At 35.0% G+C, this 57,671-nt stretch carries 45 protein-coding genes and 1 tRNA gene (2 of these 46 only partly in view); 20 read left to right on the top strand and 26 right to left on the bottom strand.

Annotated elements, in window-relative coordinates; all coding sequences use genetic code 11:
* The 15 genes from BM239_RS05180 to BM239_RS05115 all read right to left on the bottom strand — a co-directional run.
* A protein-coding gene (locus tag BM239_RS05180) for an NADP-dependent malic enzyme (RefSeq protein ID WP_092206548.1) crosses the window boundary here: on the bottom strand, nt 1–63 show its 5' end (the start). It extends 2,229 nt beyond the left edge of the window; the window shows 63 of its 2,292 coding nt (coding positions 1–63); the start codon lies at nt 61–63; the stop codon falls past the left edge of the window.
* A gap of 237 nt (nt 64–300) precedes the next feature.
* Complete coding sequence (locus BM239_RS05175; protein WP_092206547.1) at nt 301–1,866, bottom strand: TlpA family protein disulfide reductase; 1,566 nt, start codon at nt 1,864–1,866, stop codon at nt 301–303.
* 66 nt (nt 1,867–1,932) lie between these two features.
* Nucleotides 1,933–2,199 (bottom strand): hypothetical protein, encoded by a 267-nt coding sequence (locus BM239_RS05170; protein WP_092206546.1) that lies wholly within the window; start codon nt 2,197–2,199, stop codon nt 1,933–1,935.
* A 314-nt stretch (nt 2,200–2,513) separates the two neighbouring features.
* Nucleotides 2,514–2,669, bottom strand: a complete 156-nt coding sequence (locus BM239_RS15300) for a helix-turn-helix domain-containing protein (protein ID WP_143094892.1) — start codon at nt 2,667–2,669, stop codon at nt 2,514–2,516.
* Between the two features lie 166 nt (nt 2,670–2,835).
* On the bottom strand, nt 2,836–3,759 hold the full coding sequence (gene queG, locus BM239_RS05165; RefSeq protein WP_092206545.1) for a tRNA epoxyqueuosine(34) reductase QueG: 924 nt from the start codon (nt 3,757–3,759) through the stop codon (nt 2,836–2,838).
* A gap of 111 nt (nt 3,760–3,870) precedes the next feature.
* Nucleotides 3,871–5,205 carry a cytochrome P450 gene (locus BM239_RS05160; RefSeq protein ID WP_092206544.1) on the bottom strand — a complete coding sequence of 445 codons (1,335 nt, stop codon included), beginning with the start codon at nt 5,203–5,205 and terminating at the stop codon, nt 3,871–3,873.
* Nucleotides 5,206–5,273: 68 nt separating this feature from the next.
* Entirely contained in the window at nt 5,274–6,299 is a 1,026-nt protein-coding gene (ruvB, locus tag BM239_RS05155) for a Holliday junction branch migration DNA helicase RuvB (protein ID WP_092206793.1), read from the bottom strand.
* A gap of 164 nt (nt 6,300–6,463) precedes the next feature.
* Nucleotides 6,464–8,257, bottom strand: a complete 1,794-nt coding sequence (locus BM239_RS05150; RefSeq protein ID WP_092206543.1) for a cytochrome c oxidase subunit I — start codon at nt 8,255–8,257, stop codon at nt 6,464–6,466.
* Between the two features lie 35 nt (nt 8,258–8,292).
* A complete protein-coding gene (locus BM239_RS05145; RefSeq protein WP_092206542.1) occupies nt 8,293–9,360 on the bottom strand; it encodes a cytochrome c oxidase subunit II in 1,068 nt (355 codons plus the stop codon).
* 26 nt (nt 9,361–9,386) lie between these two features.
* Nucleotides 9,387–10,769, bottom strand: coding sequence for a quinol:cytochrome C oxidoreductase (locus tag BM239_RS15510; protein ID WP_092206541.1), 1,383 nt, complete (start codon nt 10,767–10,769; stop codon nt 9,387–9,389).
* A 24-nt stretch (nt 10,770–10,793) separates the two neighbouring features.
* Nucleotides 10,794–11,351 carry a c-type cytochrome gene (locus BM239_RS05135; protein ID WP_177208982.1) on the bottom strand — a complete coding sequence of 186 codons (558 nt, stop codon included), beginning with the start codon at nt 11,349–11,351 and terminating at the stop codon, nt 10,794–10,796.
* A 1-nt stretch (nt 11,352) separates the two neighbouring features.
* On the bottom strand, nt 11,353–11,889 hold the full coding sequence (locus BM239_RS05130; protein ID WP_092206540.1) for a DUF3341 domain-containing protein: 537 nt from the start codon (nt 11,887–11,889) through the stop codon (nt 11,353–11,355).
* A gap of 3 nt (nt 11,890–11,892) precedes the next feature.
* A complete protein-coding gene (gene nrfD, locus BM239_RS05125) occupies nt 11,893–13,632 on the bottom strand; it encodes an NrfD/PsrC family molybdoenzyme membrane anchor subunit (RefSeq protein ID WP_092206539.1) in 1,740 nt (579 codons plus the stop codon).
* Nucleotides 13,633–13,666: 34 nt separating this feature from the next.
* The gene (locus BM239_RS05120; RefSeq protein ID WP_092206538.1) at nt 13,667–16,891 is read right to left on the bottom strand and encodes a TAT-variant-translocated molybdopterin oxidoreductase; all 3,225 of its coding nucleotides are present in this window, start codon (nt 16,889–16,891) and stop codon (nt 13,667–13,669) included.
* A 127-nt stretch (nt 16,892–17,018) separates the two neighbouring features.
* On the bottom strand, nt 17,019–18,311 hold the full coding sequence (locus BM239_RS05115) for a c-type cytochrome (RefSeq protein WP_092206791.1): 1,293 nt from the start codon (nt 18,309–18,311) through the stop codon (nt 17,019–17,021).
* 215 nt (nt 18,312–18,526) lie between these two features.
* Here BM239_RS05115 and BM239_RS05110 point away from each other — a divergent pair, with 215 nt between their 5' ends.
* Together BM239_RS05110 and BM239_RS05105 are read left to right on the top strand one after the other, a co-directional pair.
* Nucleotides 18,527–18,928, top strand: a complete 402-nt coding sequence (locus tag BM239_RS05110; protein ID WP_177208981.1) for an SPOR domain-containing protein — start codon at nt 18,527–18,529, stop codon at nt 18,926–18,928.
* 121 nt (nt 18,929–19,049) lie between these two features.
* Nucleotides 19,050–19,454 (top strand): SPOR domain-containing protein, encoded by a 405-nt coding sequence (locus BM239_RS05105; RefSeq protein ID WP_092206537.1) that lies wholly within the window; start codon nt 19,050–19,052, stop codon nt 19,452–19,454.
* Nucleotides 19,455–19,501: 47 nt separating this feature from the next.
* Here BM239_RS05105 and infB read toward each other — a convergent pair whose 3' ends face one another.
* The 3 genes from infB to rimP are packed head-to-tail and all read right to left on the bottom strand — an operon-like array spanning nt 19,502 to nt 24,076.
* Complete coding sequence (infB, locus tag BM239_RS05100; RefSeq protein WP_092206536.1) at nt 19,502–22,339, bottom strand: translation initiation factor IF-2; 2,838 nt, start codon at nt 22,337–22,339, stop codon at nt 19,502–19,504.
* Nucleotides 22,340–22,368: 29 nt separating this feature from the next.
* On the bottom strand, nt 22,369–23,601 hold the full coding sequence (gene nusA / locus BM239_RS05095) for a transcription termination factor NusA (protein WP_092206535.1): 1,233 nt from the start codon (nt 23,599–23,601) through the stop codon (nt 22,369–22,371).
* A 13-nt stretch (nt 23,602–23,614) separates the two neighbouring features.
* Nucleotides 23,615–24,076 (bottom strand): ribosome assembly cofactor RimP, encoded by a 462-nt coding sequence (gene rimP, locus BM239_RS05090; RefSeq protein WP_092206534.1) that lies wholly within the window; start codon nt 24,074–24,076, stop codon nt 23,615–23,617.
* Nucleotides 24,077–24,249: 173 nt separating this feature from the next.
* Between rimP and BM239_RS05085 the strand changes: the two genes are divergently transcribed.
* Nucleotides 24,250–25,074, top strand: a complete 825-nt coding sequence (locus BM239_RS05085) for a universal stress protein (protein ID WP_092206533.1) — start codon at nt 24,250–24,252, stop codon at nt 25,072–25,074.
* A gap of 185 nt (nt 25,075–25,259) precedes the next feature.
* Here the strand turns inward: BM239_RS05085 and BM239_RS05080 are convergent.
* Nucleotides 25,260–25,332: transfer RNA gene (locus tag BM239_RS05080), tRNA-Gln, on the bottom strand.
* Between the two features lie 150 nt (nt 25,333–25,482).
* Between BM239_RS05080 and BM239_RS05075 the strand changes: the two genes are divergently transcribed.
* Complete coding sequence (locus BM239_RS05075) at nt 25,483–28,851, top strand: glycosyltransferase family 117 protein (protein WP_092206532.1); 3,369 nt, start codon at nt 25,483–25,485, stop codon at nt 28,849–28,851.
* Between the two features lie 5 nt (nt 28,852–28,856).
* Nucleotides 28,857–29,525 (top strand): polysaccharide deacetylase family protein, encoded by a 669-nt coding sequence (locus BM239_RS05070; protein WP_092206531.1) that lies wholly within the window; start codon nt 28,857–28,859, stop codon nt 29,523–29,525.
* Here BM239_RS05070 and BM239_RS05065 read toward each other — a convergent pair.
* The 4 genes from BM239_RS05065 to BM239_RS05050 form a co-directional block, all read right to left on the bottom strand.
* Nucleotides 29,522–29,818: a thioredoxin family protein gene (locus tag BM239_RS05065; protein ID WP_092206530.1), complete on the bottom strand. Its 297-nt coding sequence runs from the start codon at nt 29,816–29,818 to the stop codon at nt 29,522–29,524. The genes BM239_RS05070 and BM239_RS05065 overlap by 4 nt on opposite strands.
* Before the next feature lie 98 nt (nt 29,819–29,916).
* Nucleotides 29,917–31,152 (bottom strand): metallophosphoesterase, encoded by a 1,236-nt coding sequence (locus BM239_RS05060; RefSeq protein ID WP_092206789.1) that lies wholly within the window; start codon nt 31,150–31,152, stop codon nt 29,917–29,919.
* Nucleotides 31,153–31,224: 72 nt separating this feature from the next.
* Nucleotides 31,225–31,824, bottom strand: coding sequence for a glycoside hydrolase family 2 protein (locus tag BM239_RS05055; protein WP_143094891.1), 600 nt, complete (start codon nt 31,822–31,824; stop codon nt 31,225–31,227).
* Nucleotides 31,790–32,893 carry a beta-N-acetylhexosaminidase gene (locus BM239_RS05050; protein WP_092206528.1) on the bottom strand — a complete coding sequence of 368 codons (1,104 nt, stop codon included), beginning with the start codon at nt 32,891–32,893 and terminating at the stop codon, nt 31,790–31,792. Before BM239_RS05050 ends, BM239_RS05055 begins: the two co-directional genes overlap by 35 nt.
* Nucleotides 32,894–32,932: 39 nt before the next feature.
* Between BM239_RS05050 and BM239_RS05045 the strand changes: the two genes are divergently transcribed.
* The 5 genes from BM239_RS05045 to BM239_RS05025 are packed head-to-tail and all read left to right on the top strand — an operon-like array spanning nt 32,933 to nt 42,842.
* A complete protein-coding gene (locus BM239_RS05045) occupies nt 32,933–35,869 on the top strand; it encodes a GH92 family glycosyl hydrolase (protein ID WP_092206527.1) in 2,937 nt (978 codons plus the stop codon).
* A 7-nt stretch (nt 35,870–35,876) separates the two neighbouring features.
* On the top strand, nt 35,877–37,190 hold the full coding sequence (locus BM239_RS05040; protein ID WP_092206788.1) for a sugar MFS transporter: 1,314 nt from the start codon (nt 35,877–35,879) through the stop codon (nt 37,188–37,190).
* On the top strand, nt 37,183–39,516 hold the full coding sequence (locus BM239_RS05035) for a GH92 family glycosyl hydrolase (protein WP_245758192.1): 2,334 nt from the start codon (nt 37,183–37,185) through the stop codon (nt 39,514–39,516). Before BM239_RS05040 ends, BM239_RS05035 begins: the two co-directional genes overlap by 8 nt.
* The gene (locus BM239_RS05030) at nt 39,513–41,849 is read left to right on the top strand and encodes a GH92 family glycosyl hydrolase (RefSeq protein WP_092206525.1); all 2,337 of its coding nucleotides are present in this window, start codon (nt 39,513–39,515) and stop codon (nt 41,847–41,849) included. Before BM239_RS05035 ends, BM239_RS05030 begins: the two co-directional genes overlap by 4 nt.
* Nucleotides 41,850–41,852: 3 nt before the next feature.
* The gene (locus BM239_RS05025) at nt 41,853–42,842 is read left to right on the top strand and encodes an isoaspartyl peptidase/L-asparaginase family protein (RefSeq protein ID WP_092206524.1); all 990 of its coding nucleotides are present in this window, start codon (nt 41,853–41,855) and stop codon (nt 42,840–42,842) included.
* 51 nt (nt 42,843–42,893) lie between these two features.
* On the opposite strand, the gene BM239_RS05020 is transcribed toward BM239_RS05025, so the two are convergent.
* Both BM239_RS05020 and cphA read right to left on the bottom strand, forming a co-directional pair.
* Complete coding sequence (locus BM239_RS05020) at nt 42,894–44,300, bottom strand: aldehyde dehydrogenase family protein (protein WP_092206523.1); 1,407 nt, start codon at nt 44,298–44,300, stop codon at nt 42,894–42,896.
* Nucleotides 44,301–44,307: 7 nt separating this feature from the next.
* Entirely contained in the window at nt 44,308–46,950 is a 2,643-nt protein-coding gene (gene cphA, locus BM239_RS05015) for a cyanophycin synthetase (RefSeq protein ID WP_092206522.1), read from the bottom strand.
* A 117-nt stretch (nt 46,951–47,067) separates the two neighbouring features.
* On the opposite strand from cphA, the gene BM239_RS05010 reads away from it, so the two are divergent.
* The gene (locus BM239_RS05010; protein WP_092206521.1) at nt 47,068–47,931 is read left to right on the top strand and encodes a cyanophycinase; all 864 of its coding nucleotides are present in this window, start codon (nt 47,068–47,070) and stop codon (nt 47,929–47,931) included.
* 271 nt (nt 47,932–48,202) lie between these two features.
* On the opposite strand, the gene BM239_RS05005 is transcribed toward BM239_RS05010, so the two are convergent.
* A complete protein-coding gene (locus BM239_RS05005) occupies nt 48,203–49,132 on the bottom strand; it encodes an isoaspartyl peptidase/L-asparaginase family protein (protein ID WP_092206520.1) in 930 nt (309 codons plus the stop codon).
* A 205-nt stretch (nt 49,133–49,337) separates the two neighbouring features.
* Here BM239_RS05005 and polA point away from each other — a divergent pair, with 205 nt between their 5' ends.
* The 9 genes from polA to BM239_RS04955 form a co-directional block, all read left to right on the top strand.
* Nucleotides 49,338–52,190, top strand: coding sequence for a DNA polymerase I (gene polA / locus BM239_RS05000; protein ID WP_092206519.1), 2,853 nt, complete (start codon nt 49,338–49,340; stop codon nt 52,188–52,190).
* Between the two features lie 48 nt (nt 52,191–52,238).
* Nucleotides 52,239–52,553: a hypothetical protein gene (locus tag BM239_RS04995; RefSeq protein ID WP_092206518.1), complete on the top strand. Its 315-nt coding sequence runs from the start codon at nt 52,239–52,241 to the stop codon at nt 52,551–52,553.
* 495 nt (nt 52,554–53,048) lie between these two features.
* Complete coding sequence (gene rplM, locus BM239_RS04985; protein WP_092206516.1) at nt 53,049–53,504, top strand: 50S ribosomal protein L13; 456 nt, start codon at nt 53,049–53,051, stop codon at nt 53,502–53,504.
* Nucleotides 53,504–53,890: a 30S ribosomal protein S9 gene (gene rpsI, locus BM239_RS04980; protein WP_092206515.1), complete on the top strand. Its 387-nt coding sequence runs from the start codon at nt 53,504–53,506 to the stop codon at nt 53,888–53,890. The genes rplM and rpsI overlap by 1 nt, the downstream gene beginning before the upstream one ends.
* Before the next feature lie 193 nt (nt 53,891–54,083).
* Entirely contained in the window at nt 54,084–54,857 is a 774-nt protein-coding gene (gene rpsB, locus BM239_RS04975) for a 30S ribosomal protein S2 (protein ID WP_092206787.1), read from the top strand.
* A 100-nt stretch (nt 54,858–54,957) separates the two neighbouring features.
* Nucleotides 54,958–55,923 carry a translation elongation factor Ts gene (gene tsf / locus BM239_RS04970; protein WP_092206514.1) on the top strand — a complete coding sequence of 322 codons (966 nt, stop codon included), beginning with the start codon at nt 54,958–54,960 and terminating at the stop codon, nt 55,921–55,923.
* Nucleotides 55,924–56,153: 230 nt separating this feature from the next.
* On the top strand, nt 56,154–56,861 hold the full coding sequence (pyrH, locus tag BM239_RS04965; protein WP_092206513.1) for a UMP kinase: 708 nt from the start codon (nt 56,154–56,156) through the stop codon (nt 56,859–56,861).
* Nucleotides 56,862–56,924: 63 nt separating this feature from the next.
* Nucleotides 56,925–57,479 carry a ribosome recycling factor gene (gene frr / locus BM239_RS04960; protein WP_092206512.1) on the top strand — a complete coding sequence of 185 codons (555 nt, stop codon included), beginning with the start codon at nt 56,925–56,927 and terminating at the stop codon, nt 57,477–57,479.
* A 55-nt stretch (nt 57,480–57,534) separates the two neighbouring features.
* Nucleotides 57,535–57,671, top strand: partial view of a hypothetical protein gene (locus tag BM239_RS04955; protein ID WP_092206511.1) — the beginning only. 1,141 nt of this gene lie beyond the right edge of the window; only the first 137 of its 1,278 coding nucleotides appear in the window; its start codon is at nt 57,535–57,537; its stop codon lies off the right edge, out of view.

Here is a 57,671-nt window from a genome sequence, read left to right as displayed (position 1 = left end):
TTTTCCAGGTGTTGGTTTGGCGTGGTATACTAAAGCTTCTCTTCTTCTCCTTTGCTTACTCATAAATGGATATTTTATTAGGACTTACAAATGTACAAGTTTAGGAATAAAAGATGGAGAGTTTTAGGGGCATTTATTTGTTTAAATCTTTATGATTTAAAATTTTTAAAAGTAACATGTTATTATTTATTTATAAAAAATCTTATCCATTCTCTAATTTCTAACAATAACGAATTGTTTCCCTATAGTTTTAAAAATTAAAACAACTGCTTAATGTTTATGTAGTGAAAGAATTTAATTTTATTCAATGCTTTTAATAATCCGCTCAAAAATTTCAATATTGGATGGTTTTGGCGCCATATTTACAATAACTTGATTTTGTTTATCTAAAATCATGTAGCGAGGAAGCCCATTTAACTTCACGAAATTAGCTAAAGGGGAATTTGTACCTCCTAAAACAATGTACTGATTTTTAACATTTAAAAATTCATTTAATTGTTCAGATCTTTCAATCCATTTTTTTTTATTGTCATCAACCGAAAGGTAAATCCACTCCACATTATTTTCCACTGCAAGTTTATCCTTGATCGGTTTTGATTTATAAATTTCTGAAATACAAGGCCCACACCAAGATGCCCAAAAATCAATTACCTTAATGCGCTGTTCAGAATTATGGAATATTTTTCTTAAGGATAAAGTATCCCCAAACTTACTAACCAATTTAGTATCTAAAGCGCTATCAGACAAATAAAAATTATGGGTTTTTAATCTATCCTTTAGTTCATTTAATTCTTTTTTATAGGATGGGTTTGAAAAACTATCTTTGTATTCATCAATTAATGCCATCATATAATCAACATTTCCTTTGCTGTAACCAAACCCTTTAACGGTATAATCTCTTATCATCCGTGCCATGGCATAATCGCGCAATTCACCTTTTAATTCGGTTTGAATATATGCTTTTTCGGCAATTAGTTTTTCTTTCGAGTAAGGTGGGAAATTTGATTCTTCAAAATAATATCTAATGAAACTATTAAGTGCATTTTTATAAATGAAATTATTAAGCTGTGGATTATTCTTAAAATCTTCAATGGTAACGTTATCTAAATAATCATTCAATTTAAAAATCTCTTGATTATTATTATTTTCTTTTTCGATTAAACTATTTATGCCATCTTGTGAATTAATAAACTGTCCTGGCATACCATCACTCTTTTCAATTCTAGGACTGATTAAATTATATAAATATTCATATTTGAGATTAGATTCAATTGTTTCTAAATAAGCCACATTAGTAATTTTATGTTCTTGTACATATTTTTCATAAAATAAAATTCGAGATTCATATATATCCTTCGTATTCAGCTTATAAGTCATTAAATTACCCTTGTAAGGATTCCTACCATAATCAAAACTCGAATTTGAATACAATTCGACCAACAGATTGTTTTGCTCTGAATATTCACCTTCAAAAACTATACTTTTTTCATTTATTGATAAATGGATAGTATCTCCTGGCGAAATAAATATAGGAATATCGTAAAAATGTGAATTTTTATCCCAACAATAAATTTCAATTGTTTGTGGTGTTTTTATAGAATCCAATATAAATTGAAGCGCGTCATCTATTATTCTACTATCTAGGAATGTTTGGGTTCTATTGAATAATGGCGTATCATCACTAATAACAATTGATTTAAGGATTAGTGAATCTTTCGATTTACATAAAATGACAACCTTATCCGTTTTGTTGCTTTTAAGTTCCTCAATATTATTTGTTACATTAATTTTTTTGTTTTCATCATCCTTACAATTATAAAAAAGCAATGACAGAACTATAAAAAATACTATATTTTTGAGCTTCATATTTTAAAATATATAGAAAAAATCAAGAAGAACAACAAATATCATTCTTCTTGAAATATTGAATTTTTAACTTGAATAACAATGACTTCCTCCAAATGACCAACAACTTGAAGCTCCTCCTTGGGTATAACAAGCTTGGTTACATCTCATCATACTTAAAACACCTCCATAAATAGGTATTTTATGGCCATCACTACAAGTTGCGAGACAACTACCATTTCCAGGATCATTCGGACCGCCTGAACCTCCATCTCCAATGCCTCCAACAATGGTTTTTTGTTGAGATTTACTCAATGACTTAACGCCTTCTAAATTTAATAAGTTTTTTAACATAATATAAAAGTTTATAAAATTATATTTGCTGTGAACATTTTAAGACACTCACAGTTTGTGTCTACTCCTCGCAAGAGAATTTTGTTCAAAATGCAGAACCCGTTAATTCGGGTTTTGCTATCTAAATATATTGTTTTTCTAATGTTTGTGTTTTTTCAGCTTCCTTATTAAAGTGCTCAAAAAGCTCTTCAATAAAATATAATAAATCACTTCTTTCGTACTCTTTAGGAAATTGTCTTCCATTAATTAATAATGCTGGCGTAAAATTTATAGTATTATTAATACACCAATATTGTTGTGCTTCTAAAACTGCATCATATCAAATCAAGCGCTTCATCCATTTCTGTGGCTTGAAATATATAAAAAGAAAATTCGGGATTATTTTTAGAAAGTGCTTCTAAAGCAAGTCTGTAGGCGCCAATGATTATGGGATGATCATCAACAATTAAAACATTAATATCTGTATTCATACGATTAATTTTGGGGCTATCAATTGGAAACCTGTATGAAGGGATTGGTATAAAAGTATATTAATTTAATGAAAAACAGTTGAAAATATTTAAAAAATAAAATCGGAAATAAAAATACGAAATTATAAAACCTTGAAAATAAATATTTTAGAATTATAATTGAATTTTATTCAAGTAAAAAATCAATATTTCGCGTAAGTCCTGAAAATTTGGTTCGTTTTACAGCCGATTTTTGAAATACTTTACGGAACGTGTCCTCGGTTATTTCTTCCCAATCTTTTTTGGTCATATCCAATAATTCAGGGTGTGGATTGAAAAGCGGTTCGCTATGTGCTTTTGAAAACCGATTCCAGGGACAAACGTCTTGGCAAATATCGCAACCAAACATCCAATCGTTAAACTTACCTTTAAATTCGGTTGGAATATTTTCTTTTAATTCAATGGTAAAATAGGAAATACATTTACTACCATCTACCACATAGGGTTCTGTAATAGCTTGGGTTGGACAGGCATCTATGCATTTGGTGCAGGTACCGCAATGATTGGTTGTAACGGCATCATATTCCAACTCTAAATCAATTACTAATTCAGCAATAAAATAAAACGAACCCACTTGCTGCGTTAATAAATTAGAATGTTTCCCAATCCATCCTAAACCCGATTTGGCTGCCCAAGCTTTATCTAGTACAGGAGCCGAATCTACAAAAGCACGACCACCAACCTCGCCTATTTCTTCTTGAATAGTTTGTAAAAGCTCTTTTAATTTATCTTTTATAACAAAATGATAATCGGTTCCGTATGCGTATTTAGAGATTTTGTAGGTGTCAGCATGTTGCGTTTCGGACGGATAATAATTTAGTAATAAGGACACGACGCTTTTTGAGCCTTCTACCAATTTTGTAGGATCGAGACGTTTATCGAAATGGTTTTCCATGTATTGCATGTCGCCATGACTCTTGTTTTTTAACCACGATTCAAGTCTTGGCGCTTCCTCTTCTAAAAAACCAGCTTGACTAATACCGCAAGATAAAAACCCAAGGCGTTTGGCTTCATCTTTAATAATTTGACTGTATTTAGATTTATTGGTCAATTACTAGTTTTTTTGTTTTTATAATTGGTTAGCATCCTGTTTAAGAATTTTAATTCATCTTGAGCGCAGTTAATGGACACCCAGTCTGACATCATCAATAATTTATTGTAGTTATATACGGCTTTCAAATTTAAGGAAAGCATTTTTAGGTTTTAGAGTTATTAGTGGTGTGATATCTATAGCTTCAAAGATGGGAGTTATTTTGTAAATTGCTACTAATTCTGATATGGCAATTATCATTTCAAACATAGCAAAATTGTTTCCAATGCATTTTCGTGGTCCTGCTCCAAAAGGAAAATATTGAGATGAAAATTTTCGACTCCCTTCACTAAAACGATCGGGTTTAAAACTATTTGGTTGGTTCCATAAATCTGGGTGACGGTGGATTTCATAAACCGAAAACAGCAAGTTAGATCCAGCTTCAAAGTCGAATTCACCAAAACTATCCGTTTCTATATTCACGCGGTCTATAAAATAAGCGGGTGGATATAAGCGCATGGCTTCTTCAATGACTTGCTGACAAACTTTGGATTTTGTAACTAAAGTCATTAAGTCAGAACTTACTTCTAGTAATTCTTGACGTTCTGTATATATTTTTTCTTGCCATTCAGGGTGTAATGCGAGCAATTGTGTTGCAAAAGTGAGTGCATTTGATGTGGTTTCGTGTCCAGCTGTAAATAAAATTAAAATTTCATCAATTAACTGCTCTTCATCCATGGAAGTGCCATCGTCATATTTAGCCTCCAGAAGCATATCCAACAAATCGTGCTCTTTTATATTTGATGCTCGCCGTTTGTCTACAATTCGTTTTAAAATTTGTCGGGCTTCGTCCGTTAGCTCAATATGTTTTTTAATTTCTCCTGTCCAATGGAACCACCACCCTAAATACGGTTGGCGTAATTCTTTAACCAACATTTTTTGAGCAGCTTCAGTTATATATTGTAAACGATTAATATCATCTTGATTGGCTACACTACTGAATAACGATTTTACAACGGTTTGAAACGCCAAATCATTGAGAATTGGAAAAATATCTATTAATTGGTTCTCTTCAATTTTAGTATATTCTGAAATAATGGCATTTTTAATGGATTCTAAAAGGTTTTCTAATTGTTTTTTATGAAAAGCCGGTTGAATAAGTTTTCGTTGCTTTTTCCAATGTTCGCCTTCCGAAGTTAATAGACCCTTGCCTACATATTTCACCAAATCTTCCGTTTGGATTTTAGATTTGGTATAGTTTTTTTGATTTTTTTGAAGTACATATTCAGCAAAGGCTGCATCACGAATAAAAACAACACTATTAGTAAATCCTATTTTTAACCTGAACACATCACCTTGTTCGCTAAAGTTTTTGTGATGAAACGGTAACGGGTTTTTGAGAATTTCTAGTGAATGCTTTAAAAACCTACTTAATGGAACTGTTGGAATGGTGTTTTTAGATGTCAATTTTTTAAATTTATCTGTTTACAGCCTTCTATTTTTTTTAAAATTTGCAAAGCATCCCATTTAGAGTTTTAAGTAAATAAGCCACCTTGCGTAGGACCTTTAACACGACCTAAATGCTGATAAGCTTGCTCGGTTACTTCGCGACCACGAGGTGTTCGCATGATAAAACCTTGTTGAATTAAAAAGGGTTCGTATACTTCTTCAATGGTTTCAGCACTTTCACTAACTGCCGTAGCGAGGGTTGTAATACCTACTGGTCCTCCTTTAAACTTATCGATGATGGTGGTTAAAATTTTATTATCCATTTCATCTAAACCGTGTGCATCTACATGCAAGGCTTCTAAAGCAAAACGTGCAATTTTAATATCTATATTACCATTACCTTTAATTTGGGCAAAATCCCGTACACGACGAAGTAACGCATTAGCAATACGCGGTGTTCCACGGCTTCTTCCCGCTATTTCAACTGCAGCTTCAATAGTTATAGGCACATTTAAAATGGAGGCACTACGTTGTACAATGGTTGTTAATAATTCCGTGTTATAATACTGTAAACGACTTTGGATTCCAAAACGCGCACGCATTGGCGCTGTTAATAATCCGGAACGCGTGGTAGCGCCAATTAAGGTAAAGGGGTTTAAATTTATCTGAACGGTTCTGGCATTGGGTCCAGACTCAATCATGATATCAATTTTATAGTCCTCCATTGCCGAATACAAATACTCTTCAACAATAGGACTTAATCTATGAATTTCATCAATAAATAAAACATCACGATCATCCAAATTGGTAAGTAAGCCTGCTAAATCTCCGGGCTTATCCAAAACGGGTCCAGAAGTGACTTTAATGCTCACACCCAATTCACTAGCAAGAATGTGTGCTAATGTGGTTTTTCCCAGCCCTGGTGGTCCATGAAACAAGGTATGATCTAGCGCTTCATCCCGACCATTAGCAGCTTGTACAAATATTTGTAGATTTTCCAATACTTGGTCTTGACCCGTAAAATCATCAAAGGATAAGGGTCTTAACTTTTTTTCGACATCATTTTCTTCTGGAGAAAATTTTTCGTTTGTAGGATCTAGGTTTTCGTTCATCTTTAGTTCCATGAAGATGGAATCATATTTATTACATATATATAAAACTTGCTAAACAAATATACAAAGTGTTCAGTAACCTATTGGTATAAAAAAAGCCTTTCTGCTATTAGAAAGGCTTTGTTATTTGAAATCTTTAGTAAACTATATTACTAAATCTGTTTTTAATGGTGTAGTTCTTCTTCTCCCTCCATTAATGGTACATTTTGGGGAACAAAATCAACATCATGACCGGGTTTGCTATAGTCATAAGACCAACGGTAAACATGAGGTATAGCGCCTGGCCAATTTCCGTGAAGGTGTTTCACTGGAGTCGTCCATTCTAAAGTAGTAGATTTCCATGGATTCTGTTCTGCTTTCTTACCATAGAACATACTTGCAAAGAAATTGTATAAATATACCAATTGAAATATCCCACCAATAATAGCAAAAATAGTTATTACCACATTAACATTTGCTAAATCATCAAACAATGGGAAATTCGAGTTTGTATAATAACGTCTTGGTAAACCAGCCATTCCAATAAAGTGCATTGGGAAGAATACGCCATAAGCACACACAGCAGTTACCCAGAAATGAATGTATCCTAATTTTTTATTTAACATACGCCCAAACATTTTTGGATACCAATGGTAAATACCAGCAAACATACCGTATAATGCAGAAATACCCATAACTAAATGGAAATGCGCAATAACAAAATAAGTATCATGAACATTAATATCAAGCGCACTATCACCTAGAATAATACCTGTTAAACCACCTGTTATAAACGTAGAAACAAATCCAATTGAAAACAACATGGCAGGATTCATTTGAATATTACCTTTCCAAATGGTTGTAATCCAGTTAAAAGCTTTTACGGCTGAAGGAATTGCAATTAATAGAGTTGTAAATGTAAATACAGATCCTAAAAATGGATTCATACCTGACACGAACATATGGTGCCCCCAAACAATGGTTGATAAAAAGGCTATAGCTAAAATAGATGCAATCATAGCACGATAACCAAAAATTGGTTTACGTGAATTGGTTGCCATAATTTCAGAAACTAATCCCATTGCAGGTAGAATTACAATGTATACTTCTGGATGTCCTAGGAACCAGAATAAGTGTTCAAATAATACGGGAGAACCACCTTGATAATGTAACACCTCGCCTTGTATAAAAATATCTGATAAGAAGAAGGATGTTCCAAAACTTCTATCCATTATAAGTAATAAAGCAGCTGATAATAATACAGGGAAGGAAACAATACCAATAATAGCGGTTACAAAAAACGCCCAAATAGTTAATGGTAAGCGCGTCATAGACATACCTTTGGTACGTAAATTAATAACAGTAACCACGTAATTTAATGATCCTAATAAAGAGGAAGCAATAAATATTGCCATAGAGACTAACCATAGAGTCATACCCATACCTGAACCTCCTTGTGCCATAGGCAATGCTGATAATGGTGGATAAATTGTCCATCCAGCTGCAGCTGGTCCAGCCTCAACAAATAAAGAAATAACCATGATTACACTTGATAAAAAGAACAACCAATAAGAAATCATGTTTAAAAAGCCTGATGCCATATCTCGTGCACCAATTTGTAATGGAATTAACAGGTTACTAAATGTACCACTTAAACCAGCAGTTAACACAAAGAACACCATAATGGTTCCATGAATAGTTACCAATGCTAAATAAATATCAGCGTCCATAACACCTCCTGGTGCCCATTTTCCTAGCAACGCTTCAAATAATATATTTGGTTCCTCTGGCCATGCAATTTGCATACGGAACATAATAGACATTAATACACCAATTACACCCATTATAGTACCAGTTACTAGGTACTGCTTGGCAATCATTTTATGATCCTGACTAAATATATATTTAGTTACGAATGTTTCTTTATGATGATGTCCGTGATCGTCGTCGTGAGCGTGAGTATCTGCGTGTGTTGACATAATCTTCTATATACTTTTTTTAAAACCGTTTGTACTTACTTAATTAAAGAATCTTTAAATTCTTTTTGTTCTGCCATCCAAGCGTCAAATTCTTCTTGGGTTTCTACTATGATTTTCATTTGCATGTTGTAATGTGATTTACCGCAAATTTTATTACATAATAATATATAATCGAATTCATAAGGATCTAGTGCTGCTTCTCCTTTGGCAGCTAGTTCTTTACTTTTTTCCTTACGGATTTCATTAATATTAGCAACCTTCTCTATCATTTCAGGGGTTTGTCTCATTTCGGCAGTGGTTACCGTTGGCGTGAAACCAAATTGAGTAATCATACCTGGAACACAATTCATTTGAGCTCTGAAATGAGGCATATAAGCGGAGTGTAATACGTCTTGTGAACGCATTTTAATTAACACGGGCTTACCAACTGGCAAATGTAATTCGGTAGTTATAATATCATCTTGAGCATTAGGATCTGCTTCATCAAGACCTAAAATGTTTGCATTATCTAAATTAATTAACCGAACATTGGCTTTACCAAGTGTATTATCGTTTCCACCGTAACGTGCTTTCCAGTTAAATTGCTGTGCATATAATTCTAACACTAGTGGATCATCATCTTCATTAACATTCATGATGCTAGTCCATGTAAACAGACCATAGATAATTAAACCAGCTAAAACAATTACAGGAATGATAGTCCAAATAGCCTCTAATGTGTTGTTATCAGCAAAATACAAGGCTTTTTTACCTTTTTCACCACGATACTTATAAGCAAAATAGTGCAATAGAAATTGGGTAATTGTTTGCACAATAAAAATAATGATCATAGAAATAATCATTAAATTATCAATTTCAGGGCCATGTTCAGATGCTGAATTTGACATTAATGGTAAATCTCCCCATAATACAAAACAAACAATGGTAATTACATAAATAAAAATAAGAAACCCTATCATTAAATATGCATTAACCTTATTGTCGTTTTCGTTTGCAACTTGGTTGTCTGATACACCTACCTGTGCTAAATCAAATATTTTTACCATTTGCCAAATAGCAATAGCGATAAAAAGTACGATTATAATTGTTAAAAAAGCTGTCATTGTCTCTTCTCTACTTTAATTAATTTTTAATAATGAAAATGCTCACTTTCTTTAATAAATGGATTTCCTTTAGCTAATAGTGGTGCTTTGGTTAGTGCTGTAAATGCCACAAAGATAAACAGACCAGCAAATAGTAAAATAGCACTTATTTCAGGTATACCAATAAACCATCTGTCGCCAACTGTTGCAGGCATAATCATGTTGAAAATATCAATATAATGACCACATAATATAACGATACCTGCCATAACAATAAACCAAGGGATTCGCTTATAATCACTATTCATTAATAGTAATAATGGGAAAACAAAGTTCATAACTACCATACCTAAAAATGGTAATTGGTAATCCTGAAAACGTGTTACAAAATAGGTAACCTCTTCTGGAATGTTTGAATACCAAATCAACATGAATTGAGAAAACCATAAATACGTCCAGAAAATACTAATACCAAACATAAATTTAGCTAAATCATGTAAATGACTATTATTAACAAATGGTAATAAACCTTTAGACTTTAAGTAAATAGTTACTAAAGCTATAACCGTAATACCACTTACAAACATACTTGCAAACACATACCAACCAAATAATGTACTAAACCAGTGAGGATCTACACTCATAATCCAGTCCCAAGACATAATGGACTCTGTGTATATGTAAAACACTAAAAATGCAGCAGCTATACGAAATGATTTTTTAAAGTTACGGTTATCATTAACATCAGCATTATCTTGAGCAATTGAGAATTTACGTGCAAAATGTCTGTATAAACTCCAGCCAGCAATGAAAATTAATCCTCTAATAATAAACCAAGTCAAATTTAAATAACCTGCTTTTCCTTGGATTAATTTATCATGAGCTACAACATCAGGATCCATCCAAACAAATAGATTGTAATGTCCTATGGTTCCAGATGCTACAGCTATAGCCAATACTATTAATGCGCCTGGTAAGACGTAGGCTGTAATACCTTCCATAACTCTGAACAAAACTGGTGACCATCCTGCTTGTGCGGCAAACTGAATGGCATAGAATGCTAAAACACCTAATGCAATCATGAAAAAGAAAAATGCTGCAACATATAAAGCCGACCATGGTCTATTTGCTATTTGGTGTTGTACATGCTCCACATGCTTTGTATGATCATCTACATGATGTTCTGTATCTGCAAGAGCATCATGTGCATTAGCATCATGACTATTGTCTGCATGTTCTGTGTCACCAGCTACAACATGTGCTTTGGTTTCTGTTTCATGGCCTCCACCATGAGAAGCTTCAGCTGCTAGCATGGTTTCAACGTCTTCAAAAGATTTATGAGATGTCATAAAACCATAAACAACACCTATTGCTCCAATTATTATTAGGGCAATAGAAAATGTCTTTAATCTATTTGAGAATGTGTACATATCTATATATAATCTTTATCTATCTTATTTTTCTAAATTGGCTTTTAACTCTAAAACATAAGCTGTTACTTGCCAACGCTCTTCTTCATTTAGCTGATTAGCATAAGAGCCCATGGCATTTTTACCATAATATATAGTATGATAAATACTTCCTGCAGTAATTGCTCTACCAACATCTGCATAGCTTGGGATACCTAAAATTTTCTCACGCTTCACTAAATTCCCTTGTCCATCGCCTTTTGGTCCATGACAGATACCACAATAAATGTCATATAATTCTTTACCTCTAGCAGAATCTATTTGAGTAGAATCTAATTTATTAGTTAACGTGGTTTTAGCTAAATTGTAACCTTCTAGTGTATCGTCAATATCGAACGGAATATGACCTCTTGCTACAGATCCTTCTGCAGGTAATTGAGCTTCCACACCGTTTCTAAAAGCTTCTGTTTCAGAGTATGTTTCATAGCCAACAGACTCATACATGTTTGGCATGTATTGGTAGTTACGACTTGAATCTTTATTACAAGACACAACCGATACTAATACTAATGCTATAATGGTTATTTTTATTAAGGCCTTCATATTAATGTGCTTCTTCTTTTTCAACAATATTAATTTCAACTGCACCAGTTTCTTTAAGTAAATTTTCTAATTCAAGTTGATTATTATGAATAGCAATTTCCATTAAGAAATGATCATCAGTAGTTCTTGGGTCGGGATTCTCGGCTTTTTTAAATGGCCACATTCTACTGCGTAAGTAAAAGGTAATTACCATTAAGTGAGCGGCAAAAAACACCGTTAACTCAAACATAATTGGCACAAATGCTGGCATATTTTCAAGATAGCTAAAGCTAGGTTTACCACCAATGTCTTGCGGCCAATCTTCAATCATAATAAAATTCATCATTACGATGGCTACTGTTAAACCTATACAGCCGTATATAAATGATGTTATAGCTAAACGTGTCGGTGCTAATCCCATAGCCTTATCTAGTCCGTGAACAGGAAAGGGCGTGAAGATTTCTTCTATATGATGCTTTTCAGCTTTAACTCTTTTAACAGCTGACATTAATACATCGTCATCTGTATAAATAGCGTGAATTACTTTTGATGTTTCCATTATCTACGCTTCGTTTATTATTTGGTTAGCTTGTCCAGACCAATCATCACGTTCTGCTCTTCCAGGGAAAGAACCCGTAATTTCGTCTAACAAATCGTATTCTTTTTTCGTCATTCTACTAACTTGTAGGTAAGTGAAAATTCCAATACTATTCAATACGTCTTCCATTTTTGGTCCAATACCATTAATTTTCTGAAGATCGTCAGCTGTTTGTACTGCTGGATCAAACTTACCGATACTTTCTAATAAATTATTTGTCTTTTCAGAGTGGTCTACAGTAGGAGTTGTTATAGGTTGTGCTGGTTTAGCTGCTAATACACCAGATGTTCTAGCATCTGCTCCAGTTCCAGCTAAACTATCTCCACGCTCTCTAATGTTTTTGTAACGCTCACCTGAAGATTTTAATATTGTTTTTACTTCAGCTTGTGCTATTACTGGGAATGTTCTTGCATATAATAAGAATAACACAAAGAAGAAACCAATTGTTCCAATAAAGATTCCAATGTCTACAAATGTTGGTGAGAACATAGTCCAAGATGACGGTAAGTAATCACGGTGTAATGAAGTTACAATAATTACAAAACGCTCAAACCACATACCAATATTTACGACTATGGAAATAAAGAATGAAAACATAATACTGGTTCGTAATTTCTTAAACCACATGAATTGTGGTGAGAACACGTTACAACTCATCATTAAAAGATAAGCCCACCAATAAGGTCCTGTTGCTCTGTTTAAGAATGCATATTGTTCATATTCAACACCAGAATACCAAGCAATAAATAGCTCTGTAATATAAGCCACACCTACAATAGATCCTGTAAGCATGATAACGATGTTCATTAACTCAATATGCTGAACCGTAATATAATCTTCTAAACTACATACTTTACGCATGATGATTAACAAGGTGTTTACCATAGCAAAGCCAGAGAAAATTGCACCTGCAACAAAGTAAGGAGGGAAAATGGTTGTATGCCAACCTGGTATTACTGATGTGGCAAAGTCAAAAGATACAATGGTATGTACAGAAAGTACTAAAGGTGTTGCTAAACCAGCAAGTACCAAAGATACTTCCTCAAAACGTTGCCAATCCTTTGCTCGACCTGTCCAACCAAAACTCAATAAGGAATAAATTTTCTTTTGAAATGGCTTAACGGCACGATCACGTATCATGGCAAAATCTGGAAGTAATCCTGTCCACCAGAATACCAAGGATACGGATAAATACGTTGAAATAGCAAATACATCCCAAAGTAATGGCGAGTTAAAGTTTACCCATAGCGAACCAAATTGGTTTGGAATTGGTAATACCCAATATGCCAACCATGGACGACCCATGTGTATAATTGGAAATAAACCTGCTTGAACAACAGAGAAAATTGTCATTGCTTCTGCAGAACGGTTAATTGCCATTCTCCATTTTTGACGGAATAATAATAGTACTGCAGAAATTAATGTTCCTGCGTGACCAATACCAACCCACCAAACGAAGTTAGTAATATCCCAAGCCCAACCTACGGTTTTATTTAAACCCCAAGTTCCAATACCTGTAGATACTGTATAAATAATACACCCTACTCCCCAAAGGAAAGCGATAAGTGCGATAGAAAATACAATCCACCAAGATTTGTTTGCCTTACCTTCTACAGGTCTTGCCACATCAACAGATACATCGTGATATGATTTTTCGCCTGTAACTAAAGGTCTTCTAATAGGTGCTTCGTAATGAGACGCCATAATCCTTTTATAATTATTTTCTTAATTCGTTTTATTATGCTTCGGTTGTATTTCTCACTTTAGTATGATACATCACGTTTGGTTTTGTTCCTACGTGCTCTAACAAGTGATACATACGATTATCTTCTTTAAGTTTTGCAACTTGACTGTCTTTATCGTTAACGTCTCCGAAAACCATAGCGCCACTTCCACATGCTGCGGAACATGCTGTTTGGAATTCACCGTCTTTAATAACGCGACCATCACGTTTTGCATCTAAAATGGTTTTCTGTGTTTTTTGAATACACATAGAACATTTTTCCATGACACCACGTGAGCGTACAGTAACATCTGGATTTAATACCATGCGACCAAGATCATCATTCATATGATAGTCAAATTCATCATTTTTGTTGTATAAAAACCAGTTAAAACGACGAACTTTATAAGGACAGTTATTAGCACAGTAACGTGTTCCAACACAACGGTTATAAGCCATATGGTTCTGACCTTGACGACCATGCGATGTTGCGGCAACTGGACAAACAGTCTCACAAGGTGCGTGATTACAATGCTGACACATAACTGGTTGGAAAGCTACTTGCGGATTGGCCGCTGCAGTTTCCATTTCATCAAATGCATCAATAATTGCTAATCCTTTTGTTTCTTCTTTTTTAGAATTATCACCAGCAAATGTGTCTTCAGATGAATAATACCTATCAATACGTAACCAATGCATATCACGGCTACGGCGAATTTCTTCTTTACCAACTACAGGAACATTATTTTCTGCATGACAAGCAATCACACAAGCACCACAGCCTGTACAAGCATTCAAGTCGATTGATAAATTGAAATGATGACCAATTGATCGATCAAATTCATCCCATAAATCCACTTCTGGTGATGTAACTGGAGTTTCTTGATGATTTAAGGATACCACAGGTATGGCATTCCAGTGTTTTTTATCTTTAGTGTTAAAGATTTCTAATGTTGTTTCTTTAATAATATCGCCACGACCCATTAAAGTATTATGCAGTTGTACACAAGCAAACTCATGTTCACCACCAACGACAGTCAGAGATACATTTCCAGGTGTTGGATTAAAATCCATATATAACGGATAGGCATTAACACCAGTTTGCATTTCTTCTTTTAAACCAGCTCTACGACCATAACCAAATGCTAATCCAATAGATCCTTTTGCTTGGCCTGGTTGTATGATAACTGGAGCCGTTACGGTAACACCGTTTACAGCTAATTCTACCACACTTCCGTTTAGACCACCATCAGCAACATGCCAATTTTTAATACCTAACTCTTTAGCATCTGCTTGAGAAACGGTTACATAATTATCCCATGTTGTTCTTGTAATTGGATCTGGCATTTCTTGCAACCATGGGTTATTAGCTTGCTGACCGTCACCCATTGCTGTTTTTGAATATAAGGCTAACTCTAAACCATTAGATGTAGCTGTTGCTCCTAGTTTTCTTGCTGCATCGCCAGCTGATATTGCCACAGGTGCTGCAGCAACACTATTAGAAGTAGTTGTCGTTGTTGTTGCACTATCTTCCTTATCTTTTAAGCCAACTCCTTCTGCAACATCTTCAATGATACCACCTACCCAAGTTTTTTTATCTTCTTCGGAAGTGGTTGAAGTTGTCGTTGTTTGCATTGCATCTGCAGCAGCAGAACCAGAAACATACATACCATCATGTAAAGCTTGGCTAAATGACGTATTACCTAAAATACTAGCAGTCCAAGTTTGCTTTAAATAATCATGATAAGATAAATTATTATCCGTTAACTTTAATAAGGTCTCTTGAAACTGACGCGTATCAAATAAAGGACGGATGGTAGGCTGCGTTAATGCAAAATGACCTTTTTTCAATTCAACATCACCCCAAGATTCTAAATAGTGAGGTACAGCTGCTTGATATTCGGTTTCCAATGCTGTTTCATCTGCTTTCATTGTAAAAGCAACAGATAAATCTGTTTGTTTTAACCCTTCAGAGAAATCTCCAGCATTTGGTAAAGTATATAGTGGATTAACACCACTCATAAGGATAGCTCCTACTTTACCTGCTTTCATATCAGCAACTAAAGTCATAACTTCCTTATCATTTCCTTGTCTTATTTTTATAGGTGTTTCTGGGTCGAATGCTTGACTATTTAAATGCGAATTAATTGCCAAAACAACTGTTTGAGCATTCACATCTTGAATACCGGTTACTACCACACCTTTACTACCTGCCTTTTTTAATTGAGAGGCTGCTTTCTGCACAGCTTCTTCAATATGTTGTGGCAATTCACCTGAAACGGAACCACCAACCACAGCACTATATAATTTAGCTAGAGCTACTTTTTGTTGACTAGGTGTTAAAGAAACACGTTTATCTGCATTAGCTCCAGTTAAAGACATATTTGATTCAAACTGAATGTGGCGTGACATTTTGCCATTGGTTGGGATTTTATTTTTGGCATAACCAGAATCAAATCCGCCACCTTGCCAATCCCCTAGAAAATCTGCTCCAAAAGAAACGATTGTCATCGCTTTTGCAAAATCATAATTTGCTAAACCACGTTCGCCATAATTTGCCTCGTAAGCATCTAGAGCCGCTGATTCAGAAATCGCGTCGTATTGTACATGACGAACATTCCCGAATTTAGCTTTAAACTCACTAACTAATTTAGAGGTTGATGGGCTTGCATATGTTTGCGTTAATAAAACAATAGCTTTTCCTGAACTACTAACACTAGCTAACTTTTGGCCAACTTCGGCATCAAATTCACTCCATGAAATAGGTTCTCCTGCCTTCATAGGACCTTGAATTCGCATGCTGTCGTACAACCCTAAAACAGAAGCATTCACTCTAGCATTTGCATGACCATTGGTAGCTGCTAATGTGTTGTTTTCAATTTTAATTGGGCGACCTTCACGAGTTTTTACTAAAACAGACGCATAGTCATAACCATCTGCAATAGTAGTTGCATAGTAATTTGCTACACCAGGAGTAATTTCCTCGGGTTGCACTACATAAGGTATTGACTTAACAACTGGTCCTTCGCAAGCAGCTAATGATGCAGCAGCTGTACTAAAACCAACATATTTTAAGAAATCACGACGTGTTGTTTTCGAACTTTCTAACGATTCTTTATTTCCTAAAAACTCGTCAGTAGGAATTTCTTCAACAAATTCGTTTTGTTTTAGCGTCTCAACAATTGAGCTATTCTCGTTTAGCTCTTCAACACTTTTCCAGTATTTCTTGTTTGATGACATATTATATAATTGAATTACTTCTTAATTAATTAATTTAAAGTTTTAAATCCTTTTCAAGAGATTTAATTTATGCTTTTATGGTAATGTGTGCGACTCCCATTTTCATGGCAACTCTTAAACGTTTGGTTTAATAGTGACACTTACCACATTCCAGACCACCCATTTGAGCAGCTGTTAACTTGTCTACGCCATACTTTTTAGATAATTCTTCATGAATTTTCGTATAGTAAGCGTTATCTTCTACCTTAACATTTGTTTCTCTATGACAGTTAATACACCAGCCCATAGTTAACGATGCGTGCTGATACATTATCTCCATTTCCTCTACTGGACCATGACATGTTTGACATTCAATACCAGCAACTGAAACATGTTGCGAGTGGTTAAAGTATGCAAAGTCTGGTAAGTTATGTATGCGAACCCATTTAACCGGTTGAGTTTCACCTGTATATTTTTGTTCTGCATCATCCCAACCTACAGCCGCATATAATTTCTTAATTTCACCATCGTAAAATTCTTTGCTATATTCTTCTGTAGCTGTTTCTGGAGATACTTCATAAATAGATTTATGACAATTCATACAAACATTTAACGACGGTATTCCCGAGTGCTTACTGACACGTGCTGATGAGTGACAGTATTTACAATCAATACCATTATCACCTGCATGAATTTTGTGCGAATAATGTATTGGTTGTACTGGCTGATATCCTTGATCAACTCCTACTTGCATAAAGTAGCCGTAAACAAAGTACCCACTAGCCAATAATAGGATGATTACGGATACCAATACTAAAAATTGATTTTGAATAAATGCTTTCCAAATTGGCGTTCCTTTAGTTTCAGAAACATCTACACCTTTTGCTTCTGCAAAACGATTTAATGTTTGTCTTACTAAAACAAGCGCCATTGCCAATAATGCAAAAAGAACTGTTAAAGCACCCAAAATAATTTTGTTAGACATACTAGATCCATCCGAACCGCCTCCATCAGCAACTACAGCCTGCACACCAACTGGTGCTGCTGGAGCCTCTTCAGCAGTATAAGCTAAAATGTCATTAATATCTTGATCTGATAACTGTGGAAACGCTGTCATAGCAGCACCGCCATATTCGTTAAATATTTTATTAGCATACGCATCGCCCGCTTTAATCATAGACGAACTGTTACGAATCCAAGAATGCAACCATTCTCTATCCAAACCTTCATCGTCAGACAAACGTTGCTCTACATTACGTAGCGCTGGACCTGTCATCTTCTTGTCTAGCTTATGACAAGCAGCACAGTTGGCATTAAATAAAGATTTACCGTTTGCTGGATCACCTTCTTGAGCCGAAAGTGACGTTGAAAATGCTAATAAAATAACTAAACTTAAACGTAAAATGTTCTTGCCTAATTTTCGGTGATTCACCTGTTTCATATTATTGGTTGAATTAACTTCTAAACTTTGGTATGATTTTTTCAATTAACAAAAGAAAAAAAATACAATAATAAAATCTCTCGCAAAAGTAACATTTAAAGTCGATTTTAGAAATGTTACAGAACTGTTAATTGCTAATTTAGAGAAATTCTAAATAATAAAACCAACTACTTTTAAGTTATAATCTTTTACATTTGTGACAAATACTATTGAAAATGAATTTATTGAGCAGATATACCAAGACCATATTAATATTAAGCCTACTCTTTAGTGCTAATGAATTTTATGCACAACAAGGCTCCATCACCATCAATCAAGCACCTGAATTGGAAACTTTATTGGCATTAAAGAAGGAAATGAACGGTTCAGACAGTGATTCTAATCGTTATAAAATTCAAATCTTCTCGGGTGACCGAACAGGTGCCGAAAAGGCAAAATCAAATTTTGAAGCAAAATTTGAAAAAATACCATCACTTCTTGTATATGAAACCCCCAATTATAAGGTTTGGGCTGGAAATTTTAGATCCCGTTTAGAAGCTGACAGAGCATTAGAGAAAATAAAGAAAGAATTTAATGATGCCTTTCGGTTTAAACCTAAAAAGAAAGACAAAAAATAGGTTATCTATTAAAGAAAAACATCCTAGCATCGGAATGAATTAAAGTTAACACGTGTTATTGTGTTGTTGTCTTGAAAGTTAAAAAAATTATCTTACCAATCACACCTCAAAACTTATTAGAATGGCTATTACAAAGCATTATTCAACCAAACTGCTAGTTATTGGCCTTGTATTAATTAATACTAGTATATGTGCGCAACAAGGCATCATTACAATAGAAAAGCCAACCAAACTAGATAGTTTAATGGTGATTAAGAGGGAAATGAATCTTGCAAACAATAACTCTGACCGTTATAAAATTCAAATATACTCTGGAGACCGATCTGGTGCTACCACAGCATTAAAACGCTTTAAAGAACTATTTACAAATTGGAATGCTGTAGATGTTTACGAACCACCCAATTATAAAGTGTGGGTTGGTAATTTTAGAAGTCGCTTGGAAGTGGATAGAGCACTTTTAAACATACAAAGAGAGTTTCAGGATGCCTTTCGGTTTAAACCAAAGAAAAAAGATATTATTAAATAAAAAAGAGTGCCAAAAGGCACTCTTTTTTATGATAAATAGATTTAAAATTATTTTAATTTCTTTTTAACTTCTACTTCATGGTAGGCTTCAATGATATCACCTTCTTTAATATCATTGTAGTTTTTAATTTGCATACCACAATCATATCCTTTACTCACTTCTTTAACATCGTCTTTAAAACGTTTTAATGAAGATAATTCACCTGTGTAAACCACAACACCATCACGTATTAAACGAACACCAGAATTTCTGAATATTTTACCAGTTAACACCATACATCCAGCAATACTTCCAATTTTAGACACCTTAAAGATTTCTCTTATTTCAGCTGTACCAGTAATTTCCTCTTTAAGTTCTGGAGATAACATACCTTCCATAGCATCTTTAAGATCATTAATAGCATCATAAATAATAGAGTACATACGGATATCAATCTCTTCCTTATCTGCAATGTTTCTAGCATTACCCATAGGGCGTACATTAAACCCTATTATAACCGCATCAGATGCCGAAGCTAACAGCACATCACTTTCCGTAATTGGCCCAACACCTTTATGTATAATATTAACCTGAATTTCTTCAGTTGATAATTTCTGGAATGAATCTGTTAAAGCCTCTACAGAACCATCCACATCACCTTTAAGAATGATGTTTAATTCTTGGAAATCTCCTAAAGCAATTCGACGACCAATTTCGTCTAATGTAATATGACGCTGCGTACGAACGGATTGCTCACGTTGTAATTGTGTACGTTTGGTAGCTATTTGTTTTGCTTCACGTTCGTCTTCAAAGACATTAAACTTATCACCTGCTTGAGGTGCTCCATCTAAACCTAAAATTGATACTGGTGTTGATGGACCTGCTTCTTTAACTTCGTTACCACGTTCGTCTTGCATGGCTTTAACTTTACCACTATTTTTTCCAGCTAAAACATAGTCACCTATCTTTAAAGTTCCTGCTTGTACTAAAATAGTTGACACGTAACCACGACCTTTATCAAGAAAGGCTTCAACAACGGTTCCCGTTGCACGCTTATTAGGATTTGCTTTTAACTCTAATAATTCTGCTTCAAGCAATACTTTTTCTAATAACTCTTTAACACCAACTCCTGTTTTAGCAGAAATATCATGAGATTGAATTTTTCCACCCCAATCCTCTACTAACAAGTTCATTTGGGCTAAACCTTCTTTCACTTTATCAGGGTTTGCTCCTGGTTTATCAATTTTATTGATAGCAAAAACAATTGGCACGCCTGCAGCTTGTGCATGAGATATAGCTTCTTTGGTTTGTGGCATGATAGCATCATCGGCAGCAATCACAATAATAGCAATGTCTGTAACTTGAGCACCACGAGCACGCATAGCTGTAAAGGCTTCGTGACCTGGAGTATCTAAAAATGCAATTTTCTGGCCACCTTCTAACTGAACACCATAAGCACCAATATGTTGCGTAATTCCTCCTGATTCACCAGCAATTACATTTTCCTGACGAATGTGATCCAATAAAGATGTTTTACCATGATCTACGTGACCCATAACTGTAACTATTGGTGCACGCTCCTCAAGATCTTCAGGTTTATCTGCTACTTCTTCAAAAGATTCTTCAATACCAGCAGTAATAAACTCTACTTCATAGCCAAACTCATCTGCTACAATTGATAACGTTTCAGCGTCTAGACGTTGGTTCATAGTAACCATCATACCCAAAGACATACATGCCGAGATAATTTGTGTTACAGAAACATCCATCATCGTAGCTACTTCGCTTGCTGTAACAAATTCTGTTACTTTTAAAATTTTACTATCAGCTTGTTCCGCTTGTAAATCTTTTTCAGACTGTTCACGGTGTTGATCTCGCTTATCACGACGATATTTAGCACCTTTACCCTTACTTGATTTACCTTGTAGTTTTTCAAGTGTTTCTCGAACTTGCTTTTGAACTTCTTCTTCGCTAGGCTCTTCCTTAACTATATTACGACGTCCTTTTCCAGCTGACGATTTACCTTTAAATCGGTCGTTACCTCCCGTTCTTTGAGTTCCTGAACCCGAAGAACCTGGTGCTCCTGCTTTACTTATACGACGACGTTTCTTTTTAGGATCAGACGTTTTATTTTCTGTCTTTTTCTTTGGCTTTTTAAATTGTGATAAATCTATTTTTTCACCAGCTATTTTAGGCCCAGAAAGTTTTTGATATTGAGTTTTTAAACGCTCATCTACAGGCGCATCTGTTTCTGTAGAATCATCAGACTTGGTAGTTTCCGTTTTTGATGTTTCTGCTTTAGGACTGTCCTTTTTAGATGTTTCAGTTTTTTCTGATTCCGTTTTTTGCGTGTCTGCTTTTGGTTTATCAGCTGCTTTAGAAGATGGCGTGTCTTCCTTTTTAGCTTTATCCTCTGGCTTCTTCGCTTCTACATCTTTAGGTTTATCTTCAGATTTAGGCGTCTCTTTGGTTTCAACTTTTGGCGTATCTGCTGGTGTTTCCTCTTTTGGTTTTACCGCTTTTTTCTTATCGGCATCCAAATCAATTTTACCCACTTGTTTCGGCCCAGAGAGTGTAGATTTAGCTTTAACAACTTCAGCTTCTTTCGCTTTAGCTAGCGCCTCGCGCTCAGCTTTTTCTCTCTCTTTAATTTCAATTTCTTGCTCGCGCTGAATCCTTAATGCCTCTTTTTCCTTCTGTTTCGCTTCACTAACCTCTTGAGATGCCATTTTTTTATTAGCATCTGTTTGAAATTCATTGGAAAGCACATCAAAAGTTTCTTGAGAAATTTTTGTTGTTGGACGTTTCTCTATTTCAATGCCTTTTGAATCTAAAAATTCTACAGCACGATCTAAAGAAATGTTTAGCTCACGTAATACTTTATTTAATCTAATTGTTTCAGCCATAAATCGCCTTTAATATAACCTAATATATGTTAATCTTCGAATTCTTCTTTAAGAATTCTAATTACTTCATTAATTGTTTCTTCTTCTAAATCGGTTCGTTTCACTAAATCTTGAACATCTTGTTCTAGAATGCTTTTAGCGGTATCTAAACCAACTTTACTAAATTCTTTTATAATCCAAGGTTCAATTTCATCTCGGAATTCAGATAACTCAACATCTTCCTCGGCACCTTCTCTAAAAACGTCAATTTCATAACCTGTTAATTGACCTGCCAAACGGATGTTATGTCCGCCACGACCAATAGCTTTACTAACCTCTTCAGGCTTTAAGATAGCTTCGGCTCGTTTATTTTCTTCATCAATTTTAATAGATGTTACACGTGCTGGACTTAATGCTCTGGTAATATAGAGCGGTAAATTACTAGTATAGTTTATAACATCTATGTTTTCATTACCTAATTCGCGAACAATACCATGGATTCTTGAACCTTTCATACCGACACAAGCACCTACTGGATCTATTCTATCGTCATAAGAATCTACTGCAACTTTAGCTTTTTCACCTGGAATACGCACCACGTTTTTAATGGTAATTAAGCCATCAAATACTTCTGGTATTTCCTGCTCAAACAGTTTTTCTAAAAATACAGGCGCAGTTCTAGACATTATAATAGCTGGCTTATTTCCTTTTAGCTCAACACTTTCAATAATACCACGAACATTATCTCCTTTTCTAAAGAAATCTGAAGGTATCTGCTTCTCTTTAGGAAGAATTATTTCGTTGCCATCATCATCCAATAAAATTACGGCTCTATGACGAATATGATGTACTTCTGCCGTATATATTTCACCTACTAAATCTTTAAATTGCTTATAGATGTTGGTGTTATCATGTTCATGAATTTTTGAAATTAAGTTTTGTCTTAATGCTAAAATAGAACGTCGTCCTAAATCGATTAATTTCACTTCTTCTGATACGTCTTCACCAACTTCAAAATCTGGCTCAATTTTACGAGCTTCTGATAATGAAATTTCTTGATTTGGCTCTTCTACCTCACCATCTGCAACCACTACACGATTTCTCCAAATTTCTAAATCGCCTTTATCTGGATTTATAATAATATCAAAATTATCATCATCTCCAAATTTCTTTTTAAGGGCATTTCTAAAAACATCTTCTAAAATTGCCATTAACGTCACACGATCGATTAATTTATCGTCTTTAAACTCTGAAAACGAGTCAATTAACGCAAGATTCTCCATATCTCTCTTTGAATTAAAATTTTATCATAACTTTTGCTTCTACAATATCTTGATAGGCTATTTCAGCCTTTTTTAGTACTGTTACTTTTCCTTTACCTACAGGTTTTAGCTCTCTTGCCTTCCACTCTAAAGTAATATGTGTATCGGTTGCTTTTGTCAGCTTACCAACTACGGTTTCTTCTTTTGTTCGTAGTTCTAAATCTCTACCAATATTTTTTTTGTATTGCCTAACATGAGACAATGGAGCTGTTGCACCTCCTGAGGCTACTTCCAACGAAAAATCGTGCTCATCTCGATCAATATTATGCTCAATAGCGCGACTTACAAACACACAATCATCAACCGTAACACCATGATCGCCATCTATAATAACCGAAATAGCATTATCTGCTCCCATAGTAAAATCGATAAGAAATAAATCTTCTCGCTCTTCAAGGGCATTATTTAATAAAGTCTCTACAGTTTTTTTTAACATAATCGATACAAAAAATTGGTATAAAAAGAGGGGACTTTAGGTCCCCTCATTTATTCTTTTTCTTACAACGCTGCAAATATACAATAATTTAATTGAATTCCATAATGAATGAAATATCAATTTTTATTCTTAAATTTAGTGATTGAAAACAATTTGATAAAAAAAACCATCCAATGAAAAAAATTCTTGTCCCAACCGACTTTTCAAAAGAAGCAGAACAAGCCTTAAAAGTGGCAGCACAATTAGCAAAAAAACACGATAGCGAAATTTTCTTACTGCACATGTTGGAACTTCCATTAGACCAAGTAGACGCTTTAAGCCAATATAGTGAGTTGCCAGAGGCTATGTTTTTTATGAAGTTAGCACATCAAAAATTTGAAAAAACAATGGCTCAAGACTATCTACAAGACATAATAGTTCATGAAACAGTTGATTTCAACCAAACATTTACAGGCATTACAAACACCTGTAAAGAACATGATATTGATTTAATTGTTATGGGATCTCATGGCGCCAATGGCTTCAAGGAAATGTTTATTGGATCCAACACCGAAAAAGTTGTAAGAACAGCAGAAGTACCTGTATTAGTCATAAAAAATGAACATGAAAATTTTGAAATAAATGACTTTGTGTTTGCTTCAGATTTTAAAAATGACAATAAAGGCACCTACATACAAGCTGTTAAATTAGCACTTGCTTTAGATGCCAAAATTCATTTACTGTTTGTTAATACGGCGAATAATTTTGTAACTACAGACACTGCTAAAGGAAGAATACTAGATTTTATTGCTGGTAACGACTTTAAAAACTATACCATTTCCATATATAATGACGATAGCGTTGAAAAAGGAATTTTAAATTTCTCGCACGTTGTAGGAGCCGATTTAATTGGTATTAGTACACACGGTAGACAAGGAATTGCACATTTCTTCAATGGTAGTATCAGTGAAGATTTGGTAAATCATGCCAAACGACCTGTGGTTACTTTTAAAATATAATAACTAGACTATTTTATAAACATAAAAGCCTCCAAATAACTTGGAGGCTTTTATGTTTAAATCACCATTGTACAGTCTGCAAAGCGACTGATTAGTTTCTTTAGACAATAAAGAAGCACTTAATCATTCCCAACTAAAATGAAAAAATCCTAACCATAAAAATGATTAGGATTCTCTTTAACTAGTTGGCCCACTAGGTCTCGAACCTAGACTCTTTGGTACCAAAAACCAACGTGTTACCAGTTACACCATAGGCCAATCTCGTATTGAGGATGCAAATTTAAAACAATTATTTATTTGCGCAAGCATTTTTTAAAGAAAATAATATCTAAATACTTAACGTTTCCTTAAAAGTATGATGGATTTGATATTTATTGTTAAATTCGCCTATCTAAAAATTGCAATTACATGACACATATTAGCTTTAAAAAGTGGAATACTATTTTAGGATGGTTCGCTTTTTTAGTCGCATTTATTACGTTCGGACTAACAGTGGAACCAACTGTAAGTTTTTGGGATGCAGGTGAATATATTTTAACATCAGCCAAATTACAAGTTGGTCATCCTCCAGGAGCTCCACTATTTCAAATGTTTGGCGCTTTTTTTTCCATGTTTGCTTTGGAGCCATCGCAAGTTGGATTTATGTTAAATATGATGAGTGCCGTAGCCAGTGCTTTTACAATATTATTTATGTTTTTTACCATTTCACTTTTATTAAGAAAGTTAATTGGTGAACCTGAAACACTTAATAGCAGCCAAAAAATTGCAATTTTAGGAAGTGCTTTAGTAGGAAGTTTAGCATTTACATTTACCGATTCGTTTTGGTTTAATGCGGTTGAAACAGAGGTGTATGCCATGGCAACATTAATCATGTCTGTTTTATTCTGGCTCGCGTTACGCTGGGAACGAGATATGGACAATCCGCGTGGTAATCGTTGGCTAATTCTTATTGCGTTTATTATTGGACTATCTTTTGGCGTGCATTTTATGGGATTATTAACCATTCCTGCCATTGGGTTAATTTATTATTTTAAAAATTATAAAACAGTTACTTTAAAAAACTTCATCATAGCTAACGTGGTTTCGGTAGCTATACTACTTTTTATATTTAAACTTTTAGCACCTAATATTCTGCGTATTTTTAGTGCTACAGAAATTTTCTTCGTCAATTCATTTGGATTGCCTTTTAATTCGGGTACTATTTTCGCTGGTATTGTTTTAGTGGCTTTAATTTATTTCGGTTTAAAATACACACGCAATAAAAACTACAAACACCTCAACACAGGTATTCTGTGTGTAACATTTGTTATTATTGGTTTTTCGTCTTGGCTTATGTTACCTATTCGTGCCAATGCTAATGTGGTAATAAATGAAAACGACCCAAGTGATGCTCGTGAGCTTTTAGCCTATTATAATTTAGAGCAATACCCAGAAACACACTTGTTTTATGGACCACAATTTACCGATCAATATTCTGGTTTAGATGAAAATGAACCGTATATAGATGATAAACCAAACTACGAAAAGGATCTAGAAACAGGAAAGTACGTTATTATAAACGACTGGGAGAAAGCACGTCAGAATTATAATTCCGATCATGCTTCTATTCTACCACGTATGTGGAGTGGCGAAAATGCCGAGAACTATATGATTTTTACTGGGTATTTAGATTTCAAACTGAAACCGGAATACCAAATGGAAAATGAACTCCGAGCCGCCGTTAACAACTTTAAAAATGAAGTTGCCAATGGTATGGTGGACTATGAGGATTATCATAAATTTCTAAAACAAAACGGTCAAATAATTGATGTTGAAAAACCATCATTAGGGAGCAATATTGCCTATATGTTAGAATTTCAATTAGGCTATATGTATTGGCGTTATTTTATGTGGAATTTTGTTGGTAGACAGAATGATGTGCAAGGAAAATTAGATGATTTTAATGGCAACTGGTTAAGTGGTATTGGTTTTATTGATGAATGGCATTTAGGCTTACCACAAACCGATTTACCGAGTGATGTTAAAGAAAATAAAGCCCGAAACACCTATTTCTTTTTACCACTCATTTTAGGCTTAATAGGTTTATTCTTCCTTTATAGTAAAGACAAAAAACTATTCTGGGTAATGTTGGTTTTCTTTCTATTTACAGGATTGGCCATTCAAGTTTATACCAATGTAAGACCATTTGAACCACGAGAACGAGATTACTCGTTAGTTGGTTCCTTTTATGTATTTGCGCTGTGGATAGGTTTTGGTGTTTATGCTATAGTGGATATGCTTAAAACAAAAATCAAATCGAAAGCTCTAGCGCCAGCCGTAACCATTTTATGTCTCATTTTAGTACCTGGTATTTTAGTAGCTAATAATTGGGATGATCATGACCGTTCTGATAAATATACAGCGCGTGCTATGGCTAAAATGTATTTGGATTCCTGTGCTGAAAACGGGATACTATTCTCCATTGGAGACAATGACACCTTTGCTTTATGGTATGCACAAGAAATTGAAGGGTATAGAACGGATGTTCGCGTGGTTAACACTAGTTTATTCCAAACCGATTGGTATATAGACCAGATGAAACGTAAAGCGTATGAAAGTGATCCTATTCCTTCAACTTTAACACACGAACAATACCGTTCGGGTACGCGTGACTATATCATGAAAAAAATAGATTATATAGATGAAAAAGGAAGACGACAGCCCATTTTAAGTAAAGATACTTTACTCATTAAGGACTTCATGGATTTTGTAACAAGTGATAATCCAAAGACAAAATTTAAATACATCTTACAGATGCAAGGTGAAGATCCAAGCTATTATCCTACTCAATTACAAAACTCAAACTATTTTCCTGTCGAAAATATTCGAGTACCAGTTAACAAAGAAAATGCCCTAAAATATGGTATTGTTAAAGAGAAAGATGCCGATAAAATTGAAGACTATTTGGATATCAGAATTACCGATGGTGCCATTTATAAAAACCGTCTATTAATGTTGGATATCGTTGCTACAAACAACTGGAAACGTCCTATTTATTTTACAGGTGGTGCTTTTGGTAACGACGATTATATTTGGATGAAAGACTATTTGCAGTTAGATGGTATGGCTTATAAACTAGTCCCTATAAAAACACCAGTAAACAGAGCCAATCCTTTTGATATGGGACGTGTGGACAGTGAGTTAATGTACAATAAGGTTAAAAACTGGGATTGGGGAAATAGTGGAAGTCCAGATATCTATCATGATACAGAAACACGTAAAAACGCTATTACATATCGCGGTAATTTGGCACGATTAGTTGAACAATTAATCAACGAGGAGCAACCAGAAAAAGCAGAAGAAATAGCTGATGTTGCCATGGACAATATGCCTGTAGATTATTTCGGATACTACACCTTATTAGAACCCTACATTAGCGCCTATTACGAAATTGGTTCTCAAGAAAAAGCTCGAAAACTCTTTATGGATGTTGCTGAAAAATACCAAGAAAATTTAACGTATTACAGTAAACTTGATGAAGAACAACAACGCTTTGTATTCGAACAAATATATACAGATATAGAACGCTATAAGAGCATAGTTGATGTTGTTATTACTTACGACAAAGAATTTGCTAAAACCGAAACCAAGACATTCTCAAATTTCTTGAATCTGTTTAGTCATTTTTATGGAGGTGATGACATTCCAGAAGTTGAATCCGAAATTGAACAAACTCCCGAACCAGTTGATGTAGATATACTTCAAACAGATACCTTGAGTATTGTTCCTGAAGAATAACTATCATGGGTATTATTCCTGTTAAAACACCTACTATCGTAAAAAAAATACTCCCAGACTTTGTTTGGGAGTTTTCTACTTCTGAAAAAGTGTTATATCTCACATTTGATGATGGTCCCACCCCAAAAGTAACCCAATGGACTCTTAACACGTTAAAACAATTTGATGCTAAAGCTACATTTTTTTGTATTGGTAATAACATCCAGAAACATCCCGATATCTTTCAAAATATTCTAAATGAAGGCCACCGTATTGGGAATCATTCCAACACACATTTAAAAGGTTGGAACACCTCTGTAGACAAGTATGTTTTAGATGTTAATGAAGCTCAAAAATTTATCACTTCAGAGTTGAAAAAATCAGACACCAGATCTCAAGCTTTAAATGAGTCACCATTATTTAGGCCGCCATATGGCCGAATAAAACCAAATCAAGGAAAAGCATTAAAAGCTCTAGGGTATACCGTTGTTACTTGGAGTATTTTATCTTTTGATTGGGAAAAAGAAACATCTCCAGAAACCTGTTATAATAATGTTATTAGTAAATCGAAACCCGGAAGTGTTATTGTGTTTCATGATAGCGTGAAAGCTTCTAAAAACCTCATGCAGGCATTACCTAAAGTACTGACATACTTTTCTAAAAAAGGGTATGCATTTAAAACCTTACCTATTTAAACGTATTCTTTAATAATACCAATAAGTGTATTTGCGTCCTGCTCACCACTATGACGCCATTTCATTTCGCCATTTTTGTAGATAATTAATGTTGGTAAGCCTTTAACACGTAGTGCTTCTGCTAATTCTTTGTTCTTATCTACATCTATTTTAATAACTTTAGCTTTATCGCCAAGTGCTGCTGCTACATCTCGTAGTACAGCGTGCATAGCTGTAGATTGATCGTTCCATTCCGTAAAAAAGTCTAATAAGACTGGAATATTAACATCTATAAGTTCCCCAAATTTTGACATACAGTTATATATTAGGTCAAATGTGTTATTACAAACCTACGTAATTTTTTTATATTTTGACTAACAGTTGGTTAAGTCACGTGTATTCGTGTTACAATTTAAACGTTTTGCGTTCCTTTTTTTAGTTCTATAACAGTTACTTCAGGCCAAATCCCTACACGTCCAGGAAACGCATGATAACCAAAACCACGATTTACATTTATATACCGCCCAAACTCTTGATACAAACCAGCCCATTGTTTGTAGATATATTGAGAAGGACTCCACCTAAACCAACCTGGAATTTCTATACCCATTTGCAACCCATGAGTATGGCCGCTTAATGTTAAATGATAGTTGAAGTCGTCTGCTTTTACCTTATATTCCCAATGAGAGGGATCATGCGTCATTAAAATTTTAAACTCATCTTTCCCAACTTCCGATGATGCCTTTGCCAAATTACCAGCTTGATTAAACCCTTTTCCCCAATTTTCAACACCTATTAGCGCTAACCGTTGACCATCTTTTTCTATATAGCGATGTTCATCCAGCAACAAATCGAATCCTATTTTAGGATGAAGATCCTTTACTGCTTGAAAGTTTTTTACCTTATCTTCAGGTGTATCCCATTCTACATAATCGCCATAATCATGATTACCCAATACTGAAAACTTACCAAAAGGAGCATCTAAAGTTTTAAAAACATCAATCCAATCATCCATTTCAGTAGCCATATTGTTAACCAAATCACCTGTAAAAAGCATCAAGTCAGATTCTTGTTGATTGATTAAATCCACACCATATTGAATCTTTTCTTTGTTGGTAAAACTCCCAGAGTGAATATCTGAAATTTGGGTGATTTTAAAACCGTCAAAAGCATCAGGCAAATCGTTAAATGTTAATTGATATTTTAAAACTTTATAATTGTAACGTCCTTGAACAATACCGTAAATAAAAGACGCAAACGGAATAGCGGCCAATCCTAATGCTATTTTAGCAATAAAAATTCGGCGACTTTCAAAGACTGCCGTTTCACCCGGAGTTACCCAGGAGTACCCTTTTCTAAAAACACGAAAAACATCTTCGCCAAACATAATAATGACCAATAAAAGTTTCGGAATTAAAAAAGTTAACATAAAACCTGCTGCTAATTGAAACGAATTTGTTTGACCAGCACTACGTGGTGTAATATAAATTACATATAAAAAATAGGCATAAATGGCAATAGCAGCAACAATCCAAACCAACCGAATTATTTTATTTTTTGTTATTGTTTTTAACGCTTGAAACGCATAAAACTCCAGAAAACAAATAACAATTGAAAAAATAATAAAAGTAATTATCCAACGAGACATAAGCATTCTTTTTTTCGGAGCGTGAGCAAAGATACTGCTAAAAATTAAAGCAGAATGAACGAGGTGTTATATTCAAAAATCATTTAAACTTATAATTTGCAAATCCACTAATTCCGTAGCTTTTGTTTTAAAAACTACCTGCTTACGCTCATGCGGTAGTAAATTGAAATAATTGTCGGAAAAATGTCCTGTTTCATTACAAAATAAAAAGACATCTTTTTGAAACGTTTTGGATGATAAGGTTATTATAAAACCTTCATCAGTTTTTACAACGTCCTTTTGAATAGCTTTTAATGGTAATTCCAATTTTTTGGGTTTCACTAAATAAAAAATAGATTCAGCTTCTTGAAACTTGGAAACAATGAAAACTTGATTTTTATTGAATAAAACTCCAGATAAATTGATGCGTTGTTTAATGGCACTTGAATCTGATTTAACAATTATTTCTTGCGAATTTTCCCAAACTATATCACCTAAAAAAGTAATTATTTTGGTAGTTAGCAATCCCGATTTCGTTTCAAATGTATCATTAATCAGAAATATATTAAGTGTATCCTGTTCAACTTCCAAGGAAATAAGAACATTTTCAAAACTCCGTTTTGCTTTATAATGCAAGGCTTTCCAATTCCCAAAAAAATCAACACTCGACCATGAAACAGCTTTGTAATTCATGTTCATCTTTCAGTTTATTGTCTTCAATTCTCTGCTGACAAGCATCACATGCTTTCCAATGTGTTTTGGGTGCTTCATCTCCACCAATATGAATATATTTCCCAGGAAATAAAGGAATAACCTCATCAAGCACATCTTGTAAAAAGGTAAATGTGTTCTCTGAACCAGCACAAAAAATATCTTCAAAAACTCCCCAAGTCTCCGCAACTTGTAAGGCTTCTTTAGTACAACCTAATTCTGGATATGCTGCAATAGCAGCTTGGGCATGACCTGGCATTTCAATTTCGGGAATAACTGTAATAAAACGATTTTGAGCATAAGCTACAACCTCTTTTATTTGCTCTTGACTATAAAAACCACCATACTTTTTACTATCAAACCGTTGTGGCTCAGCACTAAAATGCTCTATTAAAGTCTGATTTCTAAATGCAGCTACTTCTTGAAGTTTTGGGTATTTTTTAATCTCAATGCGCCAACCTTGATCATCTGTTAAATGCCAATGGAATGTATTCATTTTAAGCATTGCCAAAGCGTCTATATATTTTTTAATAAAAGCCACAGAAAACATATGGCGTACTACATCCAGATGCATACCACGATACGAAAATTGGGGTTTATCTGTTATTGAAATAGACTGTACTGTAATTTGTTTTCCTGTAAACGTATTGTTTTCTAAAGAAATAGGCAATAACTGCCGTAAACTCTGAACCGCATAAAAAGCACCTACATCCGTTTTTGCTTTTATGATAATTTTCCCTAGAAAAACATCAAGAGAATAGCCTTCTAAACCTTGTATGGTTTCATCTTTCTCTATGAGAATACTACTTCCAGATTTTAAAGAAATAGAACTTCCGGATTCAATAAAATCTTTTAAAAAATTACCAGCAACTGAAAAATCTTCATTAAAATCTAATCCGGTATTATTGGTTATGGTAAAATGCCCCTCTTTAATGGTCTGACTCAAAGGCTTCGGTATTATTTGAGGCGTTAATGGCTCTACTATTTCTTTAGAACAACTAAGAAAAAGACTTATAAAAACAATAAAAACTAGAGATGTATTGAATGGCATTTTAGTATATTGGAGCTTAAATTTAGCAATCTATTTTTAATGAAACAGAATCTTGCAACAGTTTTTATTTTATTTTATGTATTGAGTGCCTGCAATCAGGAAACTAAGACCTCATCACCACTTGAAGAAGCTAAAAATTTAACCGCTTACGTGAATCCGTTTATTGGAACGGGAGGTCATGGCCATACCTTTCCTGGAGCAACGATGCCATTTGGTATGATGCAACTCTCCCCAGACACCAAATTAGACGGTTGGGATGGCTGTTCTGGCTATCATTATTCGGACAATTACATCTACGGCTTTTCTCATACCCATTTAAGTGGAACTGGCGTATCTGATTATGGTGACATTTTATTGATGCCAACCAACAACATCCAATTCAATAATGGAGCCGATGGTAAAAAAGGGTATCGCGCCCCTTTTTCTCATGATCAAGAAATTGCCGAACCTGGTTATTATAAGGTGCACCTAGATTCAACAAATATAGACGTAGAACTGACCGTTTCTAAACGTAGCGGCATACATAAATACACGTTCCCAAAGGATAACAAACAAATAGTTATTTTAGATTTAGAGCATCGGGATGAGGTTTTAAATTCTAAAGTAAATGTATATTCTAACACCGAAATTAGTGGTTTCAGACATTCCAAAGCTTGGGCAACCAATCAAAGGCTTTATTACAACATTCAATTTTCTAGACCATTTAAAAATATGACGTTTTTAAATGACACAGAAGAAGGGAAACAAGTAAAGGCAGCTTTTGAATTTGATGCAACAGAAAGCCAATCTCTTGAAATAAAAATTGGAATTTCTGCTGTTGATGAAGTTGGAGCAAAACAAAATTTACAACATGAAATTGGCGAAAAAACATTTGATGTGGTCAAAACTGAAGCGCAACAAGTCTGGGAATCACAACTAAATAAAATAGTTGTTGAAAGTGATAATGCAGATTATAAAACCAATTTTTATACAGCTCTGTACCACACCATGATTGCGCCAAACCTGTATCAAGATACAGATGGTCGTTATCGTGGTATGGATTTGGAAGTTCATCAAACAACAGATTTTGATTATTACACTGTCTTTTCACTATGGGATACCTATCGTGCCACACATCCACTCTTTACCATTATTGAACAAGACAGAACCAACGATTTTATAAACACCTTTCTAGCAAAATATGATGAAGGTGGTATTATGCCTATTTGGGACTTAAGCGGAAACTATACAGGCTGTATGATTGGTTATCACGCCGTTCCAGTTATTGCAGACGCCTATTTAAAAGGTATTAAAAATTACGATGTTGAAAAAGCTTTTACCGCTATGAAACATTCTGCCACACGTAGCCATTTAGGTTTAAAAAGTTATATGAAATATGGGTTTATTCCTGTGGAAGAAGAAAGTGAATCCGTTTCCAAAACATTAGAATACGCTTATGACGATTGGACGATTTCGCAAATGGCAAATTCGTTAGGAAAAACAGATGATTACAAAACCTATTTGGAGCGGGCTCAATATTACAAAAATGTCTTCGATCCAGAATCGCAATTTATGCGTGGCCGTTTTCGTAATACATGGTTTGCTCCTTTTGATCCTTATGAAGTAAATTTCAACTATACCGAAGCCAATGCTTGGCAGTACAGTTTTTATGTGCCTCAAGATATTTCAGGATTTATAAATTTACTTGGAGGAAAAAATAAATTAGAAGAAAACCTTGATGAGTTATTTACCGCTGAAGCTGAAACTTCTGGACGCAATCAAGCAGATATTACAGGTTTAATTGGACAATATGCACATGGTAACGAACCTAGTCATCACATGGCATATTTATACAACTTTGTAAATAAACCTCATAAAACACAAGAGCGTGTTCATCAAATTTTAACGAAATTGTACCAAAATGCTCCCGATGGCATTTCAGGAAATGAAGATTGTGGACAAATGAGTGCTTGGTATATTTTGAGCTCTATGGGTTTCTATTCGGTAACACCAGCATCTAACCAATATATTATAGGAACACCGTTATTCTCTAAAGCAACTATTAATTTAGAAAATAAAAAGCAATTTACAATTGTAGCTCAAGATATAAGTGATACTAATAAATACATTGAAAGTGTTACGCTTAATGGCAAACCTTTGAACAGAACATTCATATATCATAACGAAGTTGTTAAAGGTGGAACATTAGCGTTTCAAATGACAAATTCGCCTTCAACTTGGGGAACTAAAGAAAGTCAAGAACCAAAAACAAGCATTGATAAACACCTTATTGTTCCATCGCCCTTTATTGCAAAGGGAAACGTGGCTTTTAAAGAACAAACGGAAGTAGTTTTAAAAAACACGGATTCTGAAGCTACCATATTTTATAAACTAAATGATTCCGAATACAAAAAATACCAAACACCTTTCATCATTTCTGAACAATCTGTGCTGACAATTTATTCAGAAAAAAATAGTATAAAAAGCCACGAAATAAGCACTGAATTTTATGAAATTGATCCAAACATTTCAATAGTATTAGAAACTGAATATGCTAATCAGTATAACGGAGGTGGACCAAATGCTTTAATAGATGGTATTGTTGGCGCTAAAGACTTCAGAACTGGAACTTGGCAAGGTTATCAAGATCAAGATGTTATTGCTATTGTAGATTTAGGTCAAGAAAAATTAATTAACAATGTATCAGTATCGTTTTTGAAGGATCAAAAAAGTTGGATTTTTCTACCAACTGAAGTCGATTTTTACACATCATTGGATGGTGAAGTTTTTACCAAATTTACTAATATGGCCTTAAAAGCACCTGTACCTACGGATACTATTGACATGGAAGCTATCTCAATTTCCAGTTTGGGCAAAGCACGCTATGTTAAAGTTGTTGCCAAAAAATTAGGAAAACTTCCAAAATGGCATCTAGGGCATGAGCATGATGGCAGAAGTTGGTTGTTTGTTGATGAAATTTCAATTAAATATAATTAACACAATTATGAACCAACAAAAATCTTATCGCTCCTCATTCATTCTTCTAACTATATTATTTTTCCTTTGGGGATTTATAACAGTTTTAGTCGATTCTTTAATTCCAAGATTACGTGAGTTATTTACACTCACCTATTTCCAAGCAGGATTGGTACAGTTTGCTTTTTTCGGTGCTTACTTTTTATTATCAGTTCCAGCGAGTTATATTTTATCGAAAATCGGTTATAAAAAAGGTATTATTTTAGGGTTGTTAACCATGGCTCTAGGTTGTTTACTATTTTATCCTGCTGCCTCATACCGAGTATTTGGTATTTTCATGTTAGCTTATTTTATTTTAGCTGCAGGAATAACTGTTTTGCAAGTAGCTGCCAATCCGTTTGTAGCTGTTTTAGGTTCTGAAGAAGGTGCTTCAAGTCGTTTAAATTTATCGCAAGCCTTTAACTCTCTAGGAACTGCCATTGCTCCAGCCGTTGGAGCTTTATTTATTTTAAGCGATAGAATTAAAACTAAAGATGAAATTGCTGCCTTAACGGGTGCTGCAAAAGATAATTACCTAACAACCGAAGCCTCTGCAGTTCAAACACCTTTTTTAGGTTTGGCTTTATTTATTGTTTTTATAGCTGGTATTTTTCTATTTGCAAAACTCCCAAAAATGATAAGCGACGAAAACACAGGTTCTTATTCGGAAGCCTTCAAAAACAAAAATTTAATGCTAGGTGTTTTAGGGATTTTCTTTTATGTAGGTGCCGAAGTTGCTATAGGAAGTTATTTGGTGAACTATTTTCTAGATATGAATCTAGTAACTGTTATTAAGGGAAATAGCCTCATGAAATCCATAGCAGAAAGCATTCTTAACTCGGGAATTACAGAAAGTGATAACAAAGCCATTGTTGGTGTTTTTGTAACGTTTTATTGGTCTGGTGCCATGATAGGACGTTTTATAGGTGCCTATTTAACAAAAATCATGAAACCAGGAAATGTATTAGGCATTTTTGCAACCATTGCCATGATACTCATTCTTATTTCTATTAGTTCAACAGGATTGCTAAGCATGTGGAGCATATTAGCTGTTGGGCTGTTCAATTCTATCATGTTCCCAACTATTTTTGCTTTAGCCATTAACGGTATTGGCTCTTTAAAACCAAAAGCCTCTGGTTTGCTATGCATGGCTATTGTTGGAGGTGCTATTATTCCTCCTTTTTTCGGACTGCTAACAGACTATGTAGGATTTAAAATAGCGCTTATTTTTATTATGGTTTGTTATGGTTACATTCTATGGTATGGAATTAAAAATTCTAAAAAAAACTTACTCGATGCTTAAAAAATTGACATTATTATTAGTAATTATTGGATTGGCTTTTTCATGTAAAAAAGAAACACCTTTAATAGAAAACACAGAGAAAACAACCACTATTGATACGTTAAAAACATATTACACACAATATGTAAACCCATTTATTGGAACCAGTAAAATGGGACACGTTTTCCCAGGTGCAACAGCGCCTTTTGGAATGGTTCAATTAAGTCCACAAACCAATTTTGAAGTCATGTTTGAAGATGGAAAATACAATACAGAAACCTACGCGTATTGTGCAGGTTATCAACATAAGGACTCAACAATTATTGGTTTTGCACATACCAACTTTAGTGGTACAGGGCATTCGGATTTAGGCGATTTACTCGTCATGCCAACTACTGGAAATTTAGTTTTGGATCCATTAGAAACAAAAGAAGGTGAAAAAGGGTTTTATTCTACCTTTTTGCATAGCTCCGAAGAAGCCTCGCCAGGCTATTACAAGGTAGATTTAGATTCTTATGGTATTCAAGCCGAAATGACGGCTAGTGAACGCGTAGGCTTTCATCAGTATACCTTTCCAAAATCCAACGATGCACATATTGTTTTGGATCTGGTTTATAACGTTTATCATCACGACAATAAAAACGTGTGGACTTTTATTCGTGTGGAAAACGATTCCATGATTACAGGTTACCGACAAACAAAAGGTTGGGCTCGCGATAAAAAAGTGTTTTTTGCCATGCAGTTTTCAAAACCTTTTAAAAGCTATGGTCACAGAAAGTACGACCAAGTACTTTATGATGGTTTTTACAGAAAATTCAACCAATCAGAAAATTTTCCAGAAATGGCTGGTAAAGACATCAGAGCCTATTTTAATTTTGATACCGAAGCAGGTGAAAAAATTCAGTTAAAAATGGCCTTATCAAACGTGAGTTCTGCAGGTGCTTTAAAAAATCTGGAAGCTGAAATTCCGCATTGGGATTTCAACAAAACCTATGAAGAAACCAGTGATAAATGGAATGACGAACTTTCTAAAATTGAAGTCGAAACCCTTTCTGAAGAACAAAAAACAACCTTTTACACGGCTTTATATCACACCAATTTATCGCCAATTATTTATGAAGATGTTGATGGACAATACAGAGGTTTAGATCAAAACATTCATACTTCTGAAGGCTTTACCAATTATACTATTTTTTCACTCTGGGATACCTACAGAGCGTTACACCCTTTGTTCAATATTACGCAACCACAACGTAATAACCACATGATAAAAAGCATGTTAGCTCATCACGATCAAAGCGTGCATAGCATGTTACCTATTTGGAGTCATTATGCTAATGAAAACTGGTGCATGATTGGCTATCACGCAACATCTGTTATTGCAGATGCCATGGTTAAAAACGTGGGCGATTTCGATAGAAAACACGCCTTGCAAGCTTCTATAAACACAGCCAATGTTGATTATTTTGATGGGATTGGTTATTACAAAGAATACCAATATATCCCAGAAGACAAAAATGGCGCTTCGGTTTCTAAAACCTTGGAATATGCTTATGATGATTGGTGTATTGCACAAATGGCAAATACTATTGGAGATACTTCTGTTGAAACAGAATTCTTAAAACGCTCTGAATATTATAACAACGTCTTCGATAAATCTATTGGTTTTATGCGTCCAAAATTAGCCAACGGTTCTTTTAAAAAAGAATTTGATCCTTTAGACACACACGGCCAAGGTTTTATTGAAGGTAATGCTTGGAATTATGGATTGTATGTGCCACAAAACATCCCAAATATGATTCAGTTAATGGGCGGAAATGAGCGTTTTACGCAGCATTTAGATTCGCTTTTCACCATGGAATTGGACGATAAATACATTGAAAAAAACGAAGATATTACGCGAGATGGCCTAATTGGAAATTACGTACATGGCAATGAACCATCGCATCATGTTCCTTATTTATATAATTGGGCAGGACATCCTGAAAAAACACAAGCCAGAGTGCGCATGATTATGGATACCATGTACGGCCCAACAGTTGAAGGGTTATGTGGTAATGATGATGCTGGACAAATGAGTGCATGGTATGTATTTAGTAGTCTTGGATTTTACCCTGTTACGCCTGGTTCTCCTAATTACGCTTTGGGAAGTCCTTTGGTGAAAGAAGCCAAATTGCATTTAGATAATGGTAAAACACTAACCATTAAAGCTAAAAATCAAAGTACTAAAAATGTATATGTCAATCGTGTAACGTTAAATGGAAAGGCATTAAAGAAAAATACCATTTCTCATGCAGCGATTATGCAAGGTGGCAAACTTATTTTTGAAATGACTAATAATTTATGAATAAAAATATCTTAATCATTTTATTGATTTTTATTGTTTCGTCTTGCAACAAAACAACTGAAATTATTAAAGATAACAAAGTAAAAAAAGTTTCATTTGATCTTGTAGATTTTGTTAACCCACTCATGGGAACGGATTCCAAATACAGTTTATCTAATGGAAACACCTATCCTGCCATAGCTACACCTTGGGGTATGAATTTTTGGACACCCATGACCTCTAAAATGGGAGACGGTTGGACCTATAAATACAATGAAAATAAAATTCGTGGTATCAAGCAAACCCATCAACCAAGTCCGTGGATTAACGACTATGCAGCCTTTTCGTTTATGGCTGTTACTGGCGAATTGAAATACAAAGAGGACGAGCGTCAGTCTTGGTTTTCGCACAAGGCTGAAACCGTAAAACCGTATCATTATAAGGTTTATTTAGCGGATTACGATGTGGTTGCTGAAGTGGCTCCAACCGAACGCGCTGCACATTTTCAATTTACCTTTCCAAAAGCCGATTCATCTTACATTATGTTGGATGCTTTTTTTAAAGGTTCAATGGTAAAAATTATTCCTGAAGAACGCAAAATTATAGGCTATTGCAGAAATAATTCGGGAGGTGTTCCAGATAATTTTCACAATTATTTTGTAGCTGAATTTGATAAAGATTTTGAAATTACCCATACATGGGCAGACGATTGGAAACTACAGGAAAACTCAACCAATAGTGAAGGCAAGCACGTAGGAGCCATTGTTGGTTTTAAAACAACAAAAGGCGAAATGGTACATATAAAAGTAGCTTCATCTTTTATCAGTCCAGAGCAAGCACAATTAAATTTAAATCGGGAAATTGGTGATGATTCTTTTAAAACTACTAAACAAAAGGCCAAATCAGCTTGGGAAACCGAACTTCAAAAAATTGAAATTGAAGATACTAACACAGACAACCTAAAAACGTTTTATTCCTGTTTATATCGTGTGTTATTATTCCCAAGAAAATTTTACGAACATGATGCCAACAACAAGGTAGTGCATTACAGTCCTTATAATGGACAAGTAGAAAATGGTTATATGTTTACCGACAATGGATTTTGGGACACGTTTAGAGCAGTTTATCCATTTTTCAACATGATGTACCCTGAACTGAACAGCCAGATTATGGAAGGTTTAGCCAATACCTATAAAGAATCGGGTTGGTTGCCGGAATGGGCAAGTCCTGGACATCGTGATTGCATGATTGGTTCCAACTCGGCTCCAATAATTGCAGATGCATATTTAAAAGGGAATATGAAAGATAAGGATGTGAATGTGCTTTTTGAAGCCATCTTAAAAAATGCCCAAGTGGAAGCAGGTAGACCTGCAAGTTCCGTTGGTCGTGAAGGTTTAAATTATTATATCGATTTGGGTTATGTGCCTTATAATGTGGGTGTCAATGAAAATGTAGCTAGGACTTTGGAATATGCTTATGCCGATTTTACCATAGCTCAAATGGCAGAAAAACTAGGTAAAAAAGATATAGCGAACACCTTCCTCAAGCAATCTCAAAACTATAAAAACGTTTTTGATGCATCTACCAACTGGATGCGTGGCAAAAATGAAGATGGTAGTTTTCAATCGCCTTTTAATCCTTTAAAATGGGGAGATGCTTTTACTGAAGGGAATAGCTTGCATTATACTTGGTCTGTTTTTCATGATATTCAAGGTTTAATTGATTTAATGGGAGGGAAAACCAATTTTATCAACCAATTAGATACTGTTTTTAACATGCCACCAGATTTCGACGATTCGTATTATGGAGTAACCATACATGAAATTCGCGAAATGCAAATCGTAAATATGGGAAATTATGCACATGGCAATCAACCCATTCAACACATGATTTATTTGTATAATTATGCTGGTGTTCCTTATAAAACACAAGAAAAAATTCATGATGTATTATCCAAGCTTTATTCGGCCACACCTGATGGTTATTGTGGTGATGAAGACAATGGGCAAACCTCGGCTTGGTATGTTTTTAGTGCTTTAGGGTTTTATCCAGTTACACCAGCAACCGACCAATATATTATAGGAAGTCCGTTGTTTGACAAAGCAACGCTTCATCTAGAAAATGGAAATACCTTCGTTATAAAAACTGATAATCGTTCAGAAAACCATTTTTACATCCATTCAACAACTTTTAACGGAAAACCATACACTCATAATTATCTATCTTACGATATGATTCAAAATGGCGGTACATTCAATTTTAATATGCAAAATACACCTAGCCAAGAATGGGGAAGTGAGGAAGCTGATTTGCCGTATTCTTTAAGCAAAGATTTTAATGAAAACAAAAATTAAAATATGAAACGCAGAAACTTTATAAAAAGAGCATCACTTACAGGTGTAGGAATAGCTGTAGGAAGTACATTTATTGGATATTCTAAAACTCCCTTTAAGAATTCTTTAAAAAATAAAGCTACACTACCTTTGGTTATTGCTACTTGGCATGTAAAAAATGCGACCACCAAAGCCATGGAAATCTTACAAAATGGCGGAACAGCCTTAGATGCTGTAGAACAAGGTTGCATGGTTGAGGAAGCTGATGTTAAAAATCAATCTGTTGGAAAAGGTGGTCTACCTGATCGTGAAGGAAATGTAACTCTTGACGCCTGCATTATGAATAAAGATGGTGATTGCGGCTCTGTTGTTTATTTACAAAATATTACCCACGCGGTTTCCATTGCCAGAAAAGTTATGGAGGACACGCCTCATGTTATGTTAGCAGGAAAAGGCGCTGAACAATATGCGTATGATTTAGGCTTTAAAAAAGAAAATCTTCTAACCGAGTCTTCAAAAAAAGCATGGGAGGAATGGAAAAAAGAATCCAAATACAAACCTATTATAAACATAGAAAACCATGATACAATTGGTATGTTGGCTATTGATAAAAACGGCGATATTTCTGGCGCTTGTACCACCAGTGGATTGGCTTATAAAATGGCTGGACGCGTTGGCGATAGCCCAATTATAGGCTCTGGCTTATTTATAGATAATGAAATTGGTGGTTGTGTGGCTACAGGTTTAGGCGAAGAAGTGGTAAAAACTGTTGGCAGCTTTTTGGTGGTTGAATTGATGCGCCAAGGCAAATCACCACAAGAAGCCTGCGAAGAAGCCATTAAACGGATTGTAAAAAAACCCAATAGCGATTATAAGAATTTTCAAGTCGGCTATATTGCCGTGAACAAACAAGGCGAAACGGGGAGTTATTCCATTCACCAATGGTTTAGTATGACCAAATTTCAAGCTGGTGTAAATGAACAGATTCAGTCGGATTATTTTTTAAAAGAATAATACAATCGAAATTCATTACTTGCAGCCAACAGCCAGATGGTAAACTAATTTTTAAAGCCACTTAATCGTTAAGTCTACCAACTTCTGTTTCCAGCTATTATAAGGAGGCATCAGCAAATCTACAGCGCCAATAGTAAGTTGTTTTAAAACCGAACGTTGGTTGGTAAACTCACGAAACCCGAAAATACCATGCGACTTCCCTATTCCGCTATTATTGGAACCGCCAAAGGGCAAATTATGATTTAAAAACTGCAATAAATTATGGTTCACACAGGTACTTCCGGCTCGTGTGTTTTCAATAACAAAATCAATCACTTTATTTTTTTTACTGAAAATATAAAGCGCTAACGGTTTTTCATTTGAATTGACATAATCAACTGCTTCTTCAATGGTTTTATAAGTTTTAAGTGGTAATATAGGACCAAAAATTTCTTCCTGTAATAAAGTCGCTTCTTCAGGAATTCCACTAATTAATGTTGGCTCCATATAACAATCGGAAGGATTGGTTCTGCCTCCCGATTCAATAACACTTCCTTTTTGTTTCGCATCTTCCAAGCTGTTGGTTAAACGCTCAAAATGTTTTTTGTTTACAATGCGACTGTAAGAATCTGAACTTTCAGGATTATCAGAATAAAAAGCATGAACTTCTTTTTTGAATAATTTTATAAAATCAGGTTTAAGCGACTCTTGGATTAGCACATAATCTGGTGCAATACAAGTTTGTCCAGCATTGGTACATTTACCATAAACAATTTTTTGAACAGCTTTCTCTAAATTTGAAGAATCATCAATAATAGCTGGCGATTTTCCGCCTAATTCCAACGTTACAGACGTTAAGTTTTTGGAAGCAGCTTTCATCACAATTTTCCCAACCGCTGGTGAACCGGTGAAGAATATATGATTAAAAGGCAGTTCTAGTAAAGCTGTAGATGTTTCTACTTCGCCTTCAACCAAAGCAATTTCATTGTCCTCAAATAAATCGGCAACAATTCTTGCCATAATTTTGGAGGTATTCGGAGTCATTTCCGAAGGCTTCAAAACCACTGTGTTTCCGCCTGCAATAGCAGAAACAAGCGGACCAAATGTGAGATTTATAGGATAGTTCCAAGGCGAAATAATTAAACATACGCCTTTGGGTTCATTAACTATATAGGAGCTACTTCCTAACATAGAAATAGGTGTAGCCACTTTTTCTGGTTTTAACCACGCTTTTAAATTAGAAATGGTGAATTTAATTTCATCAATTACAGGATAAATCTCTGTTAAATCTGTTTCTAAATGTGGTTTTTTAAAATCTTGAAAAAGCGCTTCCCGAATGGCTTGTTTGTAGGTGTTTTCTAAAGCATGTTGTAGACGCTTCAATTTGGCAATCCGTTCTTTGTAAGTGGTATTACCAATCTGATACTGCTGTGCTTTCTGCTTTTTAAATAATTCTAAAAAAGGATTTTCTTGACTCATATAATTATTAATCGGCTTTAAATGGTTCGCCTTTAGAATCTTGTTCCTTAAACTTTTGTACCAGTTCCAAGGCATCAGGAATCACATCACTGCATAGAATAATTAATGAATCTTTAACGGCATTATTTACAGCAAAGGTGATAGCTTCTTTTTCAGATGGAATAATAGTGGTTTTCTTATTTGGATCTTTAGATTGGATTCCGTCATTTAGTAGTTTAATGAGTTCTTCTTCTGTTCTTCCGCGTAAGCGCTTATCCTGGCGAATAATAATTTCGTCAAACATATCAGCTGCTATACTGCCTATTTGATTGGTATCTTCATCACGTCTATCGCCTACACCTGCAATGATTCCCACTTTTACGGAACAATCCATGGTGTCTGTAAATTTCTTTAAAGCCAACATACCAGCTGGATTATGCGCATAGTCTAACAAAATAGTAAAGTTTTTAAATTCGAATAAATTTAAACGACCAGGTGTTTGTGTTGCAGAAGGTATAAAAGTTTCCAAGCCAGCTTTCATATCTTCAATACTAATACCTTGAACGTGGGCACCTAAAATAGCTGCCAACACATTCTGAATCATAAAGGTTGCTTTTCCGCCATAGGTTAATGGAATATTTTCAGCTTTCATGATACGCATTTTCCATTCGCCACGACAAATGGTTACATAACCATCTTCATAGATTGCCGTAATGCCATTTAAACGTTGCATAGCTTTTATGCGTGGATTATTTTCATCCATGGAAAACAAGGCTACATGACAATTTACGGAACGACGCATATCATAGACTAAATCATCATCAGCATTTAAAATAGCATAGCCATCTGGTAATACAGTTTCTGGAATAACGCCTTTAGCTTTAGCTAATTGCTCAATTGTATGAATGCCTTTTAGCCCTAAATGGTCGGCTGCAACATTGGTAACAATCCCCACATTACATTTTTTAAAACCAAGTCCAGCACGTAATAAACCACCTCGTGCACACTCCAAAACGGCAAAATTTACGGTTGGATCTTTTAGTACAAACTCCGCACTTGCAGGACCAGTACAATCGCCTGTCATGAGTAATCGGTTTTGAATGTAAACACCATCACTAGTAGTATATCCAACCCGATACCCTTTCATTTTAGCAATATGTGCCATTAAACGTGTGGTTGTGGTTTTTCCGTTTGTTCCGGTTATGGCAACAATTGGAATCCGTCCTGTATCTCCAGGATTTGGAAATAACTTATCAATTACATGACCTGCTACATTACGAGGCAACCCTTTGGTTGGTGCTAAATGCATTCTAAACCCAGGACCAGCATTAACTTCTAGAACAGCACCTCCAGTATCGGAAAGAGGTTGTGTAATATCTGTTGTCATGACATCAATACCACAAATATCTAAATCTATTATTTTTGAAATACGTTCAGCCATACTTACATTAGCTGGATGGACAATATCTGTAACATCTTCGGCCGTTCCTCCTGTGCTTAAATTGGCAGTATCTTTAAGAATAAGCATATCATCTTTAGGAATTACCGAATCTAACGTATATCCAGCATCTTTAATTATGGTTTTTGTTAAATCGTTTATCGTGATTTGCGTCAACACATTTTCATGACCATAACCACGTCTTGGGTCAGAATTTACAATATCCACCAATTCTTGAACGGTTGATTTTCCATCCCCTATTACATGAGCTGGAGTACGTTTAGCTGCTGCCACTAACTTATTGTTTATAACTAATAATCGGTAATCCTCACCCTTAATAAATTTTTCAACAATTATGGCTCCGCTTTTTGAGCTTTCTTTGGCGTGATGAAATGCTTGAAGCGCATCGTCATAATTTTGAATATCTACGGTTATACCTCGTCCATGATTACCATCAATAGGCTTAATAACCAATGGAAAACCAACATAACGGCATGCTTCCTCCAAACTCCGTTCTCGACGAATAATATCACCTCTAGGCACTTCTACTTCTGCCTGTTCTAATAGAAATTTGGTATCCTCTTTATCACAAGCTAATTCAACACCTATACTACTGGTTTCAGACGTTACCGTTGCTTGAATTCGTTTCTGATTAGCACCATACCCTAACTGGCATAATGAATACTTATTCAAGCGAATCCAGGGTATACCACGCGCTTCAGCTTCTTCAACAATAGAGCCGGTACTTGGACCTAAACGTTCTTGTTCTCGCAATTCACGCATATGCTGAATATCATCAGTCATATCATACGGTTCTCCTTTAATTAAGGCTTCACATATATCCACAGAAACTTTGGCTGCAAAACGCCCAACAGATTCTTCCATATAAGCAAAAACAACACTGTAAACACCATCTTCACCATAACCACGTGTTCTACCAAAACCGACATCCATACCAGCAAGGGTTTGAATTTCTAGAGCAATATGTTCTATAATATGTCCCATCCAAGTACCATCCTTAACACGTTGAAAAAAGCCACCTGCTTCACCTACCGAACAACGATGCTCATACATAGTGGGAAACATGGTTGTTAACCGCTCATAAAAACCATCAATTTTATTGGATGGTCGTGACTCCATGTCTTCGAGGTCTAAAACCATAACAATTAATTTATGACGACGGACAGACCAATAATTCGGCCCTCTCATGGCATTGATTTCTCTTATTCTCATGTAATGTGTTATTTAGGTTGGAAAATGAATAGTCATAAATATAGAATTTTTTAACTAAATAAGTTTAATTTTGTAATCTGATTTTATATTATCAGACATTAATAGCAAATAAAAGGTATGCAACACGTAAAAGGAACACTAATTCCCATTGGTGGAAATGAAGATAAGGGGTTTGAGGATGATGAAATTCACCGATTGGATTACATAGAAGAAGGTATTTTAGCCCATGTCGTTGAAGAAGCGGGTGGAATAGATGCCAAAATCATTGTTATTCCAACAGCCTCTAGCATCCCAATAGAAGTTGGTGAAAATTACTTAACAGCCTTTGCTACATTGGGTTGCAAAAATGTTACGGTTTTAGATATCCGAACGCAAGCAGATTCTGAAAAAGCAGATTTTATTCAGCATATTAAAACGGCAGATTGTATTATGTTTTCAGGAGGCGACCAGTCTAAAATATCTAAATATATTGGTGGCTCAACCATTCATACAGTACTTCTAGAACGTTACAAAAACGATGCTGGATTTGTAATTGCTGGAACCAGTGCAGGTGCTATGATGATGGCAGAAGAAATGGTTTCTGGTGGCAGTGCTGCTAAAGCCTTTTTAAAAGGCGCTGTAAAAATGCGCAAAGGACTGGCTTTAATTCCTGAATTAATTATTGACACACACTTTATTCAACGTGGCCGTTTTGGACGCATTTCAGAAGCCGTCGCTAAATTCCCAAGTTTAATAGGTTTTGGTTTAGCTGAAGATACTGGTATGATAATAAAAAACGGAAATTCCTGTACTGTTATAGGCTCTGGAATGGTGATTGTTTTTGATGGCAAAAATCTTACACATAATAACGAAAAAGTATTAGAACTAGGAACACCAATGACCATGACAAATTTAACCGTTCATGTGCTTTCTAATGGTGACCAGTATGACATTAATAAACGACAAGTAACGGTTTTACCGATAGAGGCGCCTTTTATTTAAATACATTCCTGCGAAAGCAGGAATATCAATTTTCAATGCATATAAATTATTAGGTTTATTCTAACCCACTGCGTTAGCGATTGAAGCGGCATCCTTTTTTGAGATACAAAAAAAAAGATATAGCGGAAAGCGCGACCTTTAGGTAACGCCCAAAAAGGAATAACAATTTATGTTTCTTAAATACAGCGCGACCAGTTTGCTTGATGTAATACGGGTGTTTTGATTTGAATACTGTTTTAGTAAATACAAGATTCCTGCCTGCGCAGGAATTTTATTTGTAAATAGAAATCTCATTAACACCTAATGAGGTTTTTTGTCCGCGATACATCCCTTCCGTATTAAACGGCATAGCAATATTGCCTTTAGCATCCACGGCAATTAAACCACCATCACCACCAATTTCTAAAATACGTTTGTTGATGACTTCATGAGCAGCATCCTGTAAACTCATATTTTTGTGTTCTATTAAACAAGCTACATCATAAGCTACAACACCACGAATAAAAAACTCACCACTTCCTGTACATGAAATAGCACAAGTTTTATTATTGGCATAATTTCCAGCACCTACCATAGGACTATCGCCTACGCGTCCCCATTTTTTATTAGTCATGCCTCCTGTAGATGTTGCTGCTGCAATATTTCCGTTTACATCGCAAGCCACAGCGCCAACGGTTCCAAATTTAGAATCTTTCTTTTTAGCATGGTCTAATTGAAAACTATCTGTATCTTTTATTTCTAACCATTGTTTATGACGAAATTCATCATAAAAATAATTGCTATCTTCTAATTTATATCCCAATTCTTTGGCGAAACGCATGGCTCCTTCACCAGCTAAAAATACATGCTCACTTTTTTCCATGACATCTTTTGCCAGACTAATCGGATTTTTAATGCCTGAAATTAAACTCACAGCTCCAGCGTTTAATGATTTTCCGTCCATGATACAAGCATCCATTTCGTGGGTTTCTTCAGCAGTAAAAACACTGCCTTTACCAGCATTAAATAATGGCGAATTTTCCAACACCATAACTGCTTCTTCTACCGCATTCACAGCTGTTCCTCCAGTTTCTAATATGGTATAACCGGCTTCTAAAGCAACTTTTAATGCCTGTTTGTATTTTAGTTCTAATTCGGGAGTCATCATGCCTTTTACCAAGGTTCCTGCGCCACCATGTATGGCTATTGATAATGTATTCATTTATGTATTTTTAACTGTGGAAAATTACAAATAGAAAATGAAATGCCACCTAAAAAGCATAAGTTTTTGTAGATTTGATGCGCTTGTCAGTTGGCGTACGACTTGGTGTTTTTTTTCTGAATTTTTTATTCATAAAACACCTTTCGTCCCGATAAAAATCGGGAATGCTTAAGGTGACATTCTATATTCAATTTAAAATTTACACATGTCAGATAAAAAACGACTTTTCTTGGTTGATGCATATGCTCTTATTTTCCGTGGCTATTATGCGTTTATTAAAAACCCACGAATTAACTCAAAAGGTACAGACACCTCTGCTATAATGGGATTCATGAATTCCCTTTTGGATGTTATTAAACGTGAACGCCCAGACCATTTAGCGGTTTGCTTTGATAAAGGTGGTAGTGCAGATCGTGTGGAAATGTACGAGGAGTACAAAGCTAATCGTGATGAAACACCCGAAGCTATAAAAATTGCCATTCCTTATATTCAGGAAATCCTTAAAGCTATGCACATTCCCATCATGGTAAAAGAAGGTTTTGAAGCCGATGATGTTATTGGCACACTCTCCAAGCAAGCTGAAAAAGAAGGTTACCAAACGTTTATGGTAACACCTGATAAAGATTTTGCTCAATTAGTTTCAGATAATATTTTTATGTATCGTCCAAAATCATTTGGTGGTGGTTATGAAGTTTGGGGCATTCCTGAAGTTCAGAAAAAGTTTGAAGTGGAACATCCAGAACAGGTAATTGACTTTCTGGGTATGATGGGAGATTCATCTGACAACATCCCAGGACTACCAGGTGTTGGCGAAAAAACAGCTAAAAAATTCATTAAAGCTTATGGCAGTATGGAAGGTCTCTTGGCAAACACCCATGAGCTAAAAGGTAAAATGAAAGAAAAAGTAGAAGGCGCTAAAGAACTAGGCTTACTTTCTAAAGAACTCGCACGAATTATGCTAGATGTTCCTGTGGAATTTAATGCGAAAGATTTTGAGTTAGACCAACCAGATATTCCTAAAGTCACCGAAATTTTTCAAGAATTAGAATTTAGACGTTTAATTGACAACTTCTTAAAAACTTTTGCAACTGAAGACCATTCTTCAACCAACAAAACCGAAACAACAAAAACTGAAAACAAAGCCAAGCCTAAAGAAACCGCTTCGGCTGGTGCCGGCCAATTTTCGTTGTTTGGCGGAGATCCTTCAAGCGCTCCAGAAACCGAAACCACAACTACTTTCACCAGAAAAACGGCTGAAACCACACCGCATTTCTATCAAAGCATTGCGCCTGGTATGGCTACTAATTTATTCATCAAAAACTTAATGAATCAAACAGCGGTTTGTTTTGATACCGAAACCACGGGACTCAATCCGTTAACAGCCGAATTGGTTGGAATTGCATTTTCTTGGGAAGTTGGCAAAGGGTTTTATTTACCAATTTCAGAAAACAAAGAAGAAGCGCAAGAACTACTGGAAGCCTTACGTCCATTTTTTGAGAATGAAGCTATTGAAAAGATCGGACAGAATTTAAAATACGATATTAAAGTCTTAGCTAAATACAAAATTACCGTTAAGGGCAAATTGTTTGATACCATGTTGGCACATTATCTAATTAATCCAGATATGCGGCATAATATGGACGTTCTTGCTGAAACGTATTTAAATTATTCGCCTATTCCTATAGAAACACTAATTGGAAAAAAAGGCAAAAATCAGAAAAGTATGCGCGAGGTACCTTTAGACATTCAAACCGAATATGCGGTTGAAGATGCTGACATAACCTTGCAGTTAAAAGAACTTTTTACCAAGGAACTCGGTGAAGCCAATACGCAAAAACTATTTGATGATATTGAAATTCCCTTATTACGCGTTTTAGCAGCCATGGAATTGGAAGGTATAAATTTAAATACCGATTTTTTAAATTCCTTGTCCGATCAACTGAATTCAGACATAGCCGATTTGGAACAAAAAATCTATAAAGAAGCTGGCGAAGAATTCAATATTGCGTCACCAAAACAATTAGGCGATATTTTATTTGATAAAATGAAATTGGTTGCAAAACCTAAAAAAACCAAAACAGGGCAGTATGCCACAGGTGAAGATATATTAAGCTACCTTGCTAAAGACCATGCTATTATTCAAAACATTTTAGATTTCCGAGGCCTTTCAAAATTAAAAAGCACCTATGTCGATGCGTTGCCGCTTCAGGTAGAACCATCAACAGGACGCGTGCATACGGATTACATGCAAACCGTTGCCGCCACGGGACGCTTAAGCAGTAATAATCCGAATTTACAGAATATTCCCATCCGCACCGAACGCGGACGGCAAGTACGAAAAGCCTTCGTTCCAAGAAACGATGATTACACCTTATTAGCTGCAGATTATAGCCAAATAGAATTGCGCATTATTGCTGCCTTGAGCGAAGAAGAAACCATGATTGAAGCCTTTAAGAACGGCGAAGACATCCATGCGTCTACGGCTTCAAAAGTTTTCAATGTGCCTATAGAAGAAGTCAGCCGCGAACAAAGAAGCAATGCGAAAACCGTAAATTTTGGTATTATATATGGTGTATCCGCTTTTGGGTTGAGCAATCAAACCGATTTAAATAGAACCGAAGCCAAGGAACTTATTGACACCTATTATGAAACCTACCCAAAACTGAAACGCTATATGGGATCGCAAGTGGATTTTGCGCGAGACCATGGTTATGTGCAAACGGTTTTAGGCAGACGTAGGTATTTAAAAGATATTAATTCAAGAAACGCTGTTGTTCGTGGTGCTGCCGAACGTAATGCGGTAAACGCTCCCATTCAAGGTAGTGCTGCTGACATTATTAAAATTGCTATGATTAATATTTTTAATAAGCTGAATGCTGGCAATTATAAAACCAAAATGCTTTTACAGGTACATGATGAATTGGTTTTTGATGTGTACAAACCCGAATTAGAAACTATTAAAACCTTGGTAAAAACCGAAATGGAAAGTGCTTTTAGTTTATCCGTTCCTTTAGATGTAGATATGGATATTGGTGATAATTGGCTGGAGGCGCATTAGTGTTAGATGTTAGAGAGAGAAAAAAAAGGGAATAAATAAACGGCACAAATGAAGAAGTGGAAAATAGCTTTTTGGTGTTGCTTGACAATTCTTGTTCTAATAACAATAATTTCTGCATATTCTATTATCGATCAAGCATACGCTTTGACCTATCAAAAAGTTTATTATACTGAAACAGAAAGTGATTTTGAAAATCTCATTGAAATTATTAATAAAACCGACTTGTCTAGAATCCAAATTGAAAATGTTTTCAAGAACCATGCTGATTATGAGTATATGGATTTTCAAAATGATACGATTTCTTTAAATCGAATATCATTGATATTTAAAAACGGTAAATTGAAAACTATTATAAGAGACTGAATTAAAAAGACAAAATAAACCTATGAATCTTGAAACTTTCATTTACGGTTACATTCCAATACTAATTGGTCTTTTGGGGATTTTAGTTTCAATTGGTTTTACCAGAAAAAATTTAAACATCTTGAATTTTATTTCTTCTATAGTAATTTCAATATCCAATTCTTTGGCAATTTATATGCTTATATCAATTTTGGCAGGCGCATATCCAACATTTATGCCTCATGCATTAATTCTAATCTCTACTATTCTGGTTTTAATTCAATACTTAATAAAAAGACGGAAATTAATTGGCTAATAACTCCTTTTCAATTACCATTTTCACAAGTACTTCAATAATTAAAAATCCACAAGTTCACCTCACAAATTAACGAGTAAAAAAGATATAAACAAAGTTATCAAAAATAACTCAGCGCACTATTTGGTAATCAAATATATAATCGTAAATTTGCAAACTCTTTTAAAGAGAGGAATGTTTAATTAGAAAAATTAATAAGTGTGGACACATTAAGCTACAAAACGATTTCAGCCAACAAAGCTACTGCTACTAAAGAGTGGGTTTTAGTTGATGCTGAAGGTCAAACATTAGGCCGTTTAGCTTCTAAAGTTGCAAAACTTTTAAGAGGAAAACATAAGCCTAACTTCACACCACACGTTGATTGCGGTGATAACGTAATTGTTATCAATTCGGAAAAAATCAACTTGACAGGAAACAAGTGGACGGAAAAAACATACATCCGTCATACAGGGTATCCAGGTGGACAAAGAAGTTTAACTGCTACTGAATTGTTTGGAAAAGATCCAGCAAGATTAGTAGAGAAATCAGTAAAAGGAATGTTACCTAAAAACAAATTAGGTGCTGAACTATTCCGTAACCTTAACGTTGTTGTTGGTACAGAGCATACACATGCTGCACAAAAGCCAAAAACAATTAACTTAAACGAATTCAATTAATGGAAGTAATTCACAAAATTGGCCGTAGAAAGACGGCTGTTGCTCGTGTATATGTTGCTCAGGGTACTGGCAAGATTACAGTGAACAAAAAAGACATGGCGGTATATTTTCCGACTGCAACATTGCAGTACAAAGTAAACCAACCTTTAGCTATGACTAACAATGATGGCAACTTTGATATTACAGTAAATGTATATGGAGGTGGTATAACAGGTCAAGCTGAAGCAATCCGTTTAGGATTATCTCGTGCAATGTGCGAGTTAGATCCTGAAAACAGATTAACGTTAAAGCCAGAAGGCTTATTAACTAGAGATCCTAGAATGGTTGAGCGTAAGAAATTCGGTCAGAAGAAAGCGCGTAAGAAATTCCAATTCTCGAAACGTTAATATTATCGAATGTTACTTTATCTGGGGTTTAATACTTCATAGTAAAGTACATTTCAAACAAAAAAATTAAACAGTTATTGTTGTCCTAGTGTAAAAACAGGATTTAGTTTAGCATCTAAATGATTCAGGCAATTTTTCAACGAAAAAGACCACTAAATCATTGCTAATTCAACAGAACGTAAACTATTACAAAATGGCAGTAGAAGTAAAAGAATTACTTGAAGCAGGTGTACACTTTGGTCACCTAACACGTAAGTGGGATCCAAACATGGCACCTTACGTATATATGGAGCGTAACGGCATCCATATTATCAACCTTTATAAAACAGCAGCAAAAATAGAAGAAGCCGGTGCAGCTTTAAGCAAAATAGCAGCCTCTGGTCGTAAAATTTTATTTGTAGCTACTAAAAAACAAGCTAAAGATATTGTAGCAGAAAAAGCAGCAGATATCAACATGCCTTACATCACTGAAAGATGGCCAGGTGGTATGCTTACAAACTTTGTTACTATTAGAAAAGCCGTTAAAAAAATGGCTACTATTGATAGAATGAAGAAAGATGGCACCTTCAATTCATTATCTAAAAAAGAACGTTTACAAGTAGATCGTCAACGTGCTAAATTAGAAAAGAATTTAGGTTCTATTTCAGATATGACACGTTTACCAGCCGCATTATTTGTAGTTGATATTAAGCGTGAGCACATTGCTATTAAAGAAGCTCAAAAATTAAACATTCCTATCTTTGCTATGGTAGATACCAACTCTGACCCTCGTCAAGTTGATTATGTTATTCCAGCAAATGATGATGCTTCTAAATCTATAGACAAAGTGTTAACACACGTTGCAGCCGCTATTTCTGGTGGTTTAGCTGAACGCAAAGCAGAAAAAGACGCTCCTAAAGCTGACAAAGATGCGCCAAAAGCAAAAAAAGCAGCTAAAAAAGAAGTTGTAAAAGACGAAGAAGAATAAAAAACTTAAGTAAAACAATACTAGAAAAGTCGTTTGATACCGTTTCCGTAAAGAAAACACGTTAAACGACTTTTTTAAATTTAAAATACATTTTCAAGCTATGGTAAAAGTAACAGCCGCAGAAGTAAATAAATTAAGACAAGCCACAGGTGCAGGTATGATGGACTGCAAAAAAGCTTTAGTAGAAGCTGAAGGCGATTTTGATAAAGCAATTGACGTATTACGTAAAAAAGGTCAGAAAGTAGCCGAAAAAAGAGCCGACAGAGAGTCCTCTGAAGGTGCTGCAGTCGCTAAAATTAACGATGCAAACACTGTAGGTGTTGCGCTTGTTTTAGGTTGCGAAACTGATTTCGTAGGAAAAAACGAAAGCTTTTTGGCGTTAGCGAACGAGCTAGCAGATGTTGCTATCAACTTTAATACTAAAGAAGACTTTTTAGCAGCCGATTTTAAAGGCATGACCGTTGCTGAAAAATTAGTTGAACAAACAGGTGTTGTTGGTGAAAAATTAGAAATCACCGCTTTTGAAAAATTAGAAGCACCTTACGTTGGGCAGTATGTTCACATTAATAAGATTGCAGCTTTAGTAGGATTAACAAAAGAAGTTGATAATGCTGAAACATTAGTAAAAGATGTTTCTATGCAAGTTGCTTCTATGGGAGCAACCTCATTATCTTACAAAAATTTCGATCCTGCTTATATAGCTTCAGAAACTGAAGCGCGTATTGCAGTTATTGAAAAAGATAATATTGAATTAGGTCGTTTAGGTAAAACACTTAAAAACGTACCTCAATATATTTCTATGGCACAATTAACACCAGAAGTTTTAGCACAAGCAGAAGCCGATGCAAAAGCAGAATTAAAAGCAGAAGGTAAGCCAGAACAAATTTGGGATAAAATTCTTCCAGGAAAAATGGAGCGTTTCATTTCAGATAACACCACGTTAGATCAAGAACAATGTTTATTAGATCAGCGTTTTATTAAAGATGAAAAACAAACGGTTGCACAATATGTAGAGTCTTTTAGCGATGTTGCCATTACCGATTTCAAACGTGTAACAGTAGGATAATATTTAAATTATCACGATATACTAAAGCCTTTCAAATTTTTGAGAGGCTTTTTTATTTTTTTTCATGTAAGTTTTAACAAAAAAATAAAATCTCGTTAGCATAAAAATATTTCGTGTTTTAAGTATGAAATCTCATTTTATAAAAAATTCAAAAAATAAAAAAATTATGTAGCTTTGCACAACGCTTTATTCCTGCCAAACGTAGGAATCTTATATATCTATAACAACACATGAAATACAACAGAATTCTTTTAAAATTATCTGGCGAAGCATTAATGGGTAATCGTCAATATGGTATTGATCCAGCACGTTTATCAGAATATGCAAATGACATAAAAGAAATTACAGATAAAGGGATCCAAGTTGCCATTGTTATTGGTGGTGGCAATATTTTTAGAGGTGTTGCAGGTGCTAGTAATGGTATGGATCGTGTTCAAGGTGACCACATGGGTATGTTAGCAACGGTTATAAATGGTTTAGCATTACAGAGTGCTTTAGAAAATGCTGGAGTGCCAACCCGTTTACAAACCGCTATTCATATTGAGGAAGTTGCCGAGCCTTTTATCCGAAGAAAAGCCATGCGCCATTTAGAAAAAGGACGTGTTGTTATTTTTGGAGGTGGAACTGGAAATCCGTATTTTACTACCGATTCAGCAGCCGTTTTAAGAGCTATTGAAATTGAAGCCGATGTTATTTTAAAAGGCACACGTGTAGATGGTATTTATACAGCTGATCCTGAAAAAGACTCCAAAGCCATTAAGTTTGACCATATTTCCTTTGATGATGTGTTGCGAAAGGGCCTAAAGGTTATGGATACAACTGCTTTTACATTAAGTCAGGAAAACGAATTGCCTATTATTGTTTTTGATATGAACAAAAAAGGAAACCTTTTAAAAGTGGTTTCAGGCGAAAATATTGGCACAAAAGTTAATTTATAATATTACATTTACGGTTTGGCCTGTTTTTTGAAACACGTTTAAAACTTATATAATTCTTTACAAATGGAAGACATTCAATTTATATTAGACTCGGCAAAAGAATCTATGGATGCTGCAATTAAGCATTTAGAAAAACAATTAGTAAATATTAGAGCCGGAAAGGCAAGTCCAGCCATGCTTGGCAGTGTAATGGTAGATTACTACGGTTCCCAAACACCATTAAGCCAAGTAGCCAACGTAAACACACCAGATGGCAGAACGATTACGGTTCAACCATGGGAGAAAAATATGCTTCAAGAAATTGAACGTGGTATCATGCATGCTAATTTAGGGTTTAATCCCATGAATAATGGTGATACCATTATTATAAACGTACCACCTTTAACTGAAGAGCGTCGTATTACACTAGCCAAACAGGCTAAAGCAGAATCTGAAGATGCTAAAGTAAGTGTTAGAAGTGCACGAAAAGATGCTAATACAGACATTAAAAAATTAGAAGACGCCTCGGAAGATCTTCAAAAAAATGCTGAAATGGATATTCAAAAAATGACCGACACTTATGTTGCAAAAATTGATGCCATTATAGAGGTTAAAGAGAAAGAAATAATGACTGTTTAAATTTAAAAGCGACACAAACGTCGCTTTTTTAATAGCATTAACCTGCCGACTATTCATGTGGAAATATTATCTAACTGTTTTATGTGTTTTCTTTGTTTTGCGCGCGCAGTCTCAAACGCCAATAGCAACTAAGGACACTGTTGTTATTCAACAAGATTCCATAAAAAAAAGAGATTTACTCCGACAGCTAGG

The organism is Algorimicrobium echini (genome assembly GCF_900115185.1).
Taxonomy (GTDB): domain Bacteria; phylum Bacteroidota; class Bacteroidia; order Flavobacteriales; family Flavobacteriaceae; genus Algorimicrobium; species Algorimicrobium echini.
This window is presented reverse-complemented; position numbering and strand designations above follow the sequence as displayed.

Coding starts and splice junctions, on each gene's coding strand:
- BM239_RS05175 (WP_092206547.1), bottom strand. CDS start 1,866: ATGAAGCTCAAAAATATAGTATTTTTTATAGTTCTGTCATTGCTTTTT.
- BM239_RS05170 (WP_092206546.1), bottom strand. CDS start 2,199: ATGTTAAAAAACTTATTAAATTTAGAAGGCGTTAAGTCATTGAGTAAA.
- BM239_RS15300 (WP_143094892.1), bottom strand. CDS start 2,669: ATGAATACAGATATTAATGTTTTAATTGTTGATGATCATCCCATAATC.
- ruvB (WP_092206793.1), bottom strand. CDS start 6,299: ATGAACGAAAACCTAGATCCTACAAACGAAAAATTTTCTCCAGAAGAA.
- BM239_RS05150 (WP_092206543.1), bottom strand. CDS start 8,257: ATGTCAACACACGCAGATACTCACGCTCACGACGACGATCACGGACAT.
- BM239_RS05145 (WP_092206542.1), bottom strand. CDS start 9,360: ATGACAGCTTTTTTAACAATTATAATCGTACTTTTTATCGCTATTGCT.
- BM239_RS15510 (WP_092206541.1), bottom strand. CDS start 10,769: ATGTACACATTCTCAAATAGATTAAAGACATTTTCTATTGCCCTAATA.
- BM239_RS05135 (WP_177208982.1), bottom strand. CDS start 11,351: ATGAAGGCCTTAATAAAAATAACCATTATAGCATTAGTATTAGTATCG.
- BM239_RS05130 (WP_092206540.1), bottom strand. CDS start 11,889: ATGGAAACATCAAAAGTAATTCACGCTATTTATACAGATGACGATGTA.
- nrfD (WP_092206539.1), bottom strand. CDS start 13,632: ATGGCGTCTCATTACGAAGCACCTATTAGAAGACCTTTAGTTACAGGC.
- BM239_RS05120 (WP_092206538.1), bottom strand. CDS start 16,891: ATGTCATCAAACAAGAAATACTGGAAAAGTGTTGAAGAGCTAAACGAG.
- BM239_RS05115 (WP_092206791.1), bottom strand. CDS start 18,311: ATGAAACAGGTGAATCACCGAAAATTAGGCAAGAACATTTTACGTTTA.
- BM239_RS05110 (WP_177208981.1), top strand. CDS start 18,527: ATGAATTTATTGAGCAGATATACCAAGACCATATTAATATTAAGCCTA.
- BM239_RS05105 (WP_092206537.1), top strand. CDS start 19,050: ATGGCTATTACAAAGCATTATTCAACCAAACTGCTAGTTATTGGCCTT.
- infB (WP_092206536.1), bottom strand. CDS start 22,339: ATGGCTGAAACAATTAGATTAAATAAAGTATTACGTGAGCTAAACATT.
- nusA (WP_092206535.1), bottom strand. CDS start 23,601: ATGGAGAATCTTGCGTTAATTGACTCGTTTTCAGAGTTTAAAGACGAT.
- rimP (WP_092206534.1), bottom strand. CDS start 24,076: ATGTTAAAAAAAACTGTAGAGACTTTATTAAATAATGCCCTTGAAGAG.
- BM239_RS05085 (WP_092206533.1), top strand. CDS start 24,250: ATGAAAAAAATTCTTGTCCCAACCGACTTTTCAAAAGAAGCAGAACAA.
- BM239_RS05075 (WP_092206532.1), top strand. CDS start 25,483: ATGACACATATTAGCTTTAAAAAGTGGAATACTATTTTAGGATGGTTC.
- BM239_RS05070 (WP_092206531.1), top strand. CDS start 28,857: ATGGGTATTATTCCTGTTAAAACACCTACTATCGTAAAAAAAATACTC.
- BM239_RS05065 (WP_092206530.1), bottom strand. CDS start 29,818: ATGTCAAAATTTGGGGAACTTATAGATGTTAATATTCCAGTCTTATTA.
- BM239_RS05060 (WP_092206789.1), bottom strand. CDS start 31,152: ATGTCTCGTTGGATAATTACTTTTATTATTTTTTCAATTGTTATTTGT.
- BM239_RS05055 (WP_143094891.1), bottom strand. CDS start 31,824: ATGAATTACAAAGCTGTTTCATGGTCGAGTGTTGATTTTTTTGGGAAT.
- BM239_RS05050 (WP_092206528.1), bottom strand. CDS start 32,893: ATGCCATTCAATACATCTCTAGTTTTTATTGTTTTTATAAGTCTTTTT.
- BM239_RS05045 (WP_092206527.1), top strand. CDS start 32,933: ATGAAACAGAATCTTGCAACAGTTTTTATTTTATTTTATGTATTGAGT.
- BM239_RS05040 (WP_092206788.1), top strand. CDS start 35,877: ATGAACCAACAAAAATCTTATCGCTCCTCATTCATTCTTCTAACTATA.
- BM239_RS05035 (WP_245758192.1), top strand. CDS start 37,183: ATGCTTAAAAAATTGACATTATTATTAGTAATTATTGGATTGGCTTTT.
- BM239_RS05030 (WP_092206525.1), top strand. CDS start 39,513: ATGAATAAAAATATCTTAATCATTTTATTGATTTTTATTGTTTCGTCT.
- BM239_RS05025 (WP_092206524.1), top strand. CDS start 41,853: ATGAAACGCAGAAACTTTATAAAAAGAGCATCACTTACAGGTGTAGGA.
- BM239_RS05020 (WP_092206523.1), bottom strand. CDS start 44,300: ATGAGTCAAGAAAATCCTTTTTTAGAATTATTTAAAAAGCAGAAAGCA.
- cphA (WP_092206522.1), bottom strand. CDS start 46,950: ATGAGAATAAGAGAAATCAATGCCATGAGAGGGCCGAATTATTGGTCT.
- BM239_RS05010 (WP_092206521.1), top strand. CDS start 47,068: ATGCAACACGTAAAAGGAACACTAATTCCCATTGGTGGAAATGAAGAT.
- BM239_RS05005 (WP_092206520.1), bottom strand. CDS start 49,132: ATGAATACATTATCAATAGCCATACATGGTGGCGCAGGAACCTTGGTA.
- polA (WP_092206519.1), top strand. CDS start 49,338: ATGTCAGATAAAAAACGACTTTTCTTGGTTGATGCATATGCTCTTATT.
- BM239_RS04995 (WP_092206518.1), top strand. CDS start 52,239: ATGAAGAAGTGGAAAATAGCTTTTTGGTGTTGCTTGACAATTCTTGTT.
- rpsI (WP_092206515.1), top strand. CDS start 53,504: ATGGAAGTAATTCACAAAATTGGCCGTAGAAAGACGGCTGTTGCTCGT.
- rpsB (WP_092206787.1), top strand. CDS start 54,084: ATGGCAGTAGAAGTAAAAGAATTACTTGAAGCAGGTGTACACTTTGGT.
- tsf (WP_092206514.1), top strand. CDS start 54,958: ATGGTAAAAGTAACAGCCGCAGAAGTAAATAAATTAAGACAAGCCACA.
- pyrH (WP_092206513.1), top strand. CDS start 56,154: ATGAAATACAACAGAATTCTTTTAAAATTATCTGGCGAAGCATTAATG.
- frr (WP_092206512.1), top strand. CDS start 56,925: ATGGAAGACATTCAATTTATATTAGACTCGGCAAAAGAATCTATGGAT.